This window comes from Streptomyces sp. NPDC056061 (assembly GCF_042266885.1).
GTDB lineage: Bacteria > Actinomycetota > Actinomycetes > Streptomycetales > Streptomycetaceae > Streptomyces.
The window spans coordinates 457032-513421 of record NZ_JBHJWQ010000001.1 but is presented as its reverse complement, the minus strand read 5'-3'; the positions used below and the strand labels follow the sequence as shown (position 1 = coordinate 513421).

52 protein-coding genes, 2 tRNA genes and 1 riboswitch (2 of these 55 cut by a window edge) are annotated in these 56390 nt (G+C 70.7%); of the genes, 25 read left to right on the top strand and 29 right to left on the bottom strand.

The window, feature by feature from the left end; translation table 11 throughout:
• The 3 genes from ACFC79_RS02295 to ACFC79_RS02285 all read left to right on the top strand — a co-directional run.
• Positions 1-242 carry the 3' portion of an RrF2 family transcriptional regulator gene (locus ACFC79_RS02295; protein ID WP_376234022.1) on the top strand. It extends 205 nt beyond the left edge of the window, so only the last 242 of its 447 coding nucleotides appear in the window; its start codon lies beyond the left edge, outside the window; its stop codon occupies positions 240-242.
• A 113-nt stretch (positions 243-355) separates the two neighbouring features.
• Entirely contained in the window at positions 356-1552 is a 1197-nt protein-coding gene (locus ACFC79_RS02290; protein ID WP_376234020.1) for a globin domain-containing protein, read from the top strand.
• Positions 1553-1666: 114 nt separating this feature from the next.
• Positions 1667-2599 (top strand): 1-aminocyclopropane-1-carboxylate deaminase/D-cysteine desulfhydrase, encoded by a 933-nt coding sequence (locus tag ACFC79_RS02285; RefSeq protein ID WP_376234018.1) that lies wholly within the window; start codon positions 1667-1669, stop codon positions 2597-2599.
• On the opposite strand, the gene ACFC79_RS02280 is transcribed toward ACFC79_RS02285, so the two are convergent.
• Positions 2572-4176 carry a Na+/H+ antiporter gene (locus tag ACFC79_RS02280; RefSeq protein ID WP_376234016.1) on the bottom strand — a complete coding sequence of 535 codons (1605 nt, stop codon included), beginning with the start codon at positions 4174-4176 and terminating at the stop codon, positions 2572-2574. The genes ACFC79_RS02285 and ACFC79_RS02280 overlap by 28 nt on opposite strands.
• A gap of 35 nt (positions 4177-4211) precedes the next feature.
• Between ACFC79_RS02280 and ACFC79_RS02275 the strand changes: the two genes are divergently transcribed.
• From ACFC79_RS02275 to ACFC79_RS02265, 3 genes are all read left to right on the top strand, one after another.
• Entirely contained in the window at positions 4212-4472 is a 261-nt protein-coding gene (locus tag ACFC79_RS02275) for a UBP-type zinc finger domain-containing protein (protein ID WP_376234013.1), read from the top strand.
• Positions 4473-4738: 266 nt separating this feature from the next.
• Positions 4739-5152 (top strand): anti-sigma regulatory factor, encoded by a 414-nt coding sequence (locus ACFC79_RS02270; protein ID WP_376234011.1) that lies wholly within the window; start codon positions 4739-4741, stop codon positions 5150-5152.
• The gene (locus ACFC79_RS02265; protein ID WP_376234009.1) at positions 5149-6102 is read left to right on the top strand and encodes an RNA polymerase sigma factor SigF; all 954 of its coding nucleotides are present in this window, start codon (positions 5149-5151) and stop codon (positions 6100-6102) included. Before ACFC79_RS02270 ends, ACFC79_RS02265 begins: the two co-directional genes overlap by 4 nt.
• Before the next feature lie 125 nt (positions 6103-6227).
• Here the strand turns inward: ACFC79_RS02265 and ACFC79_RS02260 are convergent, their stop codons facing one another.
• Positions 6228-6608 carry a hypothetical protein gene (locus ACFC79_RS02260; RefSeq protein WP_376234887.1) on the bottom strand — a complete coding sequence of 127 codons (381 nt, stop codon included), beginning with the start codon at positions 6606-6608 and terminating at the stop codon, positions 6228-6230.
• A 253-nt stretch (positions 6609-6861) separates the two neighbouring features.
• Between ACFC79_RS02260 and ACFC79_RS02255 the strand changes: the two genes are divergently transcribed.
• Both ACFC79_RS02255 and ACFC79_RS02250 read left to right on the top strand, forming a co-directional pair.
• Positions 6862-7830 carry a diacylglycerol/lipid kinase family protein gene (locus ACFC79_RS02255; RefSeq protein ID WP_376234007.1) on the top strand — a complete coding sequence of 323 codons (969 nt, stop codon included), beginning with the start codon at positions 6862-6864 and terminating at the stop codon, positions 7828-7830.
• A gap of 318 nt (positions 7831-8148) precedes the next feature.
• Complete coding sequence (locus ACFC79_RS02250; protein WP_003953983.1) at positions 8149-8406, top strand: WhiB family transcriptional regulator; 258 nt, start codon at positions 8149-8151, stop codon at positions 8404-8406.
• Between the two features lie 178 nt (positions 8407-8584).
• On the opposite strand, the gene ACFC79_RS02245 is transcribed toward ACFC79_RS02250, so the two are convergent.
• Positions 8585-10051 (bottom strand): sensor histidine kinase, encoded by a 1467-nt coding sequence (locus tag ACFC79_RS02245; protein ID WP_376234885.1) that lies wholly within the window; start codon positions 10049-10051, stop codon positions 8585-8587.
• Positions 10052-10607: 556 nt separating this feature from the next.
• Between ACFC79_RS02245 and nagB the strand changes: the two genes are divergently transcribed.
• Entirely contained in the window at positions 10608-11393 is a 786-nt protein-coding gene (nagB, locus tag ACFC79_RS02240; RefSeq protein ID WP_376234005.1) for a glucosamine-6-phosphate deaminase, read from the top strand.
• A gap of 187 nt (positions 11394-11580) precedes the next feature.
• Here the strand turns inward: nagB and ACFC79_RS02235 are convergent, their stop codons facing one another.
• The 4 genes from ACFC79_RS02235 to ACFC79_RS02220 all read right to left on the bottom strand — a co-directional run bounded on the left by ACFC79_RS02235 (position 11581) and on the right by ACFC79_RS02220 (position 16416).
• Complete coding sequence (locus tag ACFC79_RS02235; protein ID WP_376234003.1) at positions 11581-13122, bottom strand: glycoside hydrolase family 3 protein; 1542 nt, start codon at positions 13120-13122, stop codon at positions 11581-11583.
• A 9-nt stretch (positions 13123-13131) separates the two neighbouring features.
• Positions 13132-13992, bottom strand: a complete 861-nt coding sequence (locus tag ACFC79_RS02230) for a carbohydrate ABC transporter permease (protein WP_376234001.1) — start codon at positions 13990-13992, stop codon at positions 13132-13134.
• Entirely contained in the window at positions 13989-15002 is a 1014-nt protein-coding gene (locus ACFC79_RS02225) for a carbohydrate ABC transporter permease (protein ID WP_376233998.1), read from the bottom strand. The genes ACFC79_RS02230 and ACFC79_RS02225 overlap by 4 nt, the downstream gene beginning before the upstream one ends.
• Before the next feature lie 115 nt (positions 15003-15117).
• Positions 15118-16416, bottom strand: a complete 1299-nt coding sequence (locus tag ACFC79_RS02220) for an extracellular solute-binding protein (protein ID WP_376233996.1) — start codon at positions 16414-16416, stop codon at positions 15118-15120.
• Between the two features lie 279 nt (positions 16417-16695).
• On the opposite strand from ACFC79_RS02220, the gene ACFC79_RS02215 reads away from it, so the two are divergent.
• The 5 genes from ACFC79_RS02215 (at position 16696) to ACFC79_RS02195 (ending at position 23548) form a co-directional block, all read left to right on the top strand.
• Positions 16696-17460 (top strand): GntR family transcriptional regulator, encoded by a 765-nt coding sequence (locus ACFC79_RS02215; protein WP_376233994.1) that lies wholly within the window; start codon positions 16696-16698, stop codon positions 17458-17460.
• A gap of 350 nt (positions 17461-17810) precedes the next feature.
• Positions 17811-18065 carry a DUF3311 domain-containing protein gene (locus tag ACFC79_RS02210; protein WP_376233991.1) on the top strand — a complete coding sequence of 85 codons (255 nt, stop codon included), beginning with the start codon at positions 17811-17813 and terminating at the stop codon, positions 18063-18065.
• Positions 18062-19690, top strand: a complete 1629-nt coding sequence (gene mctP, locus ACFC79_RS02205; RefSeq protein ID WP_376233989.1) for a monocarboxylate uptake permease MctP — start codon at positions 18062-18064, stop codon at positions 19688-19690. Before ACFC79_RS02210 ends, mctP begins: the two co-directional genes overlap by 4 nt.
• Before the next feature lie 160 nt (positions 19691-19850).
• A riboswitch (cobalamin riboswitch) is annotated at positions 19851-19979 on the top strand.
• Positions 19980-20117: 138 nt separating this feature from the next.
• Positions 20118-22529, top strand: coding sequence for a ribonucleoside-diphosphate reductase subunit alpha (locus ACFC79_RS02200; protein WP_376233987.1), 2412 nt, complete (start codon positions 20118-20120; stop codon positions 22527-22529).
• Entirely contained in the window at positions 22529-23548 is a 1020-nt protein-coding gene (locus ACFC79_RS02195) for a ribonucleotide-diphosphate reductase subunit beta (protein ID WP_376233984.1), read from the top strand. Before ACFC79_RS02200 ends, ACFC79_RS02195 begins: the two co-directional genes overlap by 1 nt.
• Before the next feature lie 21 nt (positions 23549-23569).
• Here ACFC79_RS02195 and ACFC79_RS02190 read toward each other — a convergent pair whose 3' ends face one another.
• On the bottom strand, positions 23570-23782 hold the full coding sequence (locus ACFC79_RS02190) for a hypothetical protein (RefSeq protein ID WP_376233982.1): 213 nt from the start codon (positions 23780-23782) through the stop codon (positions 23570-23572).
• Between the two features lie 81 nt (positions 23783-23863).
• On the opposite strand from ACFC79_RS02190, the gene ACFC79_RS02185 reads away from it, so the two are divergent.
• Positions 23864-24838, top strand: coding sequence for a GlxA family transcriptional regulator (locus ACFC79_RS02185; RefSeq protein WP_376233979.1), 975 nt, complete (start codon positions 23864-23866; stop codon positions 24836-24838).
• A gap of 137 nt (positions 24839-24975) precedes the next feature.
• On the opposite strand, the gene ACFC79_RS02180 is transcribed toward ACFC79_RS02185, so the two are convergent.
• The 9 genes from ACFC79_RS02180 to ACFC79_RS02140 form a co-directional block, all read right to left on the bottom strand.
• Complete coding sequence (locus ACFC79_RS02180; protein WP_376233977.1) at positions 24976-25713, bottom strand: D-Ala-D-Ala carboxypeptidase family metallohydrolase; 738 nt, start codon at positions 25711-25713, stop codon at positions 24976-24978.
• Between the two features lie 178 nt (positions 25714-25891).
• Positions 25892-26530 carry a peptide deformylase gene (gene def / locus ACFC79_RS02175; protein WP_376233975.1) on the bottom strand — a complete coding sequence of 213 codons (639 nt, stop codon included), beginning with the start codon at positions 26528-26530 and terminating at the stop codon, positions 25892-25894.
• A 230-nt stretch (positions 26531-26760) separates the two neighbouring features.
• Positions 26761-27753, bottom strand: coding sequence for a tetratricopeptide repeat protein (locus tag ACFC79_RS02170; RefSeq protein WP_376233973.1), 993 nt, complete (start codon positions 27751-27753; stop codon positions 26761-26763).
• 254 nt (positions 27754-28007) lie between these two features.
• Complete coding sequence (locus ACFC79_RS02165) at positions 28008-29342, bottom strand: HD-GYP domain-containing protein (RefSeq protein ID WP_376233971.1); 1335 nt, start codon at positions 29340-29342, stop codon at positions 28008-28010.
• A complete protein-coding gene (locus ACFC79_RS02160; RefSeq protein ID WP_376233968.1) occupies positions 29339-30724 on the bottom strand; it encodes an HD-GYP domain-containing protein in 1386 nt (461 codons plus the stop codon). The genes ACFC79_RS02165 and ACFC79_RS02160 overlap by 4 nt, the downstream gene beginning before the upstream one ends.
• Before the next feature lie 288 nt (positions 30725-31012).
• Complete coding sequence (rsrA, locus tag ACFC79_RS02155; RefSeq protein ID WP_376233966.1) at positions 31013-31333, bottom strand: mycothiol system anti-sigma-R factor; 321 nt, start codon at positions 31331-31333, stop codon at positions 31013-31015.
• On the bottom strand, positions 31330-31986 hold the full coding sequence (locus ACFC79_RS02150) for a sigma-70 family RNA polymerase sigma factor (protein ID WP_376234883.1): 657 nt from the start codon (positions 31984-31986) through the stop codon (positions 31330-31332). The genes rsrA and ACFC79_RS02150 overlap by 4 nt, the downstream gene beginning before the upstream one ends.
• Positions 31987-32374: 388 nt before the next feature.
• Positions 32375-33037 (bottom strand): alpha/beta family hydrolase, encoded by a 663-nt coding sequence (locus ACFC79_RS02145; protein ID WP_376233963.1) that lies wholly within the window; start codon positions 33035-33037, stop codon positions 32375-32377.
• 25 nt (positions 33038-33062) lie between these two features.
• Positions 33063-33878, bottom strand: coding sequence for an SOS response-associated peptidase (locus tag ACFC79_RS02140; RefSeq protein ID WP_376233961.1), 816 nt, complete (start codon positions 33876-33878; stop codon positions 33063-33065).
• A 78-nt stretch (positions 33879-33956) separates the two neighbouring features.
• Between ACFC79_RS02140 and ACFC79_RS02135 the strand changes: the two genes are divergently transcribed.
• The 6 genes from ACFC79_RS02135 to ACFC79_RS02110 all read left to right on the top strand — a co-directional run bounded on the left by ACFC79_RS02135 (position 33957) and on the right by ACFC79_RS02110 (position 39057).
• The gene (locus ACFC79_RS02135) at positions 33957-34670 is read left to right on the top strand and encodes a M50 family metallopeptidase (protein ID WP_376233958.1); all 714 of its coding nucleotides are present in this window, start codon (positions 33957-33959) and stop codon (positions 34668-34670) included.
• A gap of 137 nt (positions 34671-34807) precedes the next feature.
• A complete protein-coding gene (gene aroA, locus ACFC79_RS02130; protein WP_376233955.1) occupies positions 34808-36148 on the top strand; it encodes a 3-phosphoshikimate 1-carboxyvinyltransferase in 1341 nt (446 codons plus the stop codon).
• Between the two features lie 3 nt (positions 36149-36151).
• Positions 36152-37168, top strand: a complete 1017-nt coding sequence (gene rsgA / locus ACFC79_RS02125) for a ribosome small subunit-dependent GTPase A (RefSeq protein ID WP_376233953.1) — start codon at positions 36152-36154, stop codon at positions 37166-37168.
• A 116-nt stretch (positions 37169-37284) separates the two neighbouring features.
• A complete protein-coding gene (locus ACFC79_RS02120; RefSeq protein ID WP_376233950.1) occupies positions 37285-37608 on the top strand; it encodes a DMT family transporter in 324 nt (107 codons plus the stop codon).
• Positions 37609-37684: 76 nt separating this feature from the next.
• Positions 37685-38485, top strand: a complete 801-nt coding sequence (gene hisN / locus ACFC79_RS02115) for a histidinol-phosphatase (protein ID WP_376233948.1) — start codon at positions 37685-37687, stop codon at positions 38483-38485.
• A 167-nt stretch (positions 38486-38652) separates the two neighbouring features.
• Entirely contained in the window at positions 38653-39057 is a 405-nt protein-coding gene (locus ACFC79_RS02110) for a cyclic nucleotide-binding/CBS domain-containing protein (protein ID WP_376233945.1), read from the top strand.
• 81 nt (positions 39058-39138) lie between these two features.
• Here the strand turns inward: ACFC79_RS02110 and ACFC79_RS02105 are convergent, their stop codons facing one another.
• Positions 39139-40590: a catalase gene (locus ACFC79_RS02105; protein WP_376233943.1), complete on the bottom strand. Its 1452-nt coding sequence runs from the start codon at positions 40588-40590 to the stop codon at positions 39139-39141.
• Between the two features lie 161 nt (positions 40591-40751).
• On the opposite strand from ACFC79_RS02105, the gene ACFC79_RS02100 reads away from it, so the two are divergent.
• Positions 40752-41171: a Fur family transcriptional regulator gene (locus ACFC79_RS02100; protein WP_376233940.1), complete on the top strand. Its 420-nt coding sequence runs from the start codon at positions 40752-40754 to the stop codon at positions 41169-41171.
• Between the two features lie 158 nt (positions 41172-41329).
• Here ACFC79_RS02100 and ACFC79_RS02095 read toward each other — a convergent pair.
• The 4 genes from ACFC79_RS02095 to ACFC79_RS02080 all read right to left on the bottom strand — a co-directional run bounded on the left by ACFC79_RS02095 (position 41330) and on the right by ACFC79_RS02080 (position 47084).
• Positions 41330-41403, bottom strand: a tRNA-Met gene (locus ACFC79_RS02095).
• A 124-nt stretch (positions 41404-41527) separates the two neighbouring features.
• Positions 41528-43738, bottom strand: a complete 2211-nt coding sequence (locus tag ACFC79_RS02090) for a tetratricopeptide repeat protein (RefSeq protein WP_376233938.1) — start codon at positions 43736-43738, stop codon at positions 41528-41530.
• Between the two features lie 212 nt (positions 43739-43950).
• A tRNA-Met gene (locus tag ACFC79_RS02085) sits at positions 43951-44024 on the bottom strand.
• A gap of 87 nt (positions 44025-44111) precedes the next feature.
• Positions 44112-47084, bottom strand: coding sequence for a UPF0182 family protein (locus ACFC79_RS02080; protein WP_376234881.1), 2973 nt, complete (start codon positions 47082-47084; stop codon positions 44112-44114).
• A 128-nt stretch (positions 47085-47212) separates the two neighbouring features.
• On the opposite strand from ACFC79_RS02080, the gene ACFC79_RS02075 reads away from it, so the two are divergent.
• Complete coding sequence (locus tag ACFC79_RS02075) at positions 47213-47782, top strand: PPA1309 family protein (protein ID WP_376233936.1); 570 nt, start codon at positions 47213-47215, stop codon at positions 47780-47782.
• A gap of 20 nt (positions 47783-47802) precedes the next feature.
• Here the strand turns inward: ACFC79_RS02075 and ACFC79_RS02070 are convergent, their stop codons facing one another.
• From ACFC79_RS02070 to ACFC79_RS02055, 4 genes are all read right to left on the bottom strand, one after another.
• A complete protein-coding gene (locus ACFC79_RS02070) occupies positions 47803-48891 on the bottom strand; it encodes a PDZ domain-containing protein (RefSeq protein ID WP_376233933.1) in 1089 nt (362 codons plus the stop codon).
• Positions 48892-49034: 143 nt separating this feature from the next.
• Positions 49035-49205, bottom strand: a complete 171-nt coding sequence (locus tag ACFC79_RS02065) for a hypothetical protein (RefSeq protein WP_376233931.1) — start codon at positions 49203-49205, stop codon at positions 49035-49037.
• Positions 49206-49333: 128 nt separating this feature from the next.
• On the bottom strand, positions 49334-49795 hold the full coding sequence (locus ACFC79_RS02060) for a molybdenum cofactor biosynthesis protein MoaE (protein ID WP_376233930.1): 462 nt from the start codon (positions 49793-49795) through the stop codon (positions 49334-49336).
• 219 nt (positions 49796-50014) lie between these two features.
• The gene (locus tag ACFC79_RS02055; RefSeq protein WP_376233928.1) at positions 50015-51157 is read right to left on the bottom strand and encodes an SDR family oxidoreductase; all 1143 of its coding nucleotides are present in this window, start codon (positions 51155-51157) and stop codon (positions 50015-50017) included.
• Positions 51158-51348: 191 nt separating this feature from the next.
• On the opposite strand from ACFC79_RS02055, the gene ACFC79_RS02050 reads away from it, so the two are divergent.
• Together ACFC79_RS02050 and ACFC79_RS02045 are read left to right on the top strand one after the other, a co-directional pair.
• On the top strand, positions 51349-52800 hold the full coding sequence (locus ACFC79_RS02050) for a zinc-dependent metalloprotease (protein ID WP_376233926.1): 1452 nt from the start codon (positions 51349-51351) through the stop codon (positions 52798-52800).
• Entirely contained in the window at positions 52797-53342 is a 546-nt protein-coding gene (locus tag ACFC79_RS02045) for an NUDIX hydrolase (protein WP_376233923.1), read from the top strand. Before ACFC79_RS02050 ends, ACFC79_RS02045 begins: the two co-directional genes overlap by 4 nt.
• A gap of 140 nt (positions 53343-53482) precedes the next feature.
• Here ACFC79_RS02045 and ACFC79_RS02040 read toward each other — a convergent pair whose 3' ends face one another.
• The 3 genes in view from ACFC79_RS02040 to ACFC79_RS02030 are tightly spaced (at most 18 nt apart) and all read right to left on the bottom strand, a layout consistent with a single transcriptional unit that may run on beyond the window.
• On the bottom strand, positions 53483-54238 hold the full coding sequence (locus ACFC79_RS02040) for an AIM24 family protein (RefSeq protein ID WP_376233920.1): 756 nt from the start codon (positions 54236-54238) through the stop codon (positions 53483-53485).
• A gap of 18 nt (positions 54239-54256) precedes the next feature.
• The gene (locus ACFC79_RS02035) at positions 54257-54937 is read right to left on the bottom strand and encodes an AIM24 family protein (protein WP_376233917.1); all 681 of its coding nucleotides are present in this window, start codon (positions 54935-54937) and stop codon (positions 54257-54259) included.
• A 12-nt stretch (positions 54938-54949) separates the two neighbouring features.
• On the bottom strand, positions 54950-56390 hold the 3' portion of the coding sequence (locus ACFC79_RS02030; protein WP_376233915.1) for a TerD family protein. The gene runs 245 nt beyond the window's last position; only the last 1441 of its 1686 coding nucleotides appear in the window; its start codon lies beyond the right edge, outside the window; its stop codon occupies positions 54950-54952.

Genomic DNA, 56390 nt, shown 5'->3' with positions numbered 1-56390 from the left:
AGGCGGGTCGGTCCGCCTCGATCGGCGGGATCGTCCGAGAGCTGGAGGGTCCGGGCGACGTCGTGGACTGCGAGGGCACCACCCCCTGTCCACTGCGCTCCGCCTGCCGTCTGCGCGTGGCCCTGCGCCAGGCGGAGGAGGCCTTCTACGCCTCGCTCGACCCGATGACCATCGAGGAACTCGTCGCCGCACCCACCGGTCCGCTGCTGATCGGCATCACCGGCCGCCCCGGCACCGGCTGAACAACCCCGCACCCCCTTCCCTCCGCATCCGGGCACCCCGCCCGGATGCACTCCGCCCAAAAATACGAATCTGATATACCAATTCAGGGATCCCAGAGATCAAGGAGTCAACGATGCTCTCCGAGACGTCGACCGCCACCGTCCGCGCCACCCTCCCCGCCGTGGGAGCGGCCATCGGAGACATCGCCGATCTCTTCTACCGCAAGCTCTTCGACGCCCACCCGGAGCTGCTGCGCGACCTCTTCAACCGCGGCAACCAGGCGTCCGGCGCCCAGCGCCAGGCCCTCGCCGGCTCCATAGCCGCGTTCGCGACCCACCTGGTCCGGCACCCGGACACCCGCCCCGACGTGATGCTCGGCCGCATAGCCCACAAGCACGCCTCGCTCGGTGTCACCGCCGACCAGTACGAGATCGTCCACACCCATCTGTTCGCCGCCATCGCCGAGGTGCTCGGCGACGCGGTGACGCCGGAGGTCGCCGCCGCCTGGGACGAGGTCTACTGGCTGATGGCCGGAGCCCTGATCTCGATCGAGGAACGGCTGTACGCGCAGCAGGGCGTCGTCGCCGGCGACGTGTGGCGCGAATGGGATGTGGTCTCCCGGGTCGAGGAGACGGCGGACGTCGCGACCTTCCGGCTGCGCCCGGCCGACGGCGCCCCCGCCCCCGCCTTCCGTCCCGGCCAGTACGTCTCCGTTCAGGTCGAACTCCCCGACGGGGCCCGCCAGATACGCCAGTACAGCCTCTCCGGCGCCCCGGGGTCCCCGCTGCGCTCGATCACCGTCAAGCGGGTGCACGGCGGCGGCTCGCCGGACGGCGAGGTCTCCCGTCACCTGCACGCCGAGGTCCGGACGGGCGACCGGCTGCGCGTCTCCGCCCCGTACGGCGACCTCGTGCTCGACTCCGCCGACGCCCCGCTGCTGCTCGCCTCCGCGGGCATCGGCTGCACCCCGATGCTCTCGATGCTGGAACACCTCGCCACGACCGGCCACCGCGCCCCGGTCACCGTCGTGCACGGCGACCGCTCCCCCGCCGACCACGCGATGTGCACCGACCACGCGGCGCTCACCGACAAGCTGCCCGACGCGAGCGCCCACTTCTGGTACGAGCAGCCGGGGCCCGGCCACCCGGCCGACCGCACCGGCCTCGTCGACCTCACCGACCTCCCGGTCGCCCCCGGCACCCACGCCTACCTCTGCGGCCCGCTGCCCTTCATGCGCGCCGTGCGCACCCAGCTGCTGGCCAAGGGGGTCCCGGCCGCCGCCGTCCACTACGAGGTGTTCGGCCCCGACCTCTGGCTCGCCCAGGACTGAAAACCGCCCCCCCCCACCCGCGGAGTCGGCCGTGCCCGGGTCGAGCCCGATCCGGGCACGGCCCCGCGCGAGCCCGAGGACCGTCCTTCCGGTACGGGCTGGTCAAATGGACGGGTGAACCGGCCCCCGTCCCCCGAAGCGCTGCTCCGGCCCCGACTGCCCTCCCCGCTGGAGGAGGTGCGGGACGAGCGGTTCGGCCGCCACGGGGTGCGGCTCCTGCTGAAGCGGGACGACCTGATCCACCCCGACATCCCGGGCAACAAATGGCGGAAACTCGCCCCCAATCTGCGGGCCGCCGCCGGGCGCACCGTGCTGACCTTCGGCGGCGCGTACTCCAACCACCTGCGGGCCACCGCCGCCGCCGGCCGGCTGCTCGGCTTCCGCACCATCGGGGTGGTCCGGGGCGACGAACTCGCCGGCCGCCCCCTCAACCCCTCGCTCGCGCAGTGCGCCGCCGACGGGATGACCCTGCACTTCGTGGACCGTACGACGTACCGTGCGAAGGCCGAACCGGCGGTGCTGGCGGACCTGATGAGCCTCTTCGGGGAGTGCTGGGTCGTCCCGGAGGGCGGCAGCGACGCCATGGCCGTACGGGGCTGCACGGAGCTGGGCCGCGAGCTGCGCGACCGGGCCGACGTGGCCGCGGTGGCCTGCGGGACCGGCGGCACCCTCGCCGGTCTCGCCGCCGGTCTGACGCCGGGGCAGCGGGCGCTCGGAGTCCCGGTGCTGCGCGGCGGCTTCCTCGGCGACGCGGTGCGGGAGCTGCAACGGGAGGCGTTCGGCGGACCCGCCGGATCCTGGTCGCTGGACGAGCGCTTCCACTTCGGCGGCTACGCCCGTACCACCCCGGAGCTGCACACCTTCGCGGACGACTTCGAGCAGCGGCACGGGCTGCCCATCGAGCGGCTCTATGTGGCCAAGCTCCTGTTCGCGCTCACCGCGCTCGCCGGGCAGGGCGCGTTCCCGGCCGGCACCGCCGTCGCAGCCGTCGTCACGGGCCGCCCCATGGCCGGTCCCGCTCACGGCGCGTCCGACTCCTCGCGGTAGGCGGCCGCCTCCTCCAGGTCGAGGCGTCTGAGCAGGGTGCGCAGCATCTCGTCGTCGATCCGCCGCTCGTCGCGGAGCCGCACGAAGACCTCGCGCTCGGCTTCGATCATCTCCCCGGCCAGACGCCGGTAGGTGTCGTCCACCGACTCCCCGGTCACCGGGTTGGCCGCGCCGAGCCGCTCCCACACGGCGTTGCGACGACGTTCCAGGACCGTGCGCAGGCGGTCGGTGAGCGGCCCCGGCAGCGTGTTGCGGGGGTCTGCGAGCAGTCCCTCCAGGCGCGCCTCGGCGGCCGCGGACGCCTCGCTCTGCGCCTGGGCCTCGGCCAGGGTCTGCGATGTCGCGTCGCGTCCCGGGAACTTCAGCACGCGCACCAGCGGCGGCAGGCTGAGCCCCTGGACGACAAGGGTGCCGATGACAGTGGTGAAGGTCAGGAACAGCACGAGGTTGCGGGCCGGGAACGGTCGGCCGTCGGTGGTGAGCAGGGGGATGGAGAACGCGATGGCGAGCGAGACGACGCCGCGCATGCCGGCCCAGCCGACGATCAGCGGCGCCCGCCAGCCGGTGTCCGGCTCACGCTCCCTGACCCGTGCCGAGAGCCATCGGGGCAGGTACGTCGCCGGGAAGACCCAGACGAAGCGGACCACGACGACGGCGAGGAACACCGCCACCGCGTACCACAGGGCGTCCGCCACCGCGTACGCGCCGAGCCCCCTCAGCACGAAGGGCAGCTGGAGTCCGATCAGCGCGAACACCGCGGACTCCAGGACGAACGCGACCATCCGCCAGACGGCCGCCTCCTGGAGCCGGGTCGCGAAGTCGACCTGCCAGGCACGGTGGCCCAGGTAGAGCCCGACGACGACCACGGCGAGCACCCCCGAGGCATGGACGCGTTCGGCCGCCGCGTACGCCACGAAGGGGATCAGCAGCGACAGCGTGTTCTGCAGCAGGGGCTCCCTCAGGTGCGTGCGGAGCCAGTGCAGCGGCACCATCAGCACCAGTCCGACCACGACCCCGCCGACCGCGGCCAGCAGGAACTCGCCGACCCCGGCGCCCCAGCTCATGCCCTCGCCCACGGCGGCGGCGAGCGCCACCTTGTAGGCGGTGATCGCGGTGGCGTCGTTCACCAGGGACTCGCCCTGGAGGATCGTCGTGATGCGGCCGGGCAGCCCGACCCGGCGGGCGATCGCGGCGGCCGTGACCGCGTCCGGCGGGGCGACGACGGCCCCGAGCACCAGCGCGGCGGTGAGCGGCAGACCGGGCACCAGGTGGTACGCCAGCCAGCCGACCGTCACCGTCGCGAAGAGGGTGTAGCCGACGGAGAGCAGCGCGACCGGCCGGAGATTGGCCCGGAGGTCGAGGTACGAACTGTCGACGGCCGCCGTGTGCAACAGGGGCGGCAGCAGCAACGGCAGCACGATGTGCGCGTCCAGGGTGTACGTCGGCACCCCGGGCAGGTACGAGGCGATCAGCCCCGCCGCGACCAGCAGCAGCGGAGCCGGCACCGGCGTGCGGCGGGCGACGCCCGCGACGGCCGCACTGGCCGCGACCAGTCCCACCAGCGGCAACGCGTCCATCTCACCGTCCTCGCATCCGTCGTAACCTGACCATCATGAGTGAATGCGCGCATGTGATCGCGCTGCCGCGCCCCGAACCGGAGCCGCTCAGCGGAACCTGCCTCGGGTGCGTCGCGGCGGGTGTGCAGCCGGTGCATCTGCGGCTGTGCCTGGAATGCGGCCACGTCGGCTGCTGCGATTCATCGCCGCTGCGGCATGCCACCACGCACTTCGAGGAGACCCGGCACCCGGTGATGCGCAGCTTCGAACCGGGCGAGAGCTGGCGATGGTGCTACGAGGACGGTTCGATCGTCTGACACCTGGGTACGTCAACCCGGCGCCCGTTGTCCGTAATTGATCGACGCAGACCCCTAGCCACCGTGTGTGGTCACTGACTTACCATGAGTGACAGTCATGGGCTGGGACCTGCCCGACCTTGATCCGTCGGCAGGCCCCGGACGCCCGGCGACACGGCATCATGGATCGCGATAGCGTCGCCGGACCAGAACCGAAGACGTACCACATGGCTCCGGGGTGCCCTTCCCGGATCCTCGGAAGAGTTTGTGCCACCTTGGAGGTGAGGGTGTCCCAGATCGCAGGCGAGCCCGGGAATCAGGACTTCGTAGAGGTCCGGCTGCCGGCTGCGGGTGCCTACCTGTCGGTGCTGCGTACGGCCACGGCCGGTCTCGCGGCACGCTTGGACTTCACGCTCGACGAGATCGAGGATCTTCGCATCGCGGTCGACGAGGCATGCGCGATCCTGCTCCAGCAGGCCGTGCCCGGCTCCGTCCTCAGCTGCGTCTTCCGGCTCATCGACGATTCTCTCGAAGTGACCGTGTCGGCCCCGACGACGGACGGCCGGGCACCGGAGCGCGACACCTTCGCCTGGACGGTGCTCTCCGCACTGGCCGGGAAGGTCGACTCCTCGGTGGCCGACGACCGAACGGTCAGCATCAGCCTCTACAAGCAGCGCGGCGCGGGACCCGGGCCGGCGTGAGCGACGGAAACGGGGACGGTCCGGTGCGGGACGAGACGATCCGACCCGGGGTGGTGCGCGCGGCAGGCATCCCGGAGCAGCAGGCCCTGCCCCATCCTGAGGACGGGGCGGAAGGGCCTGCGGGCCGTACGGCCGCGAGGGAGCAGTCGCAGGCGGAGCGGGCAGGCCAGATGAGCGAGCACGGGCACCACGATCCACACGACCGCAGCGGCGCGCGGGCGCTCTTCATCGAGCTGCGCGGCCTCCCCGACGGGTCGCCCGAGCGGGCGGAGCTGCGCAACCGGCTGGTGCGGATGCACCTGCCGCTGGTGGAGCATCTGGCCCGCCGGTTCCGCAACCGCGGCGAACCGCTGGACGATCTGACCCAGGTCGCCACGATCGGCCTGATCAAGTCGGTCGACCGGTTCGACCCGGACCGCGGTGTCGAGTTCTCGACGTACGCGACCCCCACGGTCGTCGGCGAGATCAAGCGCCACTTCCGCGACAAGGGCTGGGCGGTCCGGGTGCCGCGCCGGCTCCAGGAGCTGAGGCTGTCGCTCACCACGGCGACCGCCGAGCTCTCCCAGCTGCACGGGCGCTCGCCCACGGTGCACGAACTCGCGGAGCGCCTGGGCATCTCCGAGGAGGAGGTGCTGGAGGGCCTGGAGTCGGCAAATGCCTACAGCACGCTCTCGCTGGACGTGCCGGACACGGACGACGAGTCCCCGGCGGTCGCGGACACGCTGGGCTCCGAGGACGAGGCACTGGAGGGGGTCGAGTACCGGGAGTCCCTCAAGCCCCTGCTGGAGGACCTCCCGCCGCGCGAGAAGCGGATTCTGCTGCTGCGCTTCTTCGGCAACATGACCCAGTCGCAGATCGCGCAGGAGGTCGGCATCTCGCAGATGCACGTCTCGCGGCTGCTGGCCCGCACCCTGGCCCAGCTGCGCGAACGGCTGCTCGTCGAGGAGTAGGCCGTCCGGCCCGCGCCGAGCGACGGGACCGGGGAACGCCGCCCGGAACCGGCCCGGAGCGGGCCCTGCGGCGACCGGAACCCGGTGACGCCCCGCGGTGTCACCGGGTTCCGGGCCGGAGCCCGTCAGGCGTCGGGGGTCGTGGTGCCGGGCCGGCGGATGCCGAGCTCCTCGATCGTCGTCGGCCTGACCAGCTGGTAGAACGCGGTGATGACCACCGCAGCCAGCACGATCCCGGTAGGGATCAGCACACCGTGGGACCTCAGCAGCGTCCAGGCCACCGGAAGCGCGATGATCTGCGTGATGAGCGCGGGGCCGCGGCTCCAGCTGCGCCGCAGCAGCAGCCCCCGCGCGGCGATCAGCGGGATCAGGCCCAGCGCGATCAGCGTGAGGCCGCCCATCTCCGCCTGTTGCGGGCTCTCGGGGCGCCCGAGCAGCCCCATCACCAGCATGTAGAGCCCCCCGACGACGAGCGCCACCCCCTCCAGGGCGGTGAGTCCCGCCACCAGGGTGATCCTGCTCGGCTTCGCCGGTCCGGCCGACGGCGAGGGCGACGGCGAGGCCGACGAGTCGGGCGCGTTCTGCTGAGTACTCACCCCTGCAGGTTGGCATCCCCGCCCCGCGAAAGCGAAGCCGGGGTGGCGAACGACACGGGGGCGCGGGACCGCATCCGCCCCACCGCACCCGCACCGTCACTCAACGTGAAGGCCATGGGGAGAGACTTCTTGGCAATACCGTCGGGTAGGTACTCTGACGGTCATGCGCGCACTTCTCGTGGTCAATCCAGCTGCTACCACCACCAGTGCGCGGACCCGTGATGTGCTCATCCACGCCCTGGCCAGCGAGATGAAGCTGGAGGCCGTGACCACGGAGTACCGAGGGCACGCCCGGGACCTCGGGCGGCAGGCCGCGGAGTCCGGGACGATCGATCTCGTGGTGTCCCTGGGCGGCGACGGAACGGTCAACGAGATCGTGAACGGCCTCCTCCACAACGGCCCGGACCTGGACGTCCTGCCCCGGCTCGCAGTGGTCCCCGGCGGCTCCACCAATGTCTTCGCCCGCGCCCTCGGCCTGCCGAACGACGCGGTCGAGGCGACCGGCGCGATCCTGGACGCGCTCGCCAACCGCACCGAACGCACCGTCGGCCTCGGCCTCGCCTCGGGCACCCCGGGCACCGAGGACGAATCGGCCCCGGGGCGCTGGTTCACGTTCTGCGCCGGGCTCGGCTTCGACGCGAGCGTGATCGGCCGGGTCGAGCAGAAACGCGAACGCGGCAAGCGGTCGACGCACGCGCTGTACGTGCGCCAGGTGGTCCGGCAATTCCTGGAGGAGCCGCACCGGCGGCACGGCACGATCACCCTGGAGACGCCCGGCCACGAGCCGGTCACCGATCTCGCGCTGTCCATAATCTCCAACACCGCCCCCTGGACGTATCTGGGAAATCGCCCGGTGTACGCCTCGCCCGCCGCCTCCTTCGACACCGGCCTGGACGTGCTCGGTCTGAAGCGGCTCTCCACCTCGGCGGTCGCGCGGTACGGCACCCAGCTGCTCACGTCGAGCCCCGAAAAGGGCCCTCGCGGCAAGCACGCCGTGTCGCTCCACGACCTCACGGACTTCACCTTGCATTCAAAGGCGCCGCTGCCTTTCCAGATGGACGGCGACCATCTGGGAGTGCGCACCAGTGTGACGTTCACAGGCGTACGCCGTGCACTGCGTGTGATTGTGTGAGTAGAAGAGTCCAAAGTCCTTTAACTCGAACGTTTGGGCTGCGATCCACCCCATAGAAGTACGGCTGTGACCTAGTCGACACCGAGGAATCAAAAAAAACTTTCCAGAAGGGGTTGTATCCGCCGCTGAGGTTTGCGAATCTCTACATGGCGATCGGGACGGCAGCAACAACAGCCTCCACTGAGAGCCAGAACCCCTCCTCACTTCACAGGACCACAACCAGTTCATCTGGGAGTCGGCCCGTTTACCTGCGGGGGGATTCGTGAAAGCGTTCACATTCACAAGCACTGTATGCAATACCAAGGAGAGGTAGCAGCCATGGACTGGCGTCACAACGCCGTTTGTCGTGAGGAAGACCCCGAGCTGTTCTTCCCCATCGGCAACACCGGTCCTGCGCTGCTGCAGATCGAGGAAGCCAAGGCCGTCTGCCGTCGCTGCCCCGTCATGGAGCAGTGCCTGCAGTGGGCGCTCGAGTCCGGTCAGGACTCCGGTGTCTGGGGTGGCCTCAGCGAGGACGAGCGCCGCGCGATGAAGCGCCGCGCCGCTCGCAACCGGGCGCGCAACGCCAGCGCCTGATCCGACGCCACCGCTACGAGCCTCAGCCCGGCGGCGCGTACAGCGCGTACGCATCACCCCGCCCCCCGAGTCGCAGCGCGCAGTACCCCCCAAGCGCATGCATGAACAGTGAGCCCGGACCGTTTCGCACGGTCCGGGCTCATTGCTGTGCGGTGCCGGACCCGGGCCGGCTTTCGCGCTACTTCTCCGCCCGGACCGGGATGTCGAGGACTACCTGCGTGCCGCGCTCGGGGGCCGGGACCATGCCGAACGTACCGCCGAGCTCGCCCTCCACCAGCGTTCGCACGATCTGGAGTCCCAGGTTTCCGGCGCTCTGCGGGTCGAATCCCTCGGGCAGACCGCATCCGTCGTCCTGCACCGTGATCAGCAGCCGCTGCTCGACGGAGGTGCCGCCGCGCACCGCCGACACGTCCACGGTGCCGTGCTCGGCGAGGGTGAAGGCGTGTTCCAGCGCGTTCTGCAGAACCTCGGTGAGGACCATCGCCAGCGGGGTGGCCACCTCGGCGTCGAGAATGCCGAAGCGTCCCGTGCGGCGGCAGCTGACCTTGCCCGGGGAGATCTCGGCGACCATCGCGATGACCCGGTCGGCGATCTCGTCGAACTCCACCCGCTCGTCCAGATTCTGGGACAGCGTCTCATGGACGATGGCGATCGAGCCGACGCGCCGCACTGCCTCGTTGAGGGCCTCACGGCCCCGCACCGAATCCATCCGGCGGGCCTGGAGCCGCAACAGGGCGGCCACGGTCTGGAGGTTGTTCTTCACCCGGTGGTGGATCTCCCGGATGGTGGCGTCCTTGGTGATCAACTCCCGCTCACGGCGTCGCAGTTCGGTGACGTCCCGGAGGAGGACCAGGGAGCCGATCCGGACCCCCTTGGGCTTGAGCGGAATCGCCCGGAGCTGGATCACCCCGCCCGCGCACTCGACCTCGAACTCGCGCGGCGCGTACCCGCTGGCCAGCTTGACCAGGGCCTCGTCCACCGGCCCTCGGGACGGGGCGAGTTCGGCGGTGATCGAACCCAGGTGCTGGCCGACCAGGTCGGAGGCGAGACCGAGGCGGTGGTACGCGGAGAGACCGTTGGGGCTGGCGTACTGGACGACTCCGTCGGCGTCGAGCCGCAGCAGCCCGTCGCCGACCCGGGGCGAGGCGTCCATGTCGACCTGCTGCCCGGGGAACGGGAAGGCTCCGGCGGCGATCATCTGGGCCAGGTCGGAGGCCGACTGCAGGTAGGTGAGCTCCAGCCGGGACGGCGTGCGGACGGTCAGCAGGTTGGTGTTCCGGGCGATCACGCCGAGGACCCGGCCCTCCCGGCGCACCGGGATCGACTCCACCCGGACCGGCACCTCCTCGCGCCACTCCGGGTCGCCCTCGCGGACGATCCGGCCCTCGTCCAGTGCCACGTCGAGCATCGGACGGCGGCCGCGCGGCACCAGGTGGCCCACCATGTCGTCCTGGTAGGACGTCGGGCCGGTGTTGGGTCGCATCTGGGCCACGGACACGTAGCGGGTGCCGTCGCGGGTGGGCACCCACAGCACGAGATCGGCGAAGGACAGGTCGGAGAGCAACTGCCACTCCGAAACCAGCAGATGCAGCCACTCCAGGTCGGTGTCACCGAGGGCTGTGTGCTGGCGGACGAGGTCGTTCATGGAGGGCACGTGTGCGAGCGTACCCGCGTACGGGCCACGGCTTCGAACCGGACGACCGCGTCGTACGCGAGAGGGGACGGGCCCCCGGAATTGCGGTGCTCCGACGGATGGACACGGCGAATGGTCTAGTCCACAATGCTGAGGAAAGAACTTCCGCCCTCCCCGCACAGGAGAGCGGATCGAGGCGTCGGCACTCTCTGCCCTGACCGCGCGGGCGCCTCACCCGGCCGGGGGCACCGCACACCGTCGGCCGGACGGACCGTCCGTTGGGCCGGTCTCATTCCGGGCTGCGGTGCCGGACGGGCCGAGGGTCCCGTCCCGGCGCCGCGGCCCGCGGGTGTTTCCGGGCCCCGGGGCGACAGCCGCCCCGCCCCGCCCCGCCCCGCCCGTGCCACATCCGAGCCCCGCCCACCGCCCGCGATCCCGGCGGTCCCGTCCCGGCGGTGGGGGCTGCGGGACAAGGGCGGACGCCGTGTCCGCGTCACCCGTTTCTGCTAGATTGGACTTCGAATGGTCTATACCACCTGATTCAACTCTTCAGATCGGCAGGCCCCGCGTGGAAGTTGTCATCGTCCCGGACGCCAAGGCAGGCGGCGAACTCATCGCAGAGGCCATCGCCGCTCTGCTGCGCCGCAAGCCCGACGCCCTTCTCGGCGTTGCCACCGGCTCTACCCCGCTGCCCATCTACCGGGCGCTGGCGGACAAGGTCCGCTCCGGCGCCGTGGACGCCTCGCGCGCCCGCATCTGCCAGCTCGACGAGTACGTCGGACTGCCCGCGGGCCACCCCGAGTCCTACCGCTCCGTGGTGCTGCGCGAGGTCGTCGAACCGCTCGGCCTGTCCGAGTCCTCCTTCATGGGCCCGGACGGCTCCGCCGAGGACATCCCGGCCGCCTGCGAGGCGTACGACAGGGCGCTCGCGGAGGCGGGGGGCGTCGACCTCCAGCTCCTCGGCATCGGCACCGACGGACACATCGGCTTCAACGAGCCGTGCTCCTCGCTCGCGTCCCGCACCCGGATCAAGACGCTCACCGAGCAGACCCGGATCGACAACGCGCGCTTCTTCGACGACGACATCTCGCAGGTGCCGCACCACGTCATCACCCAGGGCATCGGCACCATCCTGGATTCCCGCCACCCGATCCTGCTCGCCACCGGCGAGGGCAAGGCGGACGCCGTGGCGCAGACGGTCGAGGGGCCGGTGGCCTCGGTCGTGCCCGCCTCGGCACTCCAGCTGCATCCGCACGCGACGGTGGTCGTCGACGAGGCCGCGGCGTCCAAGCTGAAGCTGGCGGACTACTTCCGCGCCACGTACGCGGCGAAGCCGTCGTGGCAGGGCCTGTAGAACGTCCCCGAAGCCCGGACACGCCAGGAGGCCCGGAGCACCCGAGGTGGGTGCTCCGGGCCTCCCGCGCGTCGTGGTCGCGCGCCCGGCCGGACGGACGACGCCCGGTGACCGTCCCCGCGGACGGTCACCGGGCGTCGGGGCGGGTGGCGGTGCGGCCCCTTCTCGTTCCGCACCACCGCGCCGCTCAGCCCTGCCGGTCGGGCGTCCCCTTCACGATGAGCTCCGCGGCCGCCAGACCGCAGACGCGGGCGGCGCCGTGGGTGGCGATGTGCAGACCGCCCCGGGCCGGAGCCTGCGGAACGCCCATCTCGACGACGACCGAGCCGGGGCGCCGGGCGACGAGGGCGTCGAGCGCCTTGGCCATCCAGGCGTGACGGTGGGCGTCGCGGACGACCACGACGACGCGCCGCTCCCCCGCCGCCGCCAGCACGGCGTCCACGGGTGCCTCGGTCTCGTCGCCGTAGGTGTCGCCCTCCGTCCCCGGAACCAGCCGGGCCAGCTCCGCGAGCACGCCCCACGGGGTCTCGTTGCCGACCGCGATGTTCGACGCGGAGGTGAACGTGGCGACGTACGCCGGCGCGGTCAGCGGTTCGGCGGAGCCGGTCGGTTCCACCGCGCGGCGGGCGGCGACCAGACCGATGTCGGAACCGATTCCGGTGCCGGACGCGGTCCCCTCCTGCGCTGCCGCGCCCGGCTCCGAACCGGTTCCCCCGGCCCTCTGCGCCCACGACGCGAGGGCACGCACCCGGGCGGCCGCGTCCGCGAGCCGCTCCTCGGCGAGTTCACCGCTGCGCACCGCCGAGACCAGCGCGTCGCGCAGCCGCAGCACGGTGCCGTCGTCCTCCAGGCCGCCGCCGACGCACAGGGCGTCGGCACCCGCGGCGATGGCGAGGACGGAACCGTGCTCGATGCCGTACGTACCGGCGATGGCCTGCATCTCGACGGCGTCGGTGATGATCAGGCCGTCGTAGCCCAGCTCCTCGCGGAGCAGGCCGGTGAGGATGCGGGGGCTCACCGTTCCCGGACGGTCCGGGTCGAGCGCGGGCAGCAGGATGTGCGCGCTCATCACGCACTTGGAGCCCGCCGCGACGGCCGCGCGGAACGGCACCAGCTCGCGGGCGTGCAGGGTCTCCAGGTCCACGTCGATGCGCGGCATCGCGTGGTGCGAGTCGATCGCGGTGTCGCCGTGCCCCGGGAAGTGCTTGGTGCAGGCGGCGACCCCGGAGTTCTGCATGCCCTCGATGTACGCGGCGGTGTGCCGGGCCACCAGCCCGGTGTCGGCACCGAAGGCGCGTACGCCGATGATCGGGTTGTCCGGGTTGGAGTTGACGTCGGCGGACGGCGCCCAGTTGAGGTTGACGCCGCACTCGGCGAGCCGGCGGCCCAGCTCCTGGGCGACGGCGCGGGTCAGCCCGACATCGTCGACGTGCCCGAGCGCGAGGTTGCCGGGGAAGGAGGAACCGGTGCGGACCTCCAGCCGGGTGACGTCGCCGCCCTCCTCGTCGATGGCCACGAGGAGGTCGTCGCGCTCGGCCCTGAGCTGGGCGGTGAGTGCGGTGACCTGCTCGGCCGTCCGGATGTTGCGGCCGAACAGCGCGACGGAGGCGAGTCCCTCGTCGAGCCGGCGCAGCACCCAGTCCGGGGCGGTGGTGCCGGTGAAGCCGGGCTGCAGGACGGCGAGCGCGTCGCGGGTGATGGTGTCCGTGGCGGATATCAGTGTGGTCATGAGGCTGCGTTATCCCTTCACGGCGCCCGAGGTGAGGCCCGCGGCCATCTTCTTCTGGATGAACATGAAGAACACGACAACCGGAAGCGCGATCATCGTCGACGCCGCCATGAGCGCGCCGTAGTCGGTACCCCGCTCGGTGGTGAACGTCATCAGCCACACGTTGAGCGTGTACTTGGAGTTGTCGTTGATCAGGATGTACGCGAAGAGGTACTCGTTCCAGGCGTTGACCAGCGCGAAGATCGACGCGGCGGCGAGCCCGGGGGCGAGCAGCGGGAAGATCACGCGGCGGAAGGCGCCGAACCGGGTGCAGCCGTCCACCATGGCCGACTCCTCCAGCTCCACCGGGATGTTCACCACGAAGCCGCGGATCATGATGGTCGCGAACGGCAGGGTGGAGACCAGGTAGACGACGATCAGGCCCCAGTACTCGTCGATCCCGCCCATGGCGTTGAGCTGCGCGTAGATCGGGATGAGCATCGCCGTCGGCGGCAGCATCTGCACCAGGATCATGATCAGGAGCAGCGGCTTGCGGCCGAAGAAACGGAAACGGCCGATGGCCAGCGCGGCAAGGGTGGCGATGATCATGCCGCCGACCACGGCGGTGATGGAGACGATCAGGCTGGACTGGATCGCGGTGTCGAAGTTGGGCTGCTTGATCGCCCGGGCGAAGTTGTCGAAGGTGATCGACGTGGGCCACAGGCTCTGGTCATAGGACCGTATCTCCCGGTTGGGGCGCAGGGAGCTGATCACCAGCCAGTAGACCGGGAAGATCATGACGAGCGCGATGCCCAGGCCGAGGACGTCGAAGCCCAGTCGGCTCTTCTTGCGGTCCGGCCGCAGGACCTGTGTGTCGGTCGTGGTGCTCATTCGACCTCTCCCGTCTTCATGAGCTGGCGCAGGTAGTACACGGCCACGCCGGACAGCAGGATCACCGTGATCAGGGCGATCGCGGTTCCCTGGCTGAAGGAGGTGGACGTGAATGCCTTGGAGTAGGAGTAGAGGCCGAGGGTCTCGTACTCCGGCTCGGGCTTGTTGCCACGCAGCAGCCAGATCTGGCCGAAGACGTTGAAGTCCCAGATGACCGAGAGCGTGGCCACCATGGTGAAGACCGGCTTGATGACCGGCCAGGTGACGTACTTGTAGACGCCGTAGCTGCTGGCGCCGTCGAGGGAGGCGGCCTCCTCCAGTTCCTTGGGGACCTGGGTGAGTGCCGCGTAGAGGGTGACGACGACGAAGGGGATGGCGCCCCAGACCACGAGCAGGGTGATGATCGAGAAGCCCTGGATCGGATCGAGGTACCAGTTGTGGCCGAGCCAGTCCTCGCCCACGACCTTGGCGATCAGGGTGTTGATCAGGCCGTAGTCGGAGTCCGCCATGAAGCGGAAGACCGAGGCCGCCACCATCAGCGGCATCGACCAGGCCGCGATCAGGGCGAACGTCAGCACCAGCCGGACCCACGTGGTCAGACGGCGCATCAGCAGGGATATCAGCAGCCCGATGCCCATCGTGAGCGTCACGCAGACGGCCATGAAGACGACCGTGCGGAGCGTGACCCACCAGAATTCGGAGTCGCCGAGGATGTTGGTGAACTGGTCCAGTCCGACCCACGGTGCGGATTCGCCGGTCCAGAGCTCGCGCCGGCCCATGTCCTGGAAGGACATGATGACGGTCTTGCCGAGCGGGTAGAGGTAGACGGCGGCGATCGCCACGATCGCCGGGAGTATCAGGAGATAGGGGAGCAGTTCCCCCTTCTTCCGCTGCCTCTTCTGCTTGCGTGGTCCGGTGCCGGCCTCGACGGACGACGGGGTTGCGGACACTTGGGGATCACGTGGTGCGGGGACCGGTGGTCCGGCAGCCTTGGTATCAGCGGCAGTCACGTGGCTGACCTTCCATCGCGGGATCCGAGGCGCGCCCCGGAAATCACAGCAGTCTCTAGCTGAAGAAGTGGGGACCCGGCGCAGTGCCGGGCCCCCACCTGGCAGTTCGGAAGGCTCAGGCCTTCTTGTTGATCAGACCGTTGATCTCGGCGTCGGCCTTCTTGGTGGCGTCGGCGACGGAGGTGCCCTTGAGGATCTCCAGGAGCATCTTCTCCAGGGTCTCCTCCTTCTCGATCGAGGCCCAGCCCGGCGCGATCGGCGTGAACCAGGCGTCCGGCACCGCGTTGGCGATGGGGGCCGTCTCCGGCTTGCTCTTCAGCGGCTCAAGCTGCTTCTCGTTGTTCGGAAGGATGTTCTTCGCCGCGAGGACCTCCATGGACTTCGCGTTGGTGAAGAGCGAGATCCACTCCTCGCCGAGGTCCTGGACCTTGGACTTGGAGATGGTCGCCAGGTCGGAGCCGCCGATGAAGGACGGGAGTGCCTTGCCGTTCGGGCCGGGCATACCGGCCGTCGCGATCTTGCCGTCCAGCTTCGGGTTGCCGTTCTCTCCCGTGGTGACGCTGCCGGCCTCCCACGCCTGGCCGTAGATGACCGCGGCCTTCTCGTTGGCCATGACGTTGGCATGGTCCTGCTCGTCCTTCGTCTGGTCGGCCTTGTTGTACTTCTTGACCAGGTCGACGAAGTGGGTGATGCCCTGCTGGGCCTCGGGCGTCGAGAGAGCGGCCTTCCACTCCTTGCCGCCCTCGTCGTACTTGGCGATCTGGCCGCCGTAGGCAGCGACGTAGGACATCGCGGCGTACCAGTAACGGCCCGGGTAGTACAGGGAGGAGGCGCGCTTGTCCTTCTTGGCGAGCTCGGCCGAGACCTTGTCCATGCCCTTGAGGAATTCGTCCTCGTTCTGCGGGAGGGCGTCGCTGCCGGTGCCGGCCTTCAGCATGTCCTTGTTGTAGACGGCGACGCGGGCGCTCGCGTAGTAGGGAACGCAGTAGAGCTTGCCCTCGTAGGAGCAGGTGTCCTTGAGCCCCTTGATCCAGGTGTCGGAGTTCTCGTACTTCTTGGAGTCGATCTCGCCGAGCGCACCATTGAGGATGTACTGCATGGTCTCGGTGTTGCCGAGCTCGACAACGTCAGGGAACTTGTCACCGCCGAGCGCGGTGTCAAGCTTCTTGACCTTGTCACCCCACTGCTGGTACTGAACACTGACCTTGACGTTGGGGTACTTCTTGTTGAACTCGGCATTGACGTCCTTGACCAGCTCCGGCCAGGTCGACTGGGCTTCACCCATGAGCCAGACGGTCAGGTTGTCCTTGCGGTCCTTGGGGTCCTTCGACGATGCCTTGTCGTCCGAACCGCACGCCGCGATCGACACCAACATGCCCGCGACGCCGATCGCCGCGATGAGCTTGCGCTTCACGCCAAACCCTCCTCAGGGATGCTGCAACCCCGCCCACCGCGAAGACATTCGACGAGTACTGCTGGGGCTGGACCTGGTCTTTAATGGTTTAGACCAGTACCGGGAGCTTGGCCTAGACCTTTAGGGGTGTCAAGGGTGTATAAGAAGTGCACTCGCGTCCGTTATAGGACCGACACCTAAGGGAGGGCGACGAGCCGTGACCGGACCGTGCCACCATGTGAGCCGCGACAGACGGAGGAGCCGGTGACGGCAGCAACGCAGCAGTCGGGAAGGCGGGCCATGAGTGCCGACGGGGGCAGTTCGGAGAACGAGACGAGCGCGGCCACACGCACCGCGCGCGTCCCGAAGTACTACCGGCTGAAGCGACATCTCCTCGACATGACGGACACCATGCCGCCGGGCACCCCCGTACCGCCGGAACGGACCCTGGCCGCCGAGTTCGACACCTCGCGCACGACCGTGCGCCAGGCCCTCCAGGAACTCGTCGTCGAGGGCCGGCTGGAACGCATCCAGGGCAAGGGCACCTTCGTCGCCAAGCCGAAGGTCTCCCAGGCGCTCCAGCTCACCTCGTACACCGAGGACATGCGCGCCCAGGGACTGGAACCGACGTCCCAACTACTGGACATCGGCTATGTCACTGCCGACGACACGCTCGCCGGACTGCTCGACATCTCGTCCGGCGGCCGGGTGCTGCGGATCGAGCGGCTGCGGCTCGCCAGCGGCGAGCCCATGGCGATCGAGACCACGCACCTTTCGGCCAAACGCTTTCCGGCGCTGCGCCGTTCACTGGTGAAGTACACCTCGCTCTACACCGCACTGTCCGAGGTGTACGACGTGCGGCTGGCCGAGGCCGAGGAGACCATCGAGACCTCGCTCGCCACCCCGCGCGAGGCCGGGCTGCTCGGCACGGACGTGGGCCTGCCGATGCTGATGCTCTCCCGTCACTCGCTGGACGGGCGGGGGGAGCCCGTGGAGTGGGTGCGCTCGGTCTACCGCGGCGACCGGTACAAGTTCGTGGCGCGCCTGAAGCGGCCGACCGACTGACCTCCGACACGGGCGGGCCGCCGGACCCGCGTCGCGCACCCCGGCCCCCGGATCCCGGCCGGACGCCCCAGCGAGCCCCGGCAGGGCGTCCGGACGATCGATTCCGGCCACCGCCCACCCCGCCGCACCACCACCCCGTCCGCCCCCGTGGAACGCCGTTCCCCACGGGGGCGGACCGCATGCCGGGGACGGATGAACTCCCGTACGCCCGACCGGATTTCGCATGTGTGCACCCGTTCACGGAACTGTTTCCGGACCGCGATGCGGCCGGGGGGTGACGCTGACCGGAAACCTCCCCTAGATTTCCTGCGCACCACAGCAGGTGATCAGCGAGGGGACGGAGTCGCCGCATGTCTGCAAGCCCGGAAGGAAAGCCACCCGCCATCACACCCGTGAGGGTGGTCATCGCCCTGTGCCTCGTCGCGCCGTTCGTCGCGATGCTCTGGGTGAGTTCGTACGCGAAGGTGGACCCCACCTTCATCGGTATCCCGTTCTTCTACTGGTACCAGATGCTCTGGGTCCTGATCTCCACCGCGCTCACCGCGACCGCGTACAAGCTGTGGCAGCGTGACCAGCGCTCCCGCAAGGGGGGTGCATCGGCATGAAGGACGGCGTGAACGGCGTCGCGCTCGGCGTCTTCGTCTTCTTCTTCCTGGCCGTCACGGTCATGGGCTTCCTGGCGGCACGCTGGCGCAAGGCCGAGAACGAGGCGAGCCTCGACGAATGGGGCCTGGGCGGAAGGTCGTTCGGAACCTGGGTCACCTGGTTCCTGCTCGGCGGCGACCTCTACACGGCGTACACCTTCGTCGCCGTACCCGCGGCGATCTACGCGGCGGGCGCGGCGGGCTTCTTCGCCGTGCCGTACACCATCCTGGTGTACCCGCTGATCTTCACCTTCCTGCCCCGGCTGTGGTCGGTCTCGCACAAGCACGGGTACGTGACCACCTCGGACTTCGTGCGCGGGCGGTTCGGTTCGAAGGGCCTGTCGCTGGCGGTCGCCGTCACCGGCATCCTCGCCACGATGCCGTACATCGCGCTGCAACTCGTCGGCATCCAGGCGGTGCTGGACGTGATGGGCGTCGGCGGCGGCGAGAACACCCACTGGTTCGTCAAGGACCTGCCGCTGCTGATCGCGTTCGCGGTGCTCGCCGCCTACACCTACTCCTCCGGCCTGCGGGCACCCGCACTGATCGCCTTCGTCAAGGACGGCCTGATCTACCTGGTCATCGCGGTGGCGATCATCTACATCCCGATCAAACTCGGCGGTTTCCACGACATCTTCGCCGCCGCGCAGGAGAAGTTCGCCGGTCCGCCCGGAGGGAAGCCCACCGGTTCCCTGGCGCCCGGCGAGGCGGGCCAATGGGGCTACGCCACCCTGGCGTTGGGCTCGGCGCTGGCGCTCTTCATGTACCCGCACTCGATCACGGCGACGCTCTCCAGCCGCAGTCGGAACGTGATCCGGCGCAACACCACGATCCTGCCGCTGTACTCGCTGATGCTGGGTCTGCTGGCACTGCTCGGCTTCATGGCGATCGCCGCCGGGATCGATGTGGAGAACGGACAGCTGGCCATTCCGCAGCTGTTCGAGAACATGTTCCCCGACTGGTTCGCGGGGGTGGCCTTCGCCGCCATCGGCATCGGCGCGCTGGTGCCCGCGGCGATCATGTCGATCGCCGCGGCGAACCTCTTCACCCGCAACATCTACAAGGACTTCCTCAGGCCCGACGCGACCCCCGAGCAGGAGACCAAGGTCTCCAAGCTGGTGTCGCTGCTGGTGAAGGTCGGGGCGCTGGCCTTCGTCCTCACCATGGACAAGACGGTCGCGATCAACTTCCAGCTGCTCGGCGGGATCTGGATCCTCCAGACGATGCCGGCCCTGGTCGGCGGTCTGTTCACCCGTTGGTTCCACCGCTGGGCGCTGCTCGCGGGCTGGGCGGTCGGCATGGTGTACGGCACGGTGGCCGCGTACGGGGTGCAGTCGTCCACGCAGAAGCACTTCGGCGGTTCGTCCGCTCAGATCCCGGGCATCGGTGAGATCGGTTACATCGGCCTCACCGCGTTCGTGCTGAACGTGGTCGTGACGGTGGTGCTGACGTTCGTCCTGAACGCGGCGAAGGCGCCCGCCGGCACCGACGAGACGTCCCCGGCCGACTACACGGCCGACGCGGGCGACCCTGGCGTCCAGGTGGAACTGCCCCCGGTCACCGCAGGAGCGCCGGCCATCCGCTGACCGCCCTCCCGGGCCCCGGACGGCCCGCCCCTGCCGGAAGGGGGCGGGTGGCGGGCCGTCCGGCGTCCGGGGAGAGGCCCGCAGGGCGCCTCCTGCGGGCCCGACACACGGAGGCCGACACAACATCTGGGGGCTGCCTCATCGAGCGGCCCCCACATGTATGCTCATCCTCGCTGTCGTCGCAGGGGAATCCGGTGCGAATCCGGAACTGTCCCGCAACGGTGTGTTCAGTGCGCTTTTGCGCACACCCGACCAAGTCCGACGACCTGCCGACAGCGCACCCGGCTCGACCGATCCGGGTGCCAGACGTCCGGGCCTCGCGGATGGGCCGGTGGACGCCGTACGCAGTGCCGCCCGCCCAGGGCTCCGTGCTGCCCGGCTGCCCCGTTCCCCCGCCGGCCCCGAGCCGAGCGAGGGAGAGCACCACGTGACCATCGCGCCAGCCGATCCGGCCTCAGTCGCCGCGTCCGTAGCGGCCGAGTCCGAGGGAACCGCACACGACGGGCCGGGCACCGCACTGCTGCGGACCCTGACCGACCTCACCGTCGACCTTCCCGACGCCGATCCCGGACGGGTGGCCGCCGCCGCGCTGCGGGGCCGCAGCGCACGGGCCGACGAGGCCGAGCTGCGGTCGCTGGCCACCGAGGCCGCCGCGGGACTCATCTCCGAGGACCCCGCCTACTCCCGGCTCGCCGCCCGGCTGCTCACCCGCACCATCGCGGACGAGGCGGCGGGCCAGGGCGCGGTCTCCTTCTCCGCCTCCGTCGCCGTCGGCCACCGCGAGGGCCTGATCGCCGACCGCACCGCCGCGTTCGTCGCGGCCCACGCGGCGGCCCTGGACGCCCTGGTCGAGCGCGCCCTCCTCGACGGCGCCGACGACCGCTTCGGCTACTTCGGCCTGCGGACCCTGCACAGCCGCTACCTGCTGCGCCACCCGCACACCCGCCAGGTCATCGAGACCCCGCAGCACTTCATGCTGCGGGTGGCGTCCGGTCTCGCCGAGGACGAATCGCCTCAGGCCGTGGACGAGGTCGCGGCGCTGTACGGGCTGATGAGCCGGCTCGACTACCTGCCGTCGTCGCCGACGCTGTTCAACTCCGGCACCCGGCACCCGCAGATGTCCTCCTGCTACCTGCTGGACTCCCCGCTCGACGAGCTCGACTCGATCTACGACCGCTACCACCAGGTGGCGCGGCTCTCGAAGCACGCGGGCGGCATCGGTCTGCCGTACTCCCGCATCCGGGCCCGCGGTTCGCTGATCCGCGGCACCAACGGGCACTCCAACGGCATCGTGCCGTTCCTGAAGACGCTCGACGCGTCCGTCGCCGCCGTCAACCAGGGCGGCCGCCGCAAGGGTGCCGCCGCGGTCTACCTGGAGACCTGGCACGCGGACATCGAGGAGTTCCTGGAGCTGCGCGACAACACGGGCGAGGACCAGCGGCGCACGCACAACCTCAACCTGGCGCACTGGATCCCGGACGAGTTCATGCGCCGGGTCGACGCGGACGGCGACTGGTCGCTGTTCTCCCCCTCCGACGTGCCCGAACTCGTCGACCTGTGGGGCGACGCGTTCGACACGGCGTACCGGGCCGCCGAGGCGAAGGGCCTGGCCCGCAAGACGATGCCGGCCCGCGAGCTGTACGGCCGGATGATGCGCACCCTCGCGCAGACCGGCCAGGGCTGGATGACGTTCAAGGACGCCGCCAACCGGACCGCGAACCAGACCGCCGAGCCGGGCCGTGTCGTCCACTCGTCGAACCTGTGCACCGAGATCCTCGAAGTCACCGACGACGGCGAGACGGCCGTCTGCAACCTGGGGTCGGTCAACCTCGGCGCGTTCGTCGCCGACGGCGGCATCGACTGGGAGCGGCTGGACGCCGCCGTCCGCACCGCGGTGACGTTCCTGGACCGGGTCGTCGACATCAACTTCTACCCGACCGAGCAGGCCGGGCGCTCCAACGCCAAGTGGCGCCCGGTGGGCCTGGGCGCCATGGGTCTCCAGGACGTCTTCTTCCAGCTGCGGCTGCCGTTCGACTCCCCCGAGGCCCGCGCGCTGTCCACGAAGATCTCCGAGCGGATCATGCTCGCCGCGTACGAGGCGTCCTGCGACCTCGCCGAGCGGTCCGGCCCGCTGCCCGCCTGGGAGCAGACGCGCGCCGCGCGCGGGGTGCTGCACCCCGACCACTACGGCATCGAACCGAACTGGCCCGAGCGCTGGGACGCGCTGCGTGCCCGCGTCGCGCGGACCGGGATGCGCAACTCGCTGCTGCTGGCCATCGCGCCGACGGCGACGATCGCCTCGATCGCGGGCGTGTACGAGTGCATCGAGCCGCAGGTCTCCAACCTCTTCAAGCGCGAGACGCTCAGCGGTGAGTTCCTCCAGGTCAACGCCTACCTGGTGGAGGAGCTGAAGCGGCTCGGCGTGTGGGACGCGCGGACTCGCGAGGCGCTGCGCGAGGCGAGCGGCTCCGTGCAGGGCTTCGCCTGGATCCCCGAGGACGTGCGGGCGCTGTACCGCACGGCGTGGGAGATCCCGCAGCGCGGCCTGATCGACATGGCGGCGGCGCGTACGCCGTTCCTCGACCAGAGCCAGTCGCTGAACCTCTTCATGGAGACGCCGACCATCGGCAAGCTCTCCTCGATGTACGCGTACGCCTGGAAGAAGGGGCTGAAGACGACGTACTACCTGCGGTCCCGCCCCGCCACCCGGATCGCCCGCGCGGCCTCCGGCACGGCCGCCGCCACCGCCGCCGTTCCCGCCCAGCAGGCGCCGGCCCCCGACGCGGACGCGATCGCCTGCTCCCTCGAAAACCCCGAGTCCTGCGAGGCCTGCCAGTAATGACCGACACCAACCCCACGAAGAACCTGCTCGACCCGGGCTTCGAACTGACCCTGCGCCCCATGCGCTACCCGGACTTCTACGAGCGCTACCGGGACGCGATCAAGAACACCTGGACCGTCGAGGAGGTCGACCTCCACTCGGACGTGGCCGACCTCGCGAAGCTGTCGCCGGGCGAGCAGCACATGATCGGCCGGCTCGTCGCGTTCTTCGCGACGGGCGACTCGATCGTCGCCAACAACCTCGTGCTGACGCTCTACAAGCACATCAACTCCCCCGAGGCGCGGCTGTACCTGAGCCGTCAGCTGTTCGAGGAGGCCGTGCACGTCCAGTTCTACCTGACGCTGCTCGACACCTATCTGCCCGACCCGGACGACCGGGCGGCGGCGTTCGCGGCCGTCGAGAACATCCCGTCGATCCGCGAGAAGGCCGAGTTCTGCTTCAAGTGGATGGACTCGGTCGAGACGATCGACCGGCTGGAGAGCCGGGCCGACCGCCGCCGTTTCCTCCTCAACCTCATCTGTTTCGCGGCGTGCATCGAGGGGCTGTTCTTCTACGGCGCATTCGCGTACGTCTACTGGTTCCGCTCGCGCGGCCTGCTGCACGGTCTCGCCACGGGCACCAACTGGGTGTTCCGCGACGAGACGATGCACATGAACTTCGCGTTCGAGGTCGTGGACACCGTCCGCAAGGAGGAGCCGGACCTCTTCGACGACGAGCTCCAGCAGCAGGTCACCGACATGCTGAAGGAGGCCGTGGCGGCGGAGCTGCAGTTCGGCCGCGACCTGTGCGGCGACGGACTGCCCGGCATGAACACGGAGTCGATGCGGCAGTACCTGGAGTGCGTGGCCGACCAGCGCCTGACCCGGCTCGGCTTCCCGGCGGTCTACGGCTCCGAGAACCCGTTCTCGTTCATGGAGCTCCAGGGCGTGCAGGAGCTGACGAACTTCTTCGAGCGCCGGCCGTCCGCCTACCAGGTGGCGGTGGAGGGCTCGGTCGATCTGGACGAGGACTTCTGACCTCCCGCCCCGGCCCGGTCCTCAGATCCGGGCCCAGCTCCTGATGTACGGGCGCCGCTCGGCCGTGACCGGCCGGGCGGCGCCCGCCGTTTCCGGCGGTGCGTCGTTCCTCATGTGTTGCGCCGCCAGCAGTTCGCGGGAGATGCGGCGCTCCCGGGCGAGACCGAGGAGGGCGGGCAGCAGGGAGAGGATGATGAACGCGGACATGCCCAGGACATTCAGGAAGGTGTTCATGGCTTCACTCTCGTCCGCGCCCGCACGGCGCGGCAGTGGCAGGACTGCCACACAGCATCGATTTACTGCCACACTGGTCCGATGCTGAACAATGTCGCCGCCCTGCTGCTGGACGAGGTCCACCCCTTCGAACTGGGTGTGCTGTGCGAGGTCTTCGGACTCGACCGCAGCGCGGAGGGCCTGCCGGTCCACGATTTCGCCGTGGTCTCCGCCGAGGGCCCTACGCTGCGGACCCACGCCGGGTTCACCATCGGCTCGCCGCACGGCCTCGAACGTCTGGAGGAGGCCGATCTCATCGCCGTGCCGGCCGGTGGGCACTACGTCGAGCGGGAGTATCCCGAGGAGGTCCTCGACGCGCTGCGCCGGGCCGTGGACCGGGGCGCGCGCGTGCTGAGCGTCTGCTCCGGCGCGTACGTCCTCGGCGCGGCCGGGCTGCTGGACGGCCGCCGCTGCACCACCCACTGGCGCCACACCGACGAGCTGGCCCGCCGCTACCCGCGGGCCGTCGTCGAGCCCGACGTGCTGTACGTGGACGACGGACCGGTGGTCACCTCGGCGGGCACCGCGGCCGGCATCGACGCCTGCCTGCACCTGGTCCGGCAGGCGTACGGCACCGACACCGCCAACGCGATCGCGCGCCGGATGGTGGTGCCGCCGCACCGGGACGGCGGCCAGGCCCAGTACATCGAGCGGCCGCTGCCGCGCACCCGGTGCGACACGGTCGGCGGGACGCTGGTGTGGATGGAGCGCCACCTCGACCGGGAGATGACCGTCGAGCAGCTCGCGGCGCAGGCGCACATGTCGCCGCGCACCTTCGCCCGCCGCTTCCAGCAGGAGACGGGCACCACGCCGTACCGCTGGCTGCTGCGTCAGCGGGTGCTCCTGGCACAGCACCTGCTGGAGACGTCCGACGAGACGGTGGACACGATCGCCGGACGCACCGGGTTCGGGACCGCCGCCGCGCTGCGCCACCAGTTCGTGCGATCTCTGGGCACCACCCCGCACGCCTACCGGCGCACCTTCCGCGGCCCGGAAGCGGCGGCCGACGTCGCCTGACCTCGGCGGACCAGCCGCCCGGCCCGACGCGCATCCGGCCTCGGGCCGGGCGTCCGAACGGTCGCCGCGGCTGCCCAGGGACCACCCGGAGCCCGGGTCGCCCGCCCGGCGACCGGGGCTCCTGGCCCCGGCGCGCGTCAGATGCCGCAGCTCGACGCGGACCAGAAGTGGCTGGGGCCCTGGTTCACGTGGACGTGGTCGCCGTGGCCCGGGTATCCCGGACCGAGAATCCCGTTGAAGCCGTGGTTGCGGGCCTGCTTGGCGAGGGTGCACAGGGAATGCGGCCCGGCACCCAGGTCCGCGGCGTCCCCGTACATGTGACGGCTGTTTGCCGCGCCGCCGACCGCGCTGTTGCAACTCTTGGAGCGGAAGCCGCTGGTGACCCGGATGGACTGGTCGCCGAGCGCGTGCCGCAGCGCCTCCAGCTTCCACATGGTGCTCAGGGCGTTGGCCTTCGCGGTGCCCGCCGCCACGGCCCCGCCCGCCCAGGTGGAGTTGCACCGGTTGTGCTCGGCGTAGGTGAAGTGCGCCGGGGTGCAGTCGTTGTCCTGGAGGGCGTACAGCTTGGCCTGGGTCGCCGGGCCCGCGATGCCGTCGGCGGCGAGCCCGTAGGCGGCCTGGAAGCGCTTGACCGCGGCGGTGGTCGCGGGCCCGTAGGAGCCGTCGATGGCGAGTACGGAGTTGTAGCCGGGGTACCCGGCCACCCGGATCTGGAGCTGGACGACGTCGTTCCCGGTGGCGCCGGGGGACAGCGTGCGGGTCCAGGTGTAGCAGCCGTCGGCCTGCGCGGTCCCGGCGGTGGCGACGGCACCCCCCGAGGCGAAGGCCATGGTCATGACAAGGCCGAGCAGGAGTCGTGCGGTGCGTCTGAGCATGAAGGACCTCCCTGTCGCGACGGAGGCGGGGCGAAGATGTGATGAGAGAGCCTGTCGGACGAGTTGACGCGCGTCAACTGTCCACAGGGAAAAGACAGTTGACGATCAGGTGAGCAAGAGGGAGGCCCGGCACTCCGTGCGGAGATGCCGGGCCCGTCGACGGCCGTCCGGTGCGCGCTCAGTCGTTCGGCACGACCTCGTAGCGAGGCGTGTTCTCCGCCATCTGCCGCAGTGCGTCCTTGCGGTCGCGCTTGGAGAGGCGGTCGATGTAGAGGTACCCGTACAGGTGGTCCGTCTCGTGCTGGAGGCAGCGGGCGAAGTAACCGGTCCCCCGGACCCTGATCGGGTTGCCCTCGGCGTCCTGGCCGCGCACCACCGCGTAGTCGGGCCGGGCCAGCGAGGCGTACGCCGTCGGCACGGAGAGACAGCCCTCGTTGGAGTCGTCGAGGACCCGCTCCTCGGGCGCCAGTTCCTCCAGCACCGGGTTGCAGACCGCACCGACATGCCGCACGCCGTCGTCGTCCGGGCAGTCGTAGACGAAGACCTTGAGGTCGACGCCGATCTGGTTCGCGGCGAGACCGACGCCCTCCGCCGTCCGCTGGCTGGCGAACATGTCGTCGATCAGCCGGGCCAGATCGTCGTCGAAAGCGGTGACGTCCTTGCACTCCTTGTGCAGCACCGGGTTGCCCACGACCGTGATCGGACGCGAGGTGCCGCGCTCGCGATGCGCCGTCTCGCGCGCCTCGCAGTCCTCGGTGTCCACGACGAAGCCCTCGTCGTCGACGCTGATCTGCTCGTCCGTCTCCTGCTGCGCCATGTCCGCCGTACGCCTTCCTCAAAACCTGAAACCCGGGCGTCAAAACCTGAGACCCGGGCGTCCGAAGCGGTCGGGGCCCGAGCACCCGAGCACCGCGACCGGTGCCCGTACAGCCTACGGGCACCCGCACCGCTCGTGTGGTCGGACCGGACAGCGGGCGGACGCCGCGCCCGACGGCGACGCGGTACGGCGCCGCCCCGGGCCCACGGGGTCCACGAGACGGGCGCCGGTCAGCAGACCTCTTCGAGATCCCGCCACTCACGGCTGTCCGGGCTGTCCGCGACCCAGCCGTCCAGCAGCCCGCGCACCAGTCCGGCCGGCGCCGCTATCCCGCACTCCCGCTCCGGCACCCACAGCTCGCCCGCGGTGCGATGGCCCAGCGGCCCCGGATGCCCCGGCTCGCTGTGGTCGTGCGGGTCCAGGTGCTCGCCGTCGCCCTCGTCGCTCTCCATCCGGCTCTCCGAACAGGCCCGGCAGAGCAGCCGCACGGACGACGACCAGTCCTCGGCGGCGAACCCGGCATCGGACGCCAGCCGCTCCAGCGCGTCCCTGTCCGCCTCGGTGGCCGCCTCCAGCAGCACGACCCAGGTGGGGACGGGCGACGGCGCCCACAGCTCGATCTCGTCGAAGACGGGATACGAGGGACCGGCCGCGGTGACCCGCTCGCCGTGCGGCACACCGTCGTGCAGGACGACCTCGCCCCAGCGGCGGCCGGACGACGGCAGCGGGATGGACAACACCTCCATGCGGGCCGGGTCGAGCCTGCGGCCCCACACCACCTCGGCCTCGCCCTCCGGCGACAGCCGTACCGCGGCACTGCCCAGCTCCATGCCGACGGGCTCGCTGCCCGCCGCCGAGGTGTGCTGGCCGGCGCCCGGCACCTTCAGGCCGTACGCCTGCCAGGCCCGGCGGGCCAGCGGCCAGTCCTGCAACGCCGTGGCGGCGATCCCGACGTTCCACCAGTCGGGGGCGCCGGATTCCTTGTCGAGCAGTGCGACGGCCCGCAGACCGGCGGCTCTCGCCTGTTCCCAGTCGTGCCGGAACTTGTGCAGCAGCGCCAGGTTGAACCACGACTCCGAGAGCCAGGGCTCCAGGTCCGCCGCGCGTGTCAGCAGCGCGCCCGCGTCCTCGTACCGGCCGTCGCCGATCAGCGTGAACGCGCGGTCCGTGGCCTGCCGCCAAGAGGCGGAAGGCCGATGCCGTACCTTCCCGAAGATCCTCACGATTCCCGCCCGTTCCGACTAGGAGCGTCCGGCAGTGGGCTCCGCGGTGTCGCGGGCCCGGGGCATGCGCCGCGCGGCGTCGTCGTCCCTCACCAACGCTCCGCGTCGCCTCAGTCCTCCGCCTTGCGATGCACGCACCCCAGCCCCGCTCCTTCACCCGCGCTGCCTGCTGCCGGACGCTCTGGACACCCTCGATTTCCGCTCTTCTTCGCATCCAACCATGCCGGGCCGGACGCCCGCTCATTACCCATGGGTTACCCGTGCGGGACGGGCGCCGGACCGCCCCGGGCCAGAACCCGGGCCAGGGTGTCGACGACCTCGGGCTGGTAGTCCCGGCCGGTGCCGAACCTGAGGTGTTCCAGTGCGTCGAGCGGCCCGATGAGCCCTTCCCCGGACAGGTCGTCGTATGCGTTGACCGCCCTGACGATCCTGGCGGGCAGCGGCTGCTCGCGATACGGGTCGGCCTGCCGTTCCACCACGACCGCGACCTCGGCGTCCACCCCCGTCTGCCGGACGACCGCCCCGCCGAGCAGTGCGATGCGGCGCTGCTCGGCGGCGGGCAGGACGGCCGTCGCACCGTCCGGGACCGGATCGACGAGGGAGAGCTGACCGATGTCGTGCATGAGCGCCGCGTACTCCAGCACGGTCAGCCGTCTCCCGGCCAGGCCCAGTTCCCGGCCGACGGCCACGCAGAGCGCCGCGACCCTGCGGGCATGCCCCGGAGGGGTGTATCCGGCGATCTCCGTGGAGCGGGCGAGCGAGGCGATCGTCTGCCGGCAGGTACCGCGCACGGCGACGAACCTGCGGAACGAGACCTGGGTCAGCAGCAGCGGTACGCACAGCACGGGCAGCGCCCACAGCCCGGCCACCGCGACGCCGAGGGCCATCACGACCCCCGTCGCGCAGACCGCCGGACCGATGCCGACGAGGCCGGACAGCTCGTCGCGGAGCAGCGGCCCGTACGGCACGGGGCTGCCGACCGCGCCCCGGGGCCCGCGGCGGACGGACCGCGAGCGTGCCAGCAGGGCCGCGAGCACGGCGTCGCACCACGCGGTCACACCGAGGAGCAGCAGCGGGAGGAGCACGTGGTACGGGCCCCCGCCGAACCGGTCGCCGGTGCCGACGCCGCCGTACAGCGGCTGGAAGCACACGGCGGTGAAGGTGACGGTCAGGACGCGGCGGGCCGCCCGGTCGACTGTCGGCCCGCCCCCGCGCACCGCACGGGGCAGGCAGGCGGCGAGCTGCGCCACGACGAGCACGGCGATCACCTGGTGGACGCCGTGGGTGGCCGGTTCGCCGCCGACCCGGCCGAGGAGTGCGTACGCGAGCGCCCCGGCGGCCCCGAGGGGGGCGGGCTCGCGCTCGCCTGGCAGCGCACGCCATCGGGCCAGCTCGCCCACGACGATGAGCAGGCCGAAGGCGAGCGCGGTACCGGGTTCCCGAACGCCGTCGTGAAGGGTGCGGCCGAGCCCGGCGAGCGCGAGCACGGCGGCGACGCCCCGGACCGCGAGGACCGCGGGCGGCGACGTCCCGCGCCGGATCCGGGCACCGGCGACGGCGCGGGGGCGGCGGGCGCTGCCCGGGGTCATCGCGGTCGGTCCGCGGCCGGTCGCGGACCGGACACGGCATGCCGCCCGCCGGTCCGGGGCGGCGGGGCCGGTGCCGGTACCCCGTCCGCGGTGACCGCGGCGGACGACGGCCAGCCGTCCCGGTTCACGGCCCGCACCAGGGCCCGGACCATCCGCGGATCGAACTGCGTGCCCGCGCACCGCTCCAGCTCCGCCAGCGCCGCGGGCACCGGCCGGCCGCGGCGGTAGGACCGGGTCGAGGTCATCGCGTCGAAGGCGTCGGCCACCGCGACGACCCTGGCGAACTCGGGAATCTCCCGCCCGCTGAGCCCGCACGGATAGCCGCTGCCGTCGAGGCGTTCGTGGTGGTGCAGGATCGCGGAGCGCGCCTCGCCGAGGAAGCCGATGCCGCGCACGATCTCGTCCCCGTACCCCGGGTGCAGTTCGATCACCCGCCGTTCCTCCGGGGTGAGCGGTCCGTCCTTGCGGAGCACTCGGGTCGGGACGCAGAGCTTGCCGATGTCGTGCAGGATGCCGGCGAACCGGAGGACTTCCAGTCGGTTCCGCTCCATGCCCAGCTCGCGGGCGATGAGCACGGAGGCGTGCCCGACCCGTTCGCTGTGGCCGCGGGTGTACGCGTCCTTGATGTCGACGGCCTGCACGAGCGCCCTGATGGTGGCGCGGTGCGCGGCGTGCTCCCGCTCGGACTGGGCGAAGACCCAGCACGAGATGTAGATCGGCAGCAGCACGACGAGTGCGGAGAGCGGCCCGTACGGGCCGCGCCACAGCACGGCCGTCATCAGCCCGGCGAGCCCGTGCACCAGATGCGGGGCAAGCGCGCGCGACAGCAGTCCGTTCCAGGCACGACGGACGGGCAGCCGTTCGGCGACGACCAGGATCGAGCCGTCCAGGGCGGTCAGGACGAGGCTGAGGACCAGCGTGGCGGCACCGGCCGGCAGCAGGGCGTACGGGAGGTCGGGGAGCCGTCCGTCACCGGTGCCGCCCAGTGTGGCGGCGCCCCCGAGCAGGCCGTACGCGGCCGAGGCCGTCCAGACCGCGAGGGCGAGCCGGGCGGCCCGCCAGACGCGCCGGGTGGCGGCGGGCGGGCTCTCCACCCGGCCGGCCGACGCCCCGGAGACGGCGACCAGGGCGGCCGCGGCCGGCGGCAGCAGAAAGGCACCCGCCAGCAGCAGCGGAAAGAACGATCCGGGACCGATCGGCACGGAGCCGCCGAGGAACGGGCGGCGCCCGGGAAGTTCACAGACCAGACAGAGCCCGGCGAGCAGTCCGACGGTGCTCCACGGCGTCCCGGCGCCGGTGCGCAGCGCGGGCAGCACGCACAGCAGGGCGGCGGCCGCGACCGCCGAGGTGTACGCGCGCACCGCCCCGCCCGTGGCTCCCACCTGCTCCGCCCGCCCCCCACATGGTCGATGGAGGCGCCACGCTAGCGAGTTGTCCGTGTGGTGGAGCGGCAATGAAGCCGATTAACACATACGGGTGATGTGTACGGATCTCTGCGGATCGAGGGCGGCGTGGCCGGGCGCCGACGGCGCCATCGGGACGGCCCCGGACACCCGTCCGCGGCCGAGTCCTGAGGGCACGGCGACCCGCCGCGTCGCCGGGGACGTGTTGTCGGACCCGACGGCGGTCGTCATGCCCGGACGGCTGCCCTCAGGCCCGGACGGCGGTCGTCATTCCTGGACGGCGGTCGGCCGGTCCGGTTCGGGCGCCGTCAGATCCTGCTCCGGGACCACCTGCCCCGAGCGGATCAGATCGATCCGTCCCATCACCTTGGACCGCAGATCGCTCGGTACGTCGTCCTGGCCGCAGCAGCGCTTCACCAGCTTCTTCACGGCCTGCTCCAGGCCGTACTTCTCCAGGCACGGGGAGCACTCCTCGAAGTGCGTCTCGAACTTGGTGCAGTCGCTGTCGGGCATCTCGTGGTCGAGGAACTCGTAGAGGTGGTCGAGGACCTCCGAGCAGTCCGTCTCGTGCGGCTCTCCGCAGCTCATGAGCCCGAGCCTTTCCGATCGTCCGACTCTCCGGCACCGGCCGGGACGAGCCCGCGCTCGCGGGCGTAGTCCTCCAGCATGCCGCGCAGCTGGCGGCGGCCCCGGTGCAGTCGGGACATCACCGTACCGATGGGAGTCCCCATGATGTCCGCGATCTCCTTGTAGGCAAAGCCCTCCACATCGGCGAGATACACGGCGATGCGGAACTCTTCGGGTATCGCCTGCAGGGCGGCCTTCACGTCCGAGTCGGGAAGGTGGTCGAGTGCCTGGGACTCGGCCGAGCGCAGCCCCGTCGACATGTGCGACTCCGCGCGCGCCAGCTGCCAGTCCTCGATCTCCTCGGCGGCACTGCGCTGGGGTTCGCGCTGCTTCTTGCGGTACGAGTTGATGAACGTGTTGGTGAGGATGCGGTACATCCACGCCTTGAGGTTGGTGCCCTCACGGAACTGGTGGAAGGAGCCGTACGCCTTGGCATACGTCTCCTGGACCAGGTCCTCGGCGTCCGCGGGGTTGCGCGTCATGCGCAGTGCGGCCGAGTACATCTGGTCGAGGTAACCGAGGGCGTCCCGCTCGAAACGCGCGTTGCGCTCGGCAGCCGTCTCCTGCGCGCGGCCGTCGTCGGTCCCTGTGCCGGTACCGGTGACCGGACCCACCTCCTCCAACGCTGTGGCGGAGCCGAAACCGGACCCGCTCGAATCGGAGAATAGTCGACCTTGCCCGGGGACGGGCTGTCGTTCCGGGGCGCCCGGGGCGTGCCCGGGAGCGGTGCTTGCCGCATGCAGGACCGTCCACTCCAGGTCAGCGGCGTTCGAGCGACGCGGGCAGATGGTCGAACCCATGCGACGGACTCCCTCTCCACATACGACGTGATGTACCGATGTCACCGACAACAGCGGCCCCCGGCGCAACATTCCCTCGCGGCGTCCGCCACCGCAGGGCGAACGACGCGCAACGGGCCGGGCAGCTCACGGCACCGCAGGACGCCCGGCCCGCAGGACGAGCACCGCGGGACTCACGGCTCGCGGGCCGGGGCGGGCGAGCTCACAGCAGGGCGGGCAGCCAGGCGGTCACGGCGTCGGTCAGGATCCCCATCGCCCGTTCCTCCGTCGAACCGGACTTCTTCGGGACGGCGAAGCCGTGGTCCCCGTGCGGCACCTCGGTGAGCTCGTACTCCCCCGGCGGGAACTCGGCGGGCCGCCCGAACGGGTCGTTACCGCCCTGGACGACAAGCGTGGGCACGCCGGTCCCTAGGAGTTCCTCCGCACGGGACTTCTCCGGCCTGCCCGGGGGGTGCAGCGGGAAACCGAGCGCGAGAACGGCGCGGGCGCCGAGCTCCGCCGCCGTCCGGCAGGCCACCCGGGCCCCGGCGCTGCGCCCGCCCGCGACGACGGGCAGTCCGGGTGCGACGAGCGTGGGCCACACTCCCCGCCATCCGGTGTCCAGCGTCCTCGGGGCGGGTGCGACCTTCTTCCCGGCGACCCGCCAGGGTTGCTCCACCAGGGCGACGGTCACCCCGTGCGCGGGCAGTGCGGCGGCCAGGGCCCGCAGATCACGGCTGTCGATGCCGCCGCCCGCCCCGTGGCCGAGGGCGAGCACCAGTCGGGCCCCCTCCCTCGCGCGCTCCGCGGGCACCCAGGTGATCCGGGCGGGCCCGGCCCCGGTGTCCACCGTCTCGACCCTGCGGTCCGTCTTCGTGGCAGTCACGGTCCCCATACTGCCCGCTCCCGTGTCAGAAGAGCGTGCCGAGCTCCGGCGCGGCAAGTTCCGCCAGCAGTTCGGGGCCGTTGTTGCGGACGTTGCTGACGGCGGTGGCCACCGGGTAGGCGCGCATCAGCCCGCCCGGCGGCGGCGCGAGCAGCGCCCGCAGTTCCGCGACATCGGTGCACGACGGGTCGAGCCAGGCGTCCCACCGGTCCGGAGTGAGCATCAGCGGCATCCGGGGGTGAATGTCGGCGAGCGTGGCCGGGCCGTCGGCGGGGGCGACGGCGAGCGGGGTGGTCTCCGCCTCGGTGGTGATCACCGTGCAGGTCGCCCACCAGGCCATGGGGTGGTCGTCCGGCAGGGTCCGGTCGCGCCAGAACTCGTACAGTCCGGCCATTGCGAAGACCGACCCGTCGGCGGGCGTCACGAAGTAGGGCTGCTTGCGCGGGCGCTTCTTCCTCCCCTGCTCCTCCAACTGGCGCTCCTCCACGCCGGTGACCCACTCGTAGTAGCCGTCGGCGGGCAGGATGCAGCGCCGGGAGACGAACGGGCGGCGGAAGGACGGCTTCTCGTGGACGGTCTCCGCCCGCGCGTTGATCATGCGTGCGGCGCCCTCGGGGGACTTCGCCCAGGACGGCACGAGTCCCCATTTCAGGGCGCGCATCTGGCGAACCGGACGCCGGTCCGCTGCGTCCTTCAAAGGGCGCTCCACTATGGCGTGGACCTCCTTGGTCGGGGCCACGTTCCAGTCGGGCGCCAGCGTCTCCGCCGGTTCCCACTTCTCGACGTGGAAGAGCCCGGTCAGGTCCTCCGGCCGCCGACTCGCTGCAAACCGTCCGCACATGAGTGCCAGACTGCCACGACCGACCGGGCGACCGGACGCGTACACCGCAAGCCACTACCACGAGGAGCCGCCCGCACCATGGACAGCACCGATCTGGGAAACCTGTGGGACCGCGTCGTCGGCACCCAGCCGGCGCCGGAGCAATGGCTGGTGGTGGTGACCGGCACGCTCGCGATGATCGCCGTCGTGCCGAACCCGATATGGCGGCTGAGCCGCAACGCGATCACCATCGCGCACGAGGGCGGGCACGGGCTGGTGGCGCTGCTCACCGGTAGGCAGCTGTCGGGAATCCGGCTGCATTCGGACACCAGCGGGCTGACGGTCAGCCGCGGCAGGCCGACCGGCATCGGCATGATCCTCACCGCGGCGGCCGGCTACACCGCGCCGCCGTTGCTGGGACTCGGCGGGGCGTGGCTGCTGGTCGACGGCAGGATCACGCTGCTGCTGTGGCTGGCCACCGCGTTGCTGGCGGCGATGCTGGTGATGATCCGCAACGCGTACGGGGCACTGGCCGTGATCCTCACCGGGTCGGCGTTCCTGCTGGTCTCCTGGCTGGCCCCGCCCGCCGTGCAGTCGTTCTTCGCGTACGCGGTGGTCTGGTTCCTGCTGTTCGGCGGGGTGCGTCCGGCCTTCGAGCTCCAGTCGAAGCGACGGCACCGAGGCGCGCCCGATTCGGACGCGGACCAGTTGTCGCGGCTGACGAACGTACCGGCCGCGCTCTGGCTGTTCCTCTTCCACGCGGTGTCGCTCTGCTCACTGATCGGCGGCGGCCGCTGGCTGCTCGGCATGTGACGCCCCGGGGAGCAGGACCCGGCGGTGCGCGCGGAGGCACGAGGACGTCCCCGGTGTCTACCACAGTTTGATTACGTACGGGTTTCGGCCCATTTGATCGAGATTCTGGTTCCCGGTGAACCACTAAAGTGAGGTTCATGACCGAAACCCCCGTGCACCCCGCCCTCTGGCCCGCTCCGCACGCGAGCGGAGCCGTCGACGCCACCGTCACCGTGCCCGGTTCGAAATCGGTCACCAACCGCGCGCTCGTCCTGGCCTCCCTCGCCGCCGAGCCGGGCTGGCTGCGCCGTCCGCTGCGCTCCCGCGACACCCTGCTGATGGCCGAGGCGCTGCGCGCGATGGGCGTCGGCATCGAGGAGACGGTGTCGTCGAGTTCGGCCGCCGCCGGTACGCCGGACGTCTCCGGCGAGGCGTGGCGGGTCATCCCTGCCGGGCTGCACGGCCCGGCCACGATCGATGTCGGCAACGCCGGCACGGTCATGCGCTTCCTGCCCCCGGTCGCGGCCCTCGCCGACGGCCCGATCCGCTTCGACGGCGACCCGCGGTCGTACGAGCGCCCGCTGAACGGCGTGATCGACGCGCTGCGAGCGCTCGGCGCCCGGATCGACGACGACGGACGCGGCGCGCTGCCGATGACCGTGCACGGCGGGGGCGCGCTGGACGGCGGGGCGGTGGAGATCGACGCCTCCTCGTCCTCGCAGTTCGTCTCGGCGCTGCTGCTGTCGGCGCCGCGCTTCAACCAGGGGGTGGAGGTCCGCCACACCGGCGCCCGGCTCCCCTCCATGCCGCACATCCGGATGACCGTCGACATGCTGCGGGCCGTCGGCGCCCAGGTCGACGAGCCGGAGACGGGCGGCGAGCCGAACCTCTGGCGGGTCACCCACTCCGCGCTGCTCGGCCGCGACCTGACCATCGAGCCCGACCTCTCCAACGCCCAGCCGTTCCTGGCCGCCGCGCTGGTCACCGGCGGCCGGGTCACCATCCCCGACTGGCCCGAGCACACCACCCAGCCGGGCGACGCGCTGCGCGAGATCTTCACCGCGATGGGAGGCAGCTGCGAGCTGACCGAGCACGGCCTCACGTTCACCGGCTCGGGCCGGGTCCGCGGCATCGACGTCGACCTCGGCGAGGTCGGGGAGCTCACCCCGGGCATCGCGGCGGTCGCGGCCCTGGCCGACGGCCCGTCCACGCTGAGCGGGGTCGCCCATCTGCGGCTGCACGAGACGGACCGGCTGGCCGCGCTCACCAAGGAGATCAACGAACTCGGCGGCGACGTCACCGAGACCGCCGACGGTCTCCACATCCGGCCGCGCCCGCTGCGCGGTGGTGTCTTCCACACCTACGACGACCACCGGATGGCGACGGCGGGGGCGGTCATCGGACTCGCCGTCCCCGGAGTGGAGATCGAGAACGTGGCGACGACCGCCAAGACCCTGCCGGACTTCCCGCAGATGTGGACCGGAATGCTCGGGGCCTGAGAGATGCGCCGCTACGGCAAGAACCCCGACGAGGACGACGTCCGGATCCGCCCCAACCGCAAGGGCAACCGGCCCCGCACCCACATCCGTCCCAAGCACGAGGACGCCGAGGACGGCATGGTCCTCACCGTGGACCGGGGCCGTCTCACCTGTCTCGTCGACGGCCGCACGGTCGTGGCGATGAAGGCCCGTGAGCTGGGCCGGAAGGCCGCCGTGGTGGGTGACACCGTCTCCCTGGTCGGCGATCTGTCCGGCGACAAGGACACCCTCGCCCGCATCGTGCGCATCGGTGAGCGCCGCTCCGTGCTGCGCCGGACCGCGGACGACGACGATCCGTACGAGCGGGTGGTCGTCGCCAACGCCGACCAGTTGGCGATCGTCACCGCGCTGGCCGATCCGGAACCCCGCCCTCGGATGATCGACCGCTGTCTGGTCGCCGCGTACGACGGCGGGCTGTCCCCGCTCCTGGTCCTCACCAAGTCGGACCTGGCCTCCCCGGACAAGCTGCTGGAGGCGTACACGCCGCTGGGCGTCCCGTTCGTGGTCACCAGTCGCGAGGAACTGGAGAACGGCGACGCCGCCGAGCGGGTCCGCGAGCAGCTGAACGACCGGGTCACCGCCTTCGTCGGGCATTCCGGCGTCGGAAAGACGACGCTGGTCAACGCGCTCGTGCCGAAGGACCGGCGGCGCACGACGGGCGTCGTCAACGCGGTCACCGGCCGCGGCCGGCACACCACCACGTCGGCACTGGCACTGCCGCTGCCCGACTACCGGGGCTGGGTGATCGACACTCCGGGCGTGCGTTCCTTCGGGCTCAACCACATCGACCCGTCCCGAGTGATCCACGCGTTCCCGGACCTGGAGCCCGCCGCCGAGGACTGCCCGCGCGGCTGCACCCACGAGAACGGCGTGCCGGAGTGCGCACTGGACGCCTGGGTGGCGGAGGGACACGCGGACCCGGCGCGGCTGGACTCGCTGCGGCGGCTGCTGTCCACCCGGGAACGGCGCGAGGGCGACTGATCCGGTCCCGTGCGCGGGAAACCCGATCGGGGCAGGTCCACGAGCGGTCGGGGCCGGTAGGTGCATAATCACACTCACCGTGGCAAGACGGTCACCGACGTGGGAGGGCACTGACGATGGCGTGGCTGCTGGTCGTGGTCGCAGGGCTTCTGGAAACCGGCTTCGCCGTCTGCCTGAAGCTGTCGCACGGATTCACCCGGCTCTGGCCGACCATCGCGTTCTGCGTCTTCGCGCTCGGCAGCTTCGGCCTGCTGACGCTGTCGCTGAAGAAGCTCGACGTGGGTCCCGCGTACGCCGTGTGGACCGGCATCGGCGCCGCGGGCACCGCGATCTACGGCATGGTTTTCCTCAACGACGTGGTTTCCACGCTCAAGCTGGTCTCGATCTCCCTCGTGATCATCGGCGTGATCGGGCTCCAGCTCTCCGGCTCGTCCCACTGACCGGGCCTCCGCGCCCGCGCCGGGACGGCCGGGCGGGCGTGTGGATCTGTTCACCCGCGGTCGATACGGTGACGACATGCCCGATTACCACGATGATCTGCGCCTCGCCCATGTGCTGGCGGACGCCGCCGACGCGGCGACGATGGACCGGTTCAAGGCCCTGGACCTCAAGGTCGAGACCAAGCCGGACATGACGCCGGTGAGCGAGGCCGACAAGGCCGCCGAGGAGCTGATCCGCGGTCACCTCCATCGGGCCCGCCCGCGCGACGCGATCCTGGGCGAGGAGTACGGCCTGGAGGGGACCGGCCCCCGGCGCTGGGTCGTCGACCCGATCGACGGCACCAAGAACTACGTCCGCGGTGTGCCGGTCTGGGCGACGCTGATCTCGCTGATGGAGGACGGGGACGACGGCTTCCAGCCGGTGGTCGGCGTGGTCTCGGCGCCGGCGCTGAACCGGCGCTGGTGGGCGGCGAAGGGTTCCGGGGCGTTCACCGGCCGTTCCCTGGCCTCCGCGACCCGCATCCAGGTGTCGAAGGTCGAACGGATCGCGGACTCCTCGTTCGCCTACGCCTCGCTGGGCGGCTGGGAGGAGCAGGGCCGGCTCGACGGGTTCCTGGACCTGACCAGGGCCTGCTGGCGCACCCGGGGCTACGGGGACTTCTGGCCGTACATGATGGTCGCCGAGGGCTCGGTGGACATCTGCGCGGAACCGGAACTCTCGCTCTGGGACATGGCCGCGAACGCGATCGTCGTCCAGGAGGCGGGCGGCAGGTTCACCAGCCTGGACGGCGTTCCCGGTCCCGGCGGCGGCAACGCGGCGGCCTCGAACGGACTGCTCCACAGCGATTTGCTCAGCTACCTCAACCCGCGCCCCTGACCCCTGCCGCGCCCCCCGAGGGGCGTCACGCACCACCGTGCGCCCCTCGGACGGCCCCATTCCCCCCTTGCTGCCGTCCCACGTGAATGCAACGCTGAGAGCCCGCCCGTCTTGTGAACTTGTGAATCAAGTCACGCAATCGCTTCGCGAAGGAGGTGGCTCCCTTCATGCTCGTCCGTGACGCCATGAGCACACTGGTCCTCACCATCGGGCCCGCCCATACGCTCCGCGATGCCGCCCGGCTCATGTCGGTCCGGCACGTCGGAGCCGCAGTCGTCCTCGACCAGGACACCAGCGGGCTCGGCATCATCACCGAGCGCGACATCCTCAACGCGGTCGGCTCGGGCCGAAATCCCGATGTCGAGACCGCCTCCGCACACACCACCACCGACGTGGTCTTCGCCGCGCCCACCTGGACCCTGGAAGAGGCAGCGGAGGCCATGACCCACGGCGGGTTCCGTCATCTGATCGTGCTGGACGATCACGGGCCCGTCGGCATCGTCTCCGTCCGCGACATCCTGCGCTGCTGGGCGCCCCACAGGCGCCGCCGCCACGTGGCACTGGTCGGCTGAGCCCCCGCGACGACCGGCGGGCCGGTTCCCCGTCCGACATCGGAAGGGGAACCGGCCCGCTGTCGACGACAGGCGTCCGCGTCAGCCGCGCAGTGCCTGGACCGCGGCCTCCAGACGCTTGCCGAAGTCGCCGTCCGCCCGGCGGAAGTTGTTGATCGCGCGCTCGGCGATGTCGTCGCGCGACACCTTGGCGATGAACCCCGCGAGGTTGTCGACCAACCGGGCCTTCTCGTCCTCGGAGAACAGCCGGTAGAGGTTCCCCGCCTGCACGAACTCGTTGTCCTCGGCGTGGACGGCCGCCGCGTGCGTGCCGATCTCACCGGTGACCGGGGTGGCCTCCCACAACGGCCGGTCCGTCTGGACCGGTCCGCCGAAGCTGTTCGGCTCGTAGTTCTTCGCGCCCTTGTGGCGGCCGTCGTACAGGTAGCCGTCGCGGCTGTTGGTACGGGCCTCGGTGGCGTGCGGGCGGTTCACCGGCAGGTGGTCGGCGTTGATGCCGACGCGGTAGCGGTGGGCGTCGCCGTAGGCGAAGAGCCGGCCCTGGAGCATCTTGTCCGGGGACGGACCGATGCCCGGCACGAAGTGCGCGGGGCTGAAGATCGACTGCTCGACCTCCGCGAAGATGTTCTCCGGGTTGCGGTTGAGCTCCAGCTTCCCGATCTCGATCGGCGGGTAGTCCTCGTGCGGCCACACCTTGGTGAGGTCGAACGGGTTGAAGCGGTACCCGGCCGCCTCGGCCGCCGGCATGATCTGGATCTGCACCGTCCAGGACGGGAAGTCCCCGCGCTCGATCGCCTCGCGCAGGTCGCGCTGGTGGCTGTCGGGGTCCTCACCGGCGAGCGTGTTGGCCTCGGCCTGGGTGAGGTTCTTGATGCCCTGGTCGGTCTTGAAGTGGTACTTGACCCAGAAGACCTCGCCCGCCTCGTTGCTCCACTGGTACGTGTGCGAGCCGTAGCCGTTCATGTGACGGTACGAGGCCGGGATGCCGCGGTCGCCGAAGAGCCAGGTCACCTGGTGGGTCGACTCGGGTGACAGACCCCAGAAGTCCCAGACGTTGTCCGCCTCCTGCGAGCCGGTGTACGGGTCGCGCTTCTGGGTGTGGATGAAGTCGGGGAACTTGATGGCATCCTTGATGAAGAACACCGGGGTGTTGTTGCCGACGAGGTCGTAGTTGCCCTCCTCGGTGTAGAACTTCAGCGCGAAGCCCCGGGGGTCACGCACCGCGTCGGCAGCGCCGAGGTTGCCCGCCACGGTCGAGAAGCGGAGGAAGGTCTCCGTCTGCTTGCCGACCTCGGAGAGGAACTTCGCCCGCGTCCACTGCGAGACGTCGCGGGTGAGCGTGAACGTGCCGTACGCACCGGCGCCGCGGGCGTGCACGATGCGCTCCGGAATCCGCTCACGGTTGAAGTGCGCGAGCTTCTCCAGCAACGACTGATCCTGCACCAGCACCGGACCGCCGACCCCTGCGGTCTGGCTGTTCTGGTTGTCGGCGACCGGCGCCCCGGCCTCCGTGGTGAGCGGTCCCTGCGTCACGTGCGCCTCCTGCGTCGTTCCTGCACATTCGTCATGTCCTGCACAGCCTGTCCCTTGGCGTATGCCGTTGCCGATCCTACAATGGACTTAGTCCAAGTCAAGGGAACATCCAAAGTCACACCCGTTCGGGACTCGGTCCCCTCACTGTTAGGCTTGTACGCATGAGCGACCTGTTGGAACGACTGCGCGGACGCGGCTGGCGCATGACCGCCCAGCGGCGTGTCGTGGCCGAGGTCCTCGACGGGGACCACGTGCACCTGACGGCCGACGAGGTCCACGCACGGGCCGTGGCGAGGCTGCCGGAGATCTCCCGCGCCACCGTCTACAACACCCTGGGCGAGATGGTGACGCTCGGCGAGGTCATCGAGGTGTCCACCGACCGCCGCGCCAAGCGCTACGACCCGAACGCGCACCGCCCCCACCACCACCTGGTCTGCGCGCGCTGCGGCACCATCCGCGACGTGCACCCGGCCGGCAACCCGCTGGCGGACCTGCCGCAGGACGAGCGGTTCGGCTTCACGGTCTCCGACGTCGAGGTGACCTACCGCGGCGTCTGCCCGAGCTGCGCCGCCGCGGCCTGAGCCCCCGAGCGCCCCTGACGCACGCGTGGCACGGCGCGCCGGGGGCTCTGCGCATGCACGGGGCACACACGCCCCGGCCCCACCGCGAACCATGAACCGAGAACCGAAAAAACACCGAAGGCCGGATCCTCGAAAAGGATCCGGCCTTCGATTTTCAGTAGCGGGGACAGGATTTGAACCTGCGACCTCTGGGTTATGAGCCCAGCGAGCTACCGAGCTGCTCCACCCCGCGTCGTTGTGTGCACAACCTTACGTCACCGCTTCGGACCTGTGCAAATCGGTTCCGGGGTGCCCGTGCGGGCACCCCGGACGTCAGCCCTCGGGTCCGCCCGGATACGTGACCCGGGCGGACCGTCTCACGCGGTGAGTTCCTGGTGCAGCGCGTCGCGCAGCCGGGCGGCCCGCTCGGCCACCTCCGCCGGCCCCAGCTCGACCGCCCTCGCACACCAGCGCTGCCCCTCCGTGAGTTCGCCCCGGCGGGCGGCCAGCAGGGCGAGCCGTAGGGCCGCCCGCCCGTGACCGTCGTTCGCGGCCCGGGTCCACCACAGGGCGGCCTCGCGCTCGCTTCCCTCCCGCGCGAGCAGCAGTCCGAGGTTGAAGGCCCCGTTGCGGCTGCCCGACTCGGCGGCCTCCCGGTACCAGTGGGCCGCGCTCCGCACGTCGCCCCGCGCCGCCGCCAGCATCCCGACCCGCACCTGGGCGCGGCGGTGCCCCTGCTCGGCGGCCCGCTCGTACCACTCCTCGCACTCGGTCTTCGCCGGCGTCGGCTCACCGAGCGCGGGGGCACCGGGCGGCGGCTGCCGCGAGTCCAGCACCCCGGCCAGTCGGAAGGCAGCCTCCGCGCTGCCGCCGCCCGCCGCGCAGCGCAGATGCCGTTCGGCCTCCTGGTCCTCGCCCTGGTGCAGCAGGGCCATACCGACCTGGAGCGCGGCCTCGGTGTGGCCCGCCGCCGCGGCGCGCTCGTACCAGACCAGCGCCATGCGGTCCTCGTCGCGCCCGGCGTACAGGATGCCGAGGTTGAAGGCCGCGTCGACGCTGCCGGCCTCGGCCGCCTTGGAGAACCAGGGTTCGGCGCCGCTCGCGTCGCCCGCCTGGAGCAGGAGTACGGCCAGCGCGTTGGCGGCCTCGCGGTGTCCCGCGTACGCGGCCCGGCGGTACCACTGCTCGGCCTGCGGGGTGCGGTCCTGGGCCGTGCAGAGCAGCGCCAGGTTGTAGGCGCCGTTGACATCGCCCGCGTCCATGGCGGCCCGGTACCAGCGTTCGGCGGTCTGCTGCTCGCCGCGGGCGGCATGCAGGGCGCCCAGGGCGTTGGCGGCGTTCCCGTCGCCGTCCTGGGCCGCGCGCAGCCACCACACGGCGGCGCTCTCCTCGTCGCCCGCGTCACGCAGCAGGAACCCGAGGGCGCAGGCGGCCCGCGGCTCGCCGGCCTTGGCCGAGATGAGGTACCAGCGGCCCGCCTCCTTGGGCTCACCGCGCTGTTCGAGGATGGCGCCGAGGCGCAGGGCGGCGCGCTGGTGGCCGCGTGCGGCGGCCTGCCGGTACCACTGCTCCGCCTCACCCACGCGCCCGGTCGTGGGACCCGCCACCGGGCCGTCGTCGCTGAGCACCGCGAAGCTGCCCGTGGCGGTGGGACGGCCGATGCCGTGGCGCGGCCCCTGGCGGCCGAACGCGTCCTGCGGGTCGGCGGCATCGCGGTCCAGCATCCGCGCGAGACGGTATGCGGCCTCGCGGTGTCCCTGCTCGGCGGCGGCGCGCAGCCAGCGCTCGGCTCCGACGTCGCTGCGGTGCTCCAGCAGATCGGCGAGGGCGTACGCGCCCAGCGCGTGCCCCTGCTCGGCGGACTGGCGCAGCCAGTACTCGGCGCCCGGTTCGTCCCCGCGCTCGCGGTAGTGGCGGCCGAGGGCGTGCGCCGCGGCGGCGGACCCGGCGACGGCCGCGATGCGCCACCAGCCCGCGGCGTCGTCGGTGTACCCGCGCTGATGGAGGAGGACCCCCAGGTTGTTCGCGGCGGCGCGGTCGCCGTCGGCGGTCGCCGCACGCAGGTAGGACTCGGCCTCGTCCAGATCCCCGCGGCGCAGCAGCAGTGCCCCGAGGATGCTCATCGAGGTGGTGTCGCCCGCGTCGGCGGCCCGACGGTGGCGTGCCTCGTTCTCGTCGCTCTCCGGGGTCTCCGAGGGGTCCTGCTCCGCCTGGGCCCCTCGGCGCCCCGGAGCCCCAAGGCCCTCTGCGGCGTTCGCGTTCTCCGACCGCGCCTCGTCCTCGGCGTTCGCTGTACCTGTGCTCTCGACGGTCGCGGCACACCCCGCAGTCTCGGCAGTCCCAGGCGCCCTAGTGGCCCCAGTCGTTCCGCTGGCCTCAGTCGCCCCGGTGGTCCCGGTCGTTCTACTGGTCTCAGTCGTCCCGGTGGTCTCAGTGTTCTCAGTGATCGCGCTGTTCTCAGCGTTCTCGGCGTTCCCCGTGGCGGCAACACCAAAAGCCGCATTCACCACGCTATCCGGCCGATGAACACGGCGCTGAACAAACCGCCCTGTCTCCAACAGAGTTGCCCTGTCCCCCATAAATATCATCGTCGCACCACCCGCAACCCGTGCACAGCCGGTATATCGCAGCCAGCAAGGTCACTTCAGCGTTTTGTCGACATGCCCACAGAGAGATAAGTCAAACACGTTCGGCTCAACTCGTGCTCCGCGAACCGCCCTTCGGATCGACTGCCCAAGAAAGCCGTCGCAACACGACGAAGGCCCGGATCCTCGAAAGGATCCGGGCCTTCGTCTTCCAGTAGCGGGGACAGGATTTGAACCTGCGACCTCTGGGTTATGAGCCCAGCGAGCTACCGAGCTGCTCCACCCCGCGTCGTTGTGTGGAAACAGTACCACGACGCGGGAGGGAGCCCTTGCCGAGCCGCCTGGTCACCGAGCTGCCCGACCGCTGCCGGGCGGCTCAGCCGCCTTCCGTGCTCGCGGGTTTCGTCGTGCCTCCCGAATCACCCGATGCGTCGGCTCCGCTCTTGCCGTCCGGGGCCTTCCCGTCCGATGTCTTCCCGTCCGGGGCCTTCCCGTCCGACTTGGGCTGGGCCGCCGCCGCACGCTGCAGGGCGTCCTGCAGATCGGCCTGGGCCTTGCCATAGGCGTCCCAGTCCGGCTTCTTCAGAGCCGCCTCGCTCTCCGCGTAAGCCTTCTGCGCGTCGGCGATCGCCTGCTTCAGCGCCGCGTCGCCGGTGGCCGGCGGCCGGGTCTCGCCCGGTGGCCGGGTGGTTCCCTCGGGTGGCTCGGCGCCCGTCACTCCGAAGACCTCGTTGAGCGCCTCGCCGAGGCTGTTCTTGAAGACGGTCTTCGACCCGTACGAAGCGGCGACCTTGCGCAGCAGCGGATAGTTCTGCGTGCCACCGCGGGTGTACACCGGCTCGATGTAGAGGAATCCGCCTTCGAGCGGCACGGTCAGCAGGTTGCCGTACTCGATGTCGGAGTCGGTGCCCTTGAGGTTCCTCACGAACTCGGCGACGTCGTCGTTGCCGTTGAGTTCGCTCTGCACCTGGCCGGGGCCCTTCACCGTGCTGGTGACTCTCAGCAGCCTTATCGTGCCGTAGTCCTTGCTCGCCGCGTCCGCGTCCACGGCCATGAACGCCCCGAGGTCGGGACGCCCCTTCGGCGTGAACGTGGTGGTCAACGAGAACTTCTGAGCCGTCTGGTCCGGCATCTTTATGCTCAGGTAGTACGGCGGGACGGAGCCGGACTCCTTGTTGGTCGGGTCGTCCGGGACCTGCCACGCGTCACTGCCGCTGTAGAACTGGGCGGGGTTGGTGACGTGGTAGCGGGTGAGCAGCTCGCGCTGCACCTTGAACAGGTCCTGCGGGTATCGCAGGTGGTCCATGAGCTCCTGCGGGATGTCCGACCGGGACTGCACCGTTCCGGGGAAGGCCTTGCGCCAGGTCTTGAGGACCGGGTCCTTGGTGTCCCACTCGTAGAGCGTGACCTTGCCGTCGTAGGCGTCGACAGTGGCCTTCACGGAGTTGCGGATGTAGTTGACCTGGTTCTGCTGGGCGACGACCGCGCGCTGGTTGGTGGTCAGCGAGTCGGCCGTGGTGTCACCGAGCGTCGTCCGCGAGGCGTACGGGTAGCCGTTGGTGGTGGTGTAGGCGTCGACGACCCACTGGATCCGCTTGTTCACCACGGCCGGGTAGGCGTCGCCGTCGATGGTCAGCCACGGGGCGACCGCCTCGACGCGCTCCTTGGGCGTGCGGTTGTAGAGGATCCGCGAGCCGTCGCCGATGGCCCCCGAGTAGAGGATCTGCGGCTCGCTGAACGCCACCGCGTACGCGGCGCGGTTGAAGGTGTTGGAGAGACTGACCCCGCTGTCGCCCTTGTAGCTCGTGGTCTTCTCGCCGTCCTCCTCGTAGTCGAGCTCCTTCTGGGGCCCGCCGACGATGGAGTACTGCTCGGTCTTCTCGCCGTAGTAGATCCGCTGCTCGTACGAACCGAGGTCACCCGTCGTCGGCAGGCCGGCCTCGGTGAAGTCCGGGGAGCCCTTCGGGTTCTTGCCCGTCGTCGTGCCCCGGGCGGCGATGGCGCCGTAGCCGTGGGTGTAGGTGAAGTGGTCGTTGATCCAGTTGCGCTTGGGGATGCCGTTGATGTTCAGCTCGCGCAGACCGATGACCGTGTCCTGGTCCTTGCCGTCGGCGTCCTTGTAGCGGTCCACGTCCAGCGTCTTGGGGAACTGGTAGTAGTTCCTCTTCTGCTGGAGCTGCTGGAAGGCCGGGGAGACGACGTTGGGGTCCATCACCCGGTAGCTGGCGGCGTCGTCCGCGCTCGCGCGCAGCTTGGCGTCGTCGTCCGTCGTGCTCTTGCCGGAGTAGTCCTGGACCTGCGCCCGGTCGATGTCGTACGCGTCGCGCGTGGCTTCGATGTTCTTCCGGATGAACGGGGCTTCCTTGGCCTGCTCGTTCGGCTGGACCTGGAACTTCTGCACGATCGCCGGGTACAGCCCGCCGATCAGGATCGCCGAGAGCACCATCAGGCCGAAGCCGATCACCGGGAGCTGCCAGGTGCGCCGCCAGAGCGTCGCGAAGAACAGCACGGCGCAGATCGCGGCGATGCAGAACAGGATGGTCTTGGCCGGCAGGTAGGCGTTGGCGTCGACGTACCTGAGGCCGGTCCAGTTGTCCGTGGCCTTGAAGTCGCTGGACTTCACGGCGAGGCCGTACCGGTCGAGCCAGTACGCCACGGCCTTCAGCGAGACGAAGACGCCGAGCAGCACCGACAGGTGGCCGGTGGCGGCACCGGTCGCCCGCGCGCCGGGGCTGGTGACGCGCAGCCCGCCGTAGAGGTAGTGGGTCAGCGCGGCGGCGATCAGCGAGAGCACCGTGGCCGCGAAGCCGAAGCCCAGCAGGAAGCGGTACCAGGGCAGGTCGAAGGCGTAGAAGGAGACGTCCAGATGGAACTGGGGGTCCTTCTGGCCGAAGGCCACGCCGTTGACGTACATCAGCCAGGTGCGCCACTGCCCGGAGGCGGACGCGCCGGCGATCAGTCCGACGAGCGCGGCGATCGCGAGCAGCACCCACTTCTTGTACGGGGCGAGGCTCATGCGGTAGCGGTCCAGGCTCTGCTGCTCCAGCGACATCGCGCTCAGCGGCGGCCGGAGCCGGTGCGCGAGCCAGATGTTCAGCCCGACGACGACCGCCATCAGCAGTCCGAAGACGAGGAACAGCCCGATCTTGGTCCACAGTGTGGTGGTGAAGACGGACGAGTACGAGACCGACCGGTACCAGAGCCAGTCGGTCCAGAACCCGGCGAACATGACGAAGGCCATGGCGAGAACCGCCAGGACGCCCAGTGTCATGAGCAGGGTACGGGCGCGCCGGGACGGGCGGCCGACTCTGATCCGTGGCCCGGTCGGGCCTCCGCCGCGGTCCGGCATCTGGAAAGCCAACGTGCGCACCTCGTAGTTCGCGGGTCGTATGAATCGGGCCCAGCGATCGTAGAGCCCATCTATGCAACTTACTGAAGCTTTACCTAGTTCCCGATACCGGGGCGGAAGGAGGCAGGATGTTGGCCATGCCCAACGTTTCCCCCTCAGGTCCCCCGATGGCCGCGAGCCCGCTCACGGTCGCCGTGCTCGAAATCGACACGTACGTCTCCGGTCTCGGCTGGGATCAGCCCGCGCGGCTGTTCGCTCTCGTCGACACGCAGCGGCTGCGCGCCCAGGAGCCCGGCCTCGCCGCCCAGCTCGGGCTGGACTCCCCCGACTCCCCTGCATCCTCACTCACCCCCATCGAGCAGGAGGAACTGGCACCGGGCACCGCCCTGGACGAGTTCCTCGCGACGATCGCCTGGCCCGACGCCGTGATCGGCTGCGCGCTGACGGTGGAGCGGCTGATGCTGCCGCCGTCCGCCGAGGCGTCCGTGCCCGAGGGGCTCGACGAGGCCCAGCTCGCCAAGTGGGTCGCGAAACATCCGGAGCGTCAGGAGGTGCGGATGACCGTGGCCGCCCTTCGGGACGGATCGCGCGAGTGTGCCGTGCGTCTCCGGGAGAAGGACTCCCCGAACGAGGTGCGGACCGGTGCGGGCCTGGTGCCGGGTCTTGCCGACGCGCTGGCCGCGACCTTCGAGGCCTGACCGGCCGGCAGGGGGCGCGGTCAGCCCGCCGAGCAGCTCGGCAGGCCGGCCGTGTCCCCCGTGCGGATCTTCTCCAGCGACTTCTTCGCGTCGCCGATCGCCTTCACCTTGACCAGCGTGAGCCCGTCGGGGGTGTCGGCGGCCGCGGCCTTGCAGTTCTCGGCCGGCGTCAGGAAGTAGCGTGCGCCCGCGTCGCGCGCGCCGACGAGCTTCATGGTGATGCCGCCGATCGGGCCGACCTTGCCCTCGTCGTCGATGGTGCCGGTGCCCGCGATGAACTTTCCGCCGGTCAGATCGGCCGGTGTCAGTTTGTCGATGATGCCCAGGGAGAACATCAGCCCGGCGCTCGGCCCGCCGACATCGGCGAGCTTGATGTCGATCTTGAACGGGAACGTGTGGTCCGCCCCGGCCTGGATACCGACGATCGCACGGTCCTCCCCGGGCGCCTTCGCGGTGGTGATGACGATCTTCCGGCTGCCCTCGGGCTCCTTGCCCGCCTTCTCCGCCGCCTGGGCCGTCTTCGCCGGGACGATCGTGAACGTGACGTCCTCGCCCGGCTTGTGGCGGGTGACGAACCTGGCGACGTCCGCGGGCTGCTCGACGGTCTCTCCGTCGACCTGCCGGATCACATCGCCGGCGTGCAGCCTGCCCTGGGCGGGGCTGTCCTTGACGACGGTGGAGACCACGACCCGCGACGACACCGGGATGCCCAGTTCGGTCAGGGCGGCGACCTTGGCGCTCTCCTGCGACTGACTGAACTCCTCGGCGTTCTCCTGCGTGGACTGCTGCTCCGTCTTGCCGTCGGGGTAGAGCGTGTCGTGCGGCACGACCACGCTGTCGTGCGACAGCCAGCCGTACACGGCCCCGACGAGATTCATCCGGTAGTCGGCGCCGGTGACCCTGACGGTGGTCATGTTGAGATTGCCGGACGTCGGGTACGTCTTGTGCCCGGAAATCTGCAGGACCGGCTCGCCCTTGGCCTTGCCGAGAGTGTTCACGGTCGGACCGGGCGACATCTCCGAGTAAGGCACCTTGATCAGCAGTCCCGCGCAGAGCAGCGCGATGAGGATCAGGGTCGAGGCGAGCATCGTCGCGGTGCGGCGTGGCATGGAACGACAGTACGGGAACTGCCTGTGAGTGCGCCGTCCGGGCCGATCCGCGCGCAGCGGGTACGGGGGCGCAGCGCGGCCCCGGAGGCGTCGGCATGTGGCAGCGCCGTGCGGATTGGCGACTGCACATGTGCGGCGAGGTGTCAGACGATGTCGGAACCGGAGTGCGACTTTTCCATTGCCTCACGGAAACGCGCATAGCCGGCCAGCTCCGAAACATCACCGGCTGTGCGATTACGGGTGGCCCAGCTCCCCCATATCGCAGCGCCGAACGCAGCGAAAAGCGGAATCAACAGCCAGGCAAGTGCTGCCATGACGACCTCCCTACCCCATGAGCGACCGCAACCGACCGATCAGCAGATTATCCATCTGCAGGACCAACGCTCACGTCCGGGGGACGATTACGCAAATCGGGGCGAATGACCACCCGAACAGCTTGCGCTCAGCAGGCGCCGACCCATTCCTCGGTACCGTCCGAGAACCGCTGGTGCTTCCAGATCGGGACCTCGTGTTTGAGGTCGTCGATCAGCCTGCGGCACGCCTCGAACGCCTCCGCACGGTGCGGGCAGGAGACGGCGACGACGACTGCGATGTCGCCCACCCCGAGGTCACCCACACGGTGGACGGCGGCGAGCGCCCGAACGGGGAAGTCCGCCACGACCTTCTCGGCCACCCGGCGCAGTTCGACCTGCGCCGACGGGTGGCAGGAGTATCCGAGCGCGTCGACGTCCTGGCCGCCGTCGTGGTTGCGCACCGTGCCGACGAAGAACGCCGTACCGCCCGCGGCGTCGTCCTCGACGGCCCGGACGACCTCGTCGACCGACAGCGGTGTGTCGCGAATCGCCAGCAGTCGGATCGGGGCAGCTGCCGCCCACTCGCCGGGATGGTCGTGCATGGGAGCCATGAGGCCCATGGTGCCGCACCGCACCGACAATGACGAAGAGCGGTTCCACCGGCTGGGCCGCGTCCGCTCCTGGAGCCTGCGACGAGCCCCGGAGTCCGCCACCGGCCCCGCGCGGGCCGCCGCATGCCGTGCGGAACCATCGACGGCGCCCCGCCCGCGTCGGCCGGTCGTTGCGGGCAGTGCGGCCCCGGCCCTGCCGTCCGCGCGGACGGCAGCCGGTCAGAGGCGGCGACGGGCCCTGCGGGCGCGACGGACCAGGGCGGCGGTGCCGAGCAGTGCCACGGTCGCGCCGGCGGCACCCGCCGCGGTCGCGTCCTTGCGGCCGAGACGACGTCCGGCGACGGTGTGCCGCCCCTCCACCTCTTCGAGGAGCGCGGCGAGCACTTCCTCGTTGGTCCAGCGCGGGCGCCAGCCGACGTCGTGCAGCCGGCTCACACTGACCACCCAGGGATGCATCGTGTAGGCGAGGTCTCCGGCCGGGGAGGGGGTGAGGCCGATCCGGTGCAGCCGGGCGGCGGCGCCCAGGGCGACCGCGGAGGGCAGCTCCATCCGGCGGACACCGCTCAGCTCCTCGACCTCCTCCTGCTCCAGCCAGCCGTCGCAACCGACCGCGAACTCGCCGTCGATCTTCTCCAGAGCGGCGTACTCCAGGGCCGTGACCAGGTCCTCGACGTGGCAGAACTGCCAGGCCGGACGCGATCCGGCCACGACCAGGAGGCGCGGCGACTCGAAGTAGCGGGTCAGCGCGGTGTCCGTGCCGCCGACCAGGACGGTGGGCCGGACCACGGTCACGTTGAGTCCGGGGTGGGCGCGCGGCGCGCGGCGGCCGAGCCGTTCGATCTCCAGGAGGTCGCCGACACCGGTGGCCTCCGCCGTGGCGCGCAGTTCGGCGTCCTCGGCGAGCGGGAGGTCGTTGTCGGGCAGCGCCCCGTAGACCATGGCCGAGGTGCACAGCACGACCCGGTGGACGCCCACGGCCGCGGCGGCCGTGAGCACGGTCTGGGTGCCGCGCACGTTGTACGCGGTGCGGGCGGCGGGGTCGGTCTCCAGGTCGAGGTCGAGTGCCAGGTGCACCACGACATCCGCACCGCGGAGCTTCTCGGCGATGGCGGGGTCCCGGACGTCGAGGATGTGCCAGGTCGCCTCGGAGACCTCGCCGCGGCGCTCGTCGATGGCGACGACCTGCTTGATCGCCTCGGATGCCGCGAGGCGTGCGGTGAGCAGCTCACCGACGCCGCGCGCGGCTCCGGTGACGGCGACGACGGGGCCACGGCTCCCTGAGCGGCTCTTCGCGGGATTGTTCTCGGTCGAGGGGTCGGGCAGGTTTCGCGCTGCGCGAACCTGAGGATCTGGGGAACTCACCGGGCGTCTCCAGCGGTTGTCTTCAGTACGTACCCGAATGACGCGTACGTACCAGGTGGCGTCCATCCTGCCGCAGGCCGGGAGCCGAGGAGCACCGAGGCCCCGCACGGGCTTTTGGTGTCTACGCTGGATGGTGATGTCGGGCAGTCGCCGTCGGTTCGCGCCGACGGCCCTAGGAGCCGAGGAAACCCGTGAGTGACACCCCATTCGGATTCGGCCTTCCGCCGGAGGAGCCGGAGAACGGCGACGAGGGCAAGAAGAAGGACCCCACCGGAGGCGGGCAGGGTTCGGGCGGGCCCGCGAACCCGTTCGGCTTCGGGCCCGGCGCGGGCGGGGAAAACCCGTTCGCGGCGATGTTCGGCACGATGAACCCCAACGACCTCGGTGCGGCCTTCCAGCAGCTCGGCCAGATGCTGAGCTACGAGGGTGGTCCCGTGAACTGGGACATGGCCAAGCAGATCGCCCGCCAGACGGTCTCGCAGGGCACCTCCGACGGCTCCAAGGACGCCAGCGTCGGCCCGTCCGAGCGGTCCGCCGTCGACGAGGCACTGCGCCTGGCCGACCTGTGGCTGGACGGTGCGACGTCGCTCCCCTCCGGTTCGGTCTCGACGGTCGCGTGGAGCCGTGCGGAGTGGGTCGAGGCATCCCTCCCCGCGTGGCAGAAGCTCGTCGACCCGGTGGCCGAGCGCGTCGGTCTCGCGATGGGCGACGTGCTGCCCGAGGAGATGCAGGCGATGGCGGGCCCGCTGATCGGCATGATGCGGTCGATGGGCGGCGCGATGTTCGGCCAGCAGATCGGGCAGGCCGTCGGGGTGCTGGCGGGCGAGGTCGTCGGCTCGACCGACATCGGGCTGCCGCTGGGCCCGGCGGGCAAGGCCGCGCTCCTTCCGCTGAACGTCGAACGGTTCGGCAAGGACCTCGGCGTGCCGCAGGACGAGGTGCGGCTCTACCTCGCCCTGCGCGAGGCCGCCCACCAGCGGCTCTTCGCCCACGTCCCGTGGCTGCGCTCGCACCTGTTCGGGGCCGTGGAGGGGTACGCCCGCGGCATCAAGGTCGACACCAGCAAGCTGGAGGACGTGGTCGGCCAATTCGACCCGTCGCAGCCCGAGCAGTTGCAGGACGCGCTTCAGCAGGGCATGTTCCAGCCTGAGGACACGCCGGAGCAGAAGGCCGCCCTGGCCCGGCTGGAGACGGCGCTCGCGCTGGTCGAGGGCTGGGTGGACGCCGTGGTCCACGAGGCGGCGAAGTCCCGCCTGACCTCTGCGGACGCGCTGCGCGAGACCATGCGCCGACGCCGTGCGTCCGGCGGGCCCGCAGAGCAGACCTTCGCCACGCTCATCGGCCTCCAGCTGCGTCCGCGGCGGCTGCGCGATGCCTCGCGCCTGTGGGCATCGCTCACCGACGCACGCGGCATGGACGGGCGGGACGCCCTCTGGGAGCACCCCGACATGCTGCCGACGGCGCAGGACCTGGACGACCCGGACGGGTTCGTCCACCACGAGCAGCTGGACTTCTCCGAGCTGGACAAGATGCTCGGGGAGGCGGCGAAGGGACCCCGGCCGTCCGGGACCGAGCCGGGCGGGACGAGCTCCGGCGGGACCGACGCCCCGGGCGACGACGGCAAGGACGAGACCGACCGGTGAGCCTGCACGACGACGCCATTCTCGTACTGAAGGGGTACGAGAACGGGACGGACCAGGTCCAGCAGGGGCTGCGGCAGGTCTATCTGGATCATCTGGCCCAGCATCCCGACGGCATGTGGAAGGCGTGCGGGGACGGGCATCTGACGGCGAGCGCGCTGGTCGTCGATCCGGAGCGCGGCCGGGTTCTGCTCACCCTGCACCGCAAGCTGCGGATGTGGTTGCAGATGGGCGGCCACTGCGAGCCGCAGGACGCCACACTGGCCGCCGCGGCACTGCGCGAGGCCACCGAGGAGTCCGGGATCGGCGGCCTGGCGCTGCTTCCGGGCGGGCCGGTGACGCTGGACCGCCACCGGATCCCCGCCCCCTGCCACTGGCACCTCGACGTGCAGTACGCCGCGCTGGCGCCGCTGGGTGCCACGGAGCAGATCAGCGACGAGTCACTCGATCTGCGCTGGTTCACGTACGACGAGGTGCCCTCGGTGGCGGACGCCTCGGTCGTACGCCTGGTCACGCGGGTTCGCGCCGCGCTGAAGCAGCGCTGACCACCGTTCCCGCAGGGACGACAGGGGGCGGTCTCCGCGGAGACCGCCCCCTGTCGTCGGTACCCGGCGGGCCCGCTCCCGCGTCCGCCGCGCCCGAGGCCCACCGGCGAACCGCACGGGCCCGCCGCGGAAGCCCCCGCTCAGTTCCAGGCGTTGTTCTGGTTCTGGCCGTGGGCGCCGTGCTGGCCCATGCCGTACTGCGCGCGGATGCCCTGGCCGAGTTGCGCGTTCTGCGGCGGCAGCACCTCGCTCGGCTGGACCAGCGCATAGCCCTGGCCGAGGAAGCTGAGCTCCCAGCCCTCGCCGGTGTTCCCGCGGCGTCGCCAGACACCCGAGGAGTGTGTCTGGGCCTGCATCTGCACCCGCAGCGAGCTGGACCAGGCGACGATCGCGTCGGCGTCGGCATTGACGTACTTGTCCGGCGTGACCTGCATCATCAACGGCTGGCCCGAGGTCATCAGCGCGACCTGGCCGGTGCCGGTGATGTTGAGCTGGTACTTCCCGGTGCCGGAGATTCCGTACTGGCTGTCCACGGCGATGACCTCGTGGTGCAGCCCGGAGTCCAGGGCGAGGACGTAGGCACTGTCCACGGTCAGCCCGTCGTGGTCGACATCCACCACGTGGACGTACTGCGCGAGGTTGGCGAGGAACACGGTGCCCTGGCCGGAGCACCGCATGAGGTCGAGCCCCTCGCCCGTGTGGGAGCGCGACCGGTTCTGGCCGTGTGACTGGTATTCCCCGTCGAACTCGACGAGACCCTGGTACGCGACCATGCTGCCCTTGCGGGCGAGGATGTCGTCGTGGCCGCTGAGCGTCACCCGGAGCATCTGCGGGTTCTGCCGGGTGTAGCGGTCCGCGGACTGCTGTTCGGTGTGCTGGAAAAGCGGGCTCTGCATGATGTCCTCTCGCTCCCCTCAGCCCCGGGCCCGCAGGCGGTCGGTGCTGTCCTCGCTGGGCTGTACGACGACGACGCCCTGGCCGGAGAAGGCCATCTGGAAGGCCTCACCACTGCCGCGGCCGATCAGGGAGGCCGCCTTGAAGCTGCGCTTGCCCTTCACCTTGAGGTTCGGGGACCAGGCGACGAGCGCGTCGGGATCGACATAGGTCTCGTCCTCGCCACTGCCGCAGTTGACGACGACGGGGACGCCGCGGGAGGTCAGCGCGACCCAGCCGGTGCCGGAGATGGACACGTTCCACAGGCCCTGCCCGGTGAACTTGGCGAGCCCCTTGACCCGCTCGACGCCCCACTGGAGCTGGGCGTCGAAGGCGAGGACGTTGGTCCCGTTCACCGACAACGCCTCGTTGTCGAGGTGCACCACGACGACGTTCGCACCGTAGTCGGCGAGGTAGAGCAGTCCGTCCCCGCTGCACTTCATGAGCGGGGCGCCCTCGCCGGTGATCCAGTCGCGGGCGATCTGGCGGACGGCGGACGGGTTCGGCTCGTACTGGATGAACCCCTCGTACGCGACCATCGAGCCCACCCGTGCGAACAGGTCCTGCCCGGTGGTCATCGCCACCTTCAGCATGGCGCTGCCGTGATTCTCCATCCGGGCGGTGACCGGTGCGGGGGCGTACCCCGCGAGCTGCTGGTTCATACTTCGGCTTCCTCAGACCTCGTACGGCTGGACGACGATGAAGTTGCCCGGTGCGCCCCGGAACTGAAGGTTCACCGACTCCCCGCTGTGTCCCGGGTAGGCGTTGTAGCGCAGCCGCACCTGGCTGGAGACGATCACCTGCGAGGCGGCGGACCAGGCCACGATCGCGTCGCTGTCGGCAAAGGTCGTCGGCGTGACGGGGAGGACCACCGGGGTGCCGTGCGTCATCACGACCACCGTGCCGGTTCCCTGGAAGAGCATCGTGAACAGTGCCCCGCCGGGAATTCCGTGCCCCTCGATCCGCCGTACCTCGTACCGGAGGGATTCGTCGAAGGCGAGGACCCGCTCGGCGGAGACGCAGATGCTGTCCCCCTGCAGTTCGATGGGGTGCAGATGGGCGCTGTTCTCGGCGAGGAAGACCTGGCCCCGGCCGGTGCAGCGCATCAGCTGCATTTCCTGGCCGGTGGCGTTGCCCACGATCCGGCCCGCGAAGCCGGCGCCCTTGTAACTGAAGTCGACCTTGCCCTGGTACATGACCATGCTGCCCTGGCGGGCGAGGACGGGGGCGCCGTCCTGGCCGAGGTCCACCCGGACCAGTTGCTTGTTCTGGGAGGTCCAGCGCTGCCCGGTCGCCACCTCCTTGTAGAGGTTGACGGCCGCCTGGAGCCCGCCACCGGACTGCGGCACGCTCTGGGGCATGCCCGGAACCATGCCCGGCGTGGGCTGACCGTACGGGGCCGGGGGGTGTTGGCCGTACGGGGCGGTGAACTGTTGTCCGGGCGGCGCCGGGGGCGCGGGATGGCCCGGGACCTGGCCGAACTGCGGTGGCTGGCCCGGCTGGGCGTAGGGGGCGGGCGCCGGTCCGGGCGGCGGGACGGTGCCGCCCGGCGGCGCCATGGGCGCCATCGGTGCCACCATCGTCGGCGCGTTGTGGATCTGCTGCTGCGGCGAGGCGGGGGTGCCGAAGGAGGGAGGGGGCTGCGGTGCGTGCGGCGCCGGGGCCCCGAACGACGGGGCCGGAGCAGGAGCCTGAGGGGCTTGCGGAGCCTGAGGCGCCTGCGGCGCGGCCGGGACTCCGAACGACGGGGCGGGAGGTGCCGGTGCGGCCGCCTGCGCGGGCGGGGCGAACGGCGGTGCGGCTGCCTGCGGCTGGGGAGCGGCGGGCTCCTCCTCCGCGACCTCGCCGCCGAAATTCTTCAGCAACGCTTCGAGACCGCCGTCGAAGCCCTGGCCGACGGCGGCGAACCGCCAGACGTCCTTCAGGTAGAAGTCACCCAGCATCACCGCGCGCTCGGTGGTGAACTCCGAACCGTTGAAGGCGTACCTGGCGACTTCCTCGCCACCCGCGACGATGCGGATGTAACCGGGGCCGACCTGGGACATCTGACCGGCACCGTCGACGGTCGCGGTGAACGACAACTTGCGGATGTGGGCCGGAATACGGTCCAGAGTG

Bases quoted from the DNA above. Each gene is read 5' to 3' on its own strand.
- ACFC79_RS02290 (WP_376234020.1), top strand. From the start codon at position 356: ATGCTCTCCGAGACGTCGACCGCCACCGTCCGCGCCACCCTCCCCGCC.
- ACFC79_RS02280 (WP_376234016.1), bottom strand. From the start codon at position 4,176: ATGGACGCGTTGCCGCTGGTGGGACTGGTCGCGGCCAGTGCGGCCGTC.
- ACFC79_RS02275 (WP_376234013.1), top strand. From the start codon at position 4,212: ATGAGTGAATGCGCGCATGTGATCGCGCTGCCGCGCCCCGAACCGGAG.
- ACFC79_RS02255 (WP_376234007.1), top strand. From the start codon at position 6,862: ATGCGCGCACTTCTCGTGGTCAATCCAGCTGCTACCACCACCAGTGCG.
- ACFC79_RS02250 (WP_003953983.1), top strand. From the start codon at position 8,149: ATGGACTGGCGTCACAACGCCGTTTGTCGTGAGGAAGACCCCGAGCTG.
- ACFC79_RS02245 (WP_376234885.1), bottom strand. From the start codon at position 10,051: ATGAACGACCTCGTCCGCCAGCACACAGCCCTCGGTGACACCGACCTG.
- ACFC79_RS02235 (WP_376234003.1), bottom strand. From the start codon at position 13,122: ATGACCACACTGATATCCGCCACGGACACCATCACCCGCGACGCGCTC.
- ACFC79_RS02230 (WP_376234001.1), bottom strand. From the start codon at position 13,992: ATGAGCACCACGACCGACACACAGGTCCTGCGGCCGGACCGCAAGAAG.
- ACFC79_RS02215 (WP_376233994.1), top strand. From the start codon at position 16,696: ATGAGTGCCGACGGGGGCAGTTCGGAGAACGAGACGAGCGCGGCCACA.
- ACFC79_RS02210 (WP_376233991.1), top strand. From the start codon at position 17,811: ATGTCTGCAAGCCCGGAAGGAAAGCCACCCGCCATCACACCCGTGAGG.
- mctP (WP_376233989.1), top strand. From the start codon at position 18,062: ATGAAGGACGGCGTGAACGGCGTCGCGCTCGGCGTCTTCGTCTTCTTC.
- ACFC79_RS02195 (WP_376233984.1), top strand. From the start codon at position 22,529: ATGACCGACACCAACCCCACGAAGAACCTGCTCGACCCGGGCTTCGAA.
- ACFC79_RS02190 (WP_376233982.1), bottom strand. From the start codon at position 23,782: ATGAACACCTTCCTGAATGTCCTGGGCATGTCCGCGTTCATCATCCTC.
- ACFC79_RS02185 (WP_376233979.1), top strand. From the start codon at position 23,864: ATGCTGAACAATGTCGCCGCCCTGCTGCTGGACGAGGTCCACCCCTTC.
- ACFC79_RS02180 (WP_376233977.1), bottom strand. From the start codon at position 25,713: ATGCTCAGACGCACCGCACGACTCCTGCTCGGCCTTGTCATGACCATG.
- def (WP_376233975.1), bottom strand. From the start codon at position 26,530: ATGGCGCAGCAGGAGACGGACGAGCAGATCAGCGTCGACGACGAGGGC.
- ACFC79_RS02165 (WP_376233971.1), bottom strand. From the start codon at position 29,342: ATGACCCCGGGCAGCGCCCGCCGCCCCCGCGCCGTCGCCGGTGCCCGG.
- rsrA (WP_376233966.1), bottom strand. From the start codon at position 31,333: ATGAGCTGCGGAGAGCCGCACGAGACGGACTGCTCGGAGGTCCTCGAC.
- ACFC79_RS02140 (WP_376233961.1), bottom strand. From the start codon at position 33,878: ATGTGCGGACGGTTTGCAGCGAGTCGGCGGCCGGAGGACCTGACCGGG.
- ACFC79_RS02135 (WP_376233958.1), top strand. From the start codon at position 33,957: ATGGACAGCACCGATCTGGGAAACCTGTGGGACCGCGTCGTCGGCACC.
- aroA (WP_376233955.1), top strand. From the start codon at position 34,808: ATGACCGAAACCCCCGTGCACCCCGCCCTCTGGCCCGCTCCGCACGCG.
- rsgA (WP_376233953.1), top strand. From the start codon at position 36,152: ATGCGCCGCTACGGCAAGAACCCCGACGAGGACGACGTCCGGATCCGC.
- ACFC79_RS02120 (WP_376233950.1), top strand. From the start codon at position 37,285: ATGGCGTGGCTGCTGGTCGTGGTCGCAGGGCTTCTGGAAACCGGCTTC.
- hisN (WP_376233948.1), top strand. From the start codon at position 37,685: ATGCCCGATTACCACGATGATCTGCGCCTCGCCCATGTGCTGGCGGAC.
- ACFC79_RS02110 (WP_376233945.1), top strand. From the start codon at position 38,653: ATGCTCGTCCGTGACGCCATGAGCACACTGGTCCTCACCATCGGGCCC.
- ACFC79_RS02100 (WP_376233940.1), top strand. From the start codon at position 40,752: ATGAGCGACCTGTTGGAACGACTGCGCGGACGCGGCTGGCGCATGACC.
- ACFC79_RS02090 (WP_376233938.1), bottom strand. From the start codon at position 43,738: ATGATATTTATGGGGGACAGGGCAACTCTGTTGGAGACAGGGCGGTTT.
- ACFC79_RS02080 (WP_376234881.1), bottom strand. From the start codon at position 47,084: ATGCCGGACCGCGGCGGAGGCCCGACCGGGCCACGGATCAGAGTCGGC.
- ACFC79_RS02075 (WP_376233936.1), top strand. From the start codon at position 47,213: ATGTTGGCCATGCCCAACGTTTCCCCCTCAGGTCCCCCGATGGCCGCG.
- ACFC79_RS02070 (WP_376233933.1), bottom strand. From the start codon at position 48,891: ATGCCACGCCGCACCGCGACGATGCTCGCCTCGACCCTGATCCTCATC.
- ACFC79_RS02065 (WP_376233931.1), bottom strand. From the start codon at position 49,205: ATGGCAGCACTTGCCTGGCTGTTGATTCCGCTTTTCGCTGCGTTCGGC.
- ACFC79_RS02060 (WP_376233930.1), bottom strand. From the start codon at position 49,795: ATGGCTCCCATGCACGACCATCCCGGCGAGTGGGCGGCAGCTGCCCCG.
- ACFC79_RS02040 (WP_376233920.1), bottom strand. From the start codon at position 54,238: ATGCAGAGCCCGCTTTTCCAGCACACCGAACAGCAGTCCGCGGACCGC.
- ACFC79_RS02035 (WP_376233917.1), bottom strand. From the start codon at position 54,937: ATGAACCAGCAGCTCGCGGGGTACGCCCCCGCACCGGTCACCGCCCGG.